The 57,671-nt window shown below is 44.1% G+C and carries 49 protein-coding genes and 3 pseudogenes (1 of these 52 running past the window's edge); 19 read left to right on the plus strand and 33 right to left on the minus strand.

Translation table 11 applies throughout. The features are described 5' to 3' along the window. Positions 1–99 precede the first annotated feature (99 nt). From H6G17_RS34755 to H6G17_RS21700, 4 genes and pseudogenes are all read right to left on the minus strand, one after another. Positions 100–258, minus strand: a pseudogene (locus tag H6G17_RS34755) (HetP family heterocyst commitment protein); the annotation flags it as partial. A 33-nt stretch (positions 259–291) separates the two neighbouring features. Then, on the minus strand, positions 292–1,758 hold the full coding sequence (locus H6G17_RS21690; RefSeq protein WP_192160704.1) for an HlyD family efflux transporter periplasmic adaptor subunit: 1,467 nt from the start codon (positions 1,756–1,758) through the stop codon (positions 292–294). 297 nt (positions 1,759–2,055) lie between these two features. Then, entirely contained in the window at positions 2,056–5,253 is a 3,198-nt protein-coding gene (locus H6G17_RS21695; RefSeq protein WP_192160705.1) for an ABC transporter transmembrane domain-containing protein, read from the minus strand. Positions 5,254–6,050: 797 nt separating this feature from the next. Beyond that, complete coding sequence (locus H6G17_RS21700; RefSeq protein ID WP_192160706.1) at positions 6,051–7,610, minus strand: metallophosphoesterase; 1,560 nt, start codon at positions 7,608–7,610, stop codon at positions 6,051–6,053. Between the two features lie 254 nt (positions 7,611–7,864). Between H6G17_RS21700 and H6G17_RS21705 the strand changes: the two genes are divergently transcribed. Together H6G17_RS21705 and H6G17_RS34760 are read left to right on the plus strand one after the other, a co-directional pair. Next, positions 7,865–10,138 (plus strand): DEAD/DEAH box helicase family protein, encoded by a 2,274-nt coding sequence (locus tag H6G17_RS21705; RefSeq protein ID WP_192160707.1) that lies wholly within the window; start codon positions 7,865–7,867, stop codon positions 10,136–10,138. Between the two features lie 207 nt (positions 10,139–10,345). Beyond that, positions 10,346–10,684, plus strand: a pseudogene (locus H6G17_RS34760) (XisI protein). A 24-nt stretch (positions 10,685–10,708) separates the two neighbouring features. Here H6G17_RS34760 and H6G17_RS21715 read toward each other — a convergent pair. Both H6G17_RS21715 and H6G17_RS21720 read right to left on the minus strand, forming a co-directional pair. After that, positions 10,709–11,248, minus strand: coding sequence for a DOMON-like domain-containing protein (locus H6G17_RS21715; protein WP_192160708.1), 540 nt, complete (start codon positions 11,246–11,248; stop codon positions 10,709–10,711). Continuing rightward, positions 11,245–12,384: an aminoglycoside phosphotransferase family protein gene (locus tag H6G17_RS21720; protein WP_192160709.1), complete on the minus strand. Its 1,140-nt coding sequence runs from the start codon at positions 12,382–12,384 to the stop codon at positions 11,245–11,247. The genes H6G17_RS21715 and H6G17_RS21720 overlap by 4 nt, the downstream gene beginning before the upstream one ends. Before the next feature lie 238 nt (positions 12,385–12,622). Here H6G17_RS21720 and H6G17_RS21725 point away from each other — a divergent pair, with 238 nt between their 5' ends. Then, on the plus strand, positions 12,623–13,249 hold the full coding sequence (locus tag H6G17_RS21725) for an NUDIX hydrolase (protein WP_192160710.1): 627 nt from the start codon (positions 12,623–12,625) through the stop codon (positions 13,247–13,249). A gap of 56 nt (positions 13,250–13,305) precedes the next feature. Here the strand turns inward: H6G17_RS21725 and H6G17_RS21730 are convergent, their stop codons facing one another. Beyond that, positions 13,306–14,181 carry an MBL fold metallo-hydrolase gene (locus H6G17_RS21730; protein ID WP_192160711.1) on the minus strand — a complete coding sequence of 292 codons (876 nt, stop codon included), beginning with the start codon at positions 14,179–14,181 and terminating at the stop codon, positions 13,306–13,308. Between the two features lie 155 nt (positions 14,182–14,336). Then, positions 14,337–15,428: an alanine dehydrogenase gene (gene ald, locus H6G17_RS21735; protein ID WP_192160712.1), complete on the minus strand. Its 1,092-nt coding sequence runs from the start codon at positions 15,426–15,428 to the stop codon at positions 14,337–14,339. A gap of 504 nt (positions 15,429–15,932) precedes the next feature. Between ald and H6G17_RS21740 the strand changes: the two genes are divergently transcribed. Then, positions 15,933–16,106 (plus strand): chlorophyll a/b-binding protein, encoded by a 174-nt coding sequence (locus H6G17_RS21740; protein ID WP_192160713.1) that lies wholly within the window; start codon positions 15,933–15,935, stop codon positions 16,104–16,106. Positions 16,107–16,293: 187 nt separating this feature from the next. Continuing rightward, the gene (locus tag H6G17_RS21745; protein WP_192160714.1) at positions 16,294–16,593 is read left to right on the plus strand and encodes a hypothetical protein; all 300 of its coding nucleotides are present in this window, start codon (positions 16,294–16,296) and stop codon (positions 16,591–16,593) included. Positions 16,594–16,643: 50 nt separating this feature from the next. On the opposite strand, the gene H6G17_RS21750 is transcribed toward H6G17_RS21745, so the two are convergent. From H6G17_RS21750 to H6G17_RS21775, 6 genes are all read right to left on the minus strand, one after another. Then, positions 16,644–17,234, minus strand: coding sequence for a TetR/AcrR family transcriptional regulator (locus H6G17_RS21750; protein WP_192160715.1), 591 nt, complete (start codon positions 17,232–17,234; stop codon positions 16,644–16,646). Positions 17,235–17,316: 82 nt separating this feature from the next. Continuing rightward, on the minus strand, positions 17,317–18,186 hold the full coding sequence (locus H6G17_RS21755; RefSeq protein ID WP_192160781.1) for an ABC transporter ATP-binding protein: 870 nt from the start codon (positions 18,184–18,186) through the stop codon (positions 17,317–17,319). Between the two features lie 58 nt (positions 18,187–18,244). Beyond that, positions 18,245–19,099, minus strand: coding sequence for a nitrate ABC transporter permease (gene ntrB, locus H6G17_RS21760; protein WP_192160716.1), 855 nt, complete (start codon positions 19,097–19,099; stop codon positions 18,245–18,247). A 5-nt stretch (positions 19,100–19,104) separates the two neighbouring features. After that, entirely contained in the window at positions 19,105–20,721 is a 1,617-nt protein-coding gene (locus H6G17_RS21765; RefSeq protein ID WP_192160717.1) for a CmpA/NrtA family ABC transporter substrate-binding protein, read from the minus strand. A gap of 229 nt (positions 20,722–20,950) precedes the next feature. Next, entirely contained in the window at positions 20,951–22,129 is a 1,179-nt protein-coding gene (locus H6G17_RS21770) for an acyl-CoA dehydrogenase family protein (protein WP_192160718.1), read from the minus strand. A 198-nt stretch (positions 22,130–22,327) separates the two neighbouring features. Continuing rightward, positions 22,328–22,870, minus strand: coding sequence for an OsmC family protein (locus H6G17_RS21775; protein WP_192160719.1), 543 nt, complete (start codon positions 22,868–22,870; stop codon positions 22,328–22,330). Between the two features lie 189 nt (positions 22,871–23,059). Between H6G17_RS21775 and H6G17_RS21780 the strand changes: the two genes are divergently transcribed. Together H6G17_RS21780 and H6G17_RS34220 are read left to right on the plus strand one after the other, a co-directional pair. Beyond that, positions 23,060–23,827 (plus strand): proteasome-type protease, encoded by a 768-nt coding sequence (locus tag H6G17_RS21780; RefSeq protein WP_192160720.1) that lies wholly within the window; start codon positions 23,060–23,062, stop codon positions 23,825–23,827. A 202-nt stretch (positions 23,828–24,029) separates the two neighbouring features. Then, positions 24,030–24,164, plus strand: coding sequence for a hypothetical protein (locus H6G17_RS34220; protein ID WP_277876056.1), 135 nt, complete (start codon positions 24,030–24,032; stop codon positions 24,162–24,164). Between the two features lie 53 nt (positions 24,165–24,217). On the opposite strand, the pseudogene H6G17_RS32790 reads toward H6G17_RS34220, so the two are convergent. Beyond that, positions 24,218–24,629: pseudogene (locus H6G17_RS32790) on the minus strand (Rieske 2Fe-2S domain-containing protein). 140 nt (positions 24,630–24,769) lie between these two features. Further along, positions 24,770–25,039: a hypothetical protein gene (locus tag H6G17_RS21790; RefSeq protein WP_192160721.1), complete on the minus strand. Its 270-nt coding sequence runs from the start codon at positions 25,037–25,039 to the stop codon at positions 24,770–24,772. Between the two features lie 56 nt (positions 25,040–25,095). On the opposite strand from H6G17_RS21790, the gene H6G17_RS21795 reads away from it, so the two are divergent. The 5 genes from H6G17_RS21795 (at position 25,096) to H6G17_RS21815 (ending at position 26,819) form a co-directional block, all read left to right on the plus strand. After that, positions 25,096–25,362 carry a type II toxin-antitoxin system ParD family antitoxin gene (locus tag H6G17_RS21795; RefSeq protein WP_192160722.1) on the plus strand — a complete coding sequence of 89 codons (267 nt, stop codon included), beginning with the start codon at positions 25,096–25,098 and terminating at the stop codon, positions 25,360–25,362. Next, positions 25,359–25,664, plus strand: a complete 306-nt coding sequence (locus H6G17_RS21800; protein WP_192160723.1) for a type II toxin-antitoxin system RelE/ParE family toxin — start codon at positions 25,359–25,361, stop codon at positions 25,662–25,664. The genes H6G17_RS21795 and H6G17_RS21800 overlap by 4 nt, the downstream gene beginning before the upstream one ends. 5 nt (positions 25,665–25,669) lie before the next feature. After that, entirely contained in the window at positions 25,670–26,299 is a 630-nt protein-coding gene (locus H6G17_RS21805; protein ID WP_192160724.1) for a TetR/AcrR family transcriptional regulator, read from the plus strand. An 84-nt stretch (positions 26,300–26,383) separates the two neighbouring features. Continuing rightward, positions 26,384–26,608, plus strand: a complete 225-nt coding sequence (locus tag H6G17_RS21810; RefSeq protein ID WP_192160725.1) for a type II toxin-antitoxin system HicA family toxin — start codon at positions 26,384–26,386, stop codon at positions 26,606–26,608. Continuing rightward, positions 26,601–26,819, plus strand: a complete 219-nt coding sequence (locus H6G17_RS21815) for a type II toxin-antitoxin system HicB family antitoxin (RefSeq protein ID WP_192160726.1) — start codon at positions 26,601–26,603, stop codon at positions 26,817–26,819. The genes H6G17_RS21810 and H6G17_RS21815 overlap by 8 nt, the downstream gene beginning before the upstream one ends. Before the next feature lies 1 nt (position 26,820). Here the strand turns inward: H6G17_RS21815 and H6G17_RS21820 are convergent, their stop codons facing one another. Further along, positions 26,821–28,074 carry a VWA domain-containing protein gene (locus tag H6G17_RS21820; protein ID WP_192160727.1) on the minus strand — a complete coding sequence of 418 codons (1,254 nt, stop codon included), beginning with the start codon at positions 28,072–28,074 and terminating at the stop codon, positions 26,821–26,823. Positions 28,075–28,336: 262 nt separating this feature from the next. Between H6G17_RS21820 and H6G17_RS21825 the strand changes: the two genes are divergently transcribed. The 3 genes from H6G17_RS21825 (at position 28,337) to H6G17_RS21835 (ending at position 30,127) form a co-directional block, all read left to right on the plus strand. After that, complete coding sequence (locus tag H6G17_RS21825; protein ID WP_015154723.1) at positions 28,337–28,996, plus strand: ATP-dependent Clp protease proteolytic subunit; 660 nt, start codon at positions 28,337–28,339, stop codon at positions 28,994–28,996. Between the two features lie 80 nt (positions 28,997–29,076). Next, positions 29,077–29,670, plus strand: coding sequence for an ATP-dependent Clp protease proteolytic subunit (locus tag H6G17_RS21830; protein ID WP_015154722.1), 594 nt, complete (start codon positions 29,077–29,079; stop codon positions 29,668–29,670). A 199-nt stretch (positions 29,671–29,869) separates the two neighbouring features. After that, entirely contained in the window at positions 29,870–30,127 is a 258-nt protein-coding gene (locus H6G17_RS21835) for a MoaD/ThiS family protein (protein ID WP_192160728.1), read from the plus strand. A 51-nt stretch (positions 30,128–30,178) separates the two neighbouring features. Here H6G17_RS21835 and H6G17_RS21840 read toward each other — a convergent pair whose 3' ends face one another. Continuing rightward, positions 30,179–30,874, minus strand: a complete 696-nt coding sequence (locus H6G17_RS21840) for a 2,3-bisphosphoglycerate-dependent phosphoglycerate mutase (protein ID WP_192160729.1) — start codon at positions 30,872–30,874, stop codon at positions 30,179–30,181. Between the two features lie 84 nt (positions 30,875–30,958). Here H6G17_RS21840 and H6G17_RS21845 point away from each other — a divergent pair, with 84 nt between their 5' ends. Continuing rightward, the gene (locus tag H6G17_RS21845) at positions 30,959–31,642 is read left to right on the plus strand and encodes a Uma2 family endonuclease (protein ID WP_192160730.1); all 684 of its coding nucleotides are present in this window, start codon (positions 30,959–30,961) and stop codon (positions 31,640–31,642) included. A 151-nt stretch (positions 31,643–31,793) separates the two neighbouring features. On the opposite strand, the gene carB is transcribed toward H6G17_RS21845, so the two are convergent. The 5 genes from carB to H6G17_RS21870 form a co-directional block, all read right to left on the minus strand. Next, the gene (gene carB, locus H6G17_RS21850) at positions 31,794–35,171 is read right to left on the minus strand and encodes a carbamoyl-phosphate synthase large subunit (RefSeq protein WP_192160731.1); all 3,378 of its coding nucleotides are present in this window, start codon (positions 35,169–35,171) and stop codon (positions 31,794–31,796) included. A 146-nt stretch (positions 35,172–35,317) separates the two neighbouring features. After that, entirely contained in the window at positions 35,318–36,574 is a 1,257-nt protein-coding gene (locus H6G17_RS21855) for an argininosuccinate synthase (protein ID WP_192160732.1), read from the minus strand. 49 nt (positions 36,575–36,623) lie between these two features. Beyond that, positions 36,624–36,866, minus strand: coding sequence for a hypothetical protein (locus tag H6G17_RS21860; RefSeq protein WP_192160733.1), 243 nt, complete (start codon positions 36,864–36,866; stop codon positions 36,624–36,626). Between the two features lie 138 nt (positions 36,867–37,004). After that, entirely contained in the window at positions 37,005–37,523 is a 519-nt protein-coding gene (locus H6G17_RS21865) for a GNAT family N-acetyltransferase (RefSeq protein ID WP_199316908.1), read from the minus strand. Positions 37,524–37,610: 87 nt separating this feature from the next. Continuing rightward, on the minus strand, positions 37,611–39,002 hold the full coding sequence (locus tag H6G17_RS21870) for a malic enzyme-like NAD(P)-binding protein (protein WP_192160734.1): 1,392 nt from the start codon (positions 39,000–39,002) through the stop codon (positions 37,611–37,613). 353 nt (positions 39,003–39,355) lie between these two features. On the opposite strand from H6G17_RS21870, the gene H6G17_RS21875 reads away from it, so the two are divergent. Then, positions 39,356–41,287, plus strand: a complete 1,932-nt coding sequence (locus tag H6G17_RS21875) for a response regulator (RefSeq protein WP_192160735.1) — start codon at positions 39,356–39,358, stop codon at positions 41,285–41,287. 111 nt (positions 41,288–41,398) lie between these two features. Continuing rightward, entirely contained in the window at positions 41,399–43,636 is a 2,238-nt protein-coding gene (locus H6G17_RS21880) for a PAS domain S-box protein (protein WP_192160736.1), read from the plus strand. A 176-nt stretch (positions 43,637–43,812) separates the two neighbouring features. On the opposite strand, the gene H6G17_RS21885 is transcribed toward H6G17_RS21880, so the two are convergent. The 7 genes from H6G17_RS21885 to H6G17_RS21915 form a co-directional block, all read right to left on the minus strand. Next, positions 43,813–44,283, minus strand: coding sequence for a hypothetical protein (locus H6G17_RS21885; protein WP_192160737.1), 471 nt, complete (start codon positions 44,281–44,283; stop codon positions 43,813–43,815). Positions 44,284–44,383: 100 nt separating this feature from the next. Then, positions 44,384–45,316 (minus strand): hypothetical protein, encoded by a 933-nt coding sequence (locus H6G17_RS21890; protein ID WP_192160738.1) that lies wholly within the window; start codon positions 45,314–45,316, stop codon positions 44,384–44,386. Between the two features lie 608 nt (positions 45,317–45,924). Next, positions 45,925–46,239 (minus strand): hypothetical protein, encoded by a 315-nt coding sequence (locus tag H6G17_RS21895; RefSeq protein WP_192160739.1) that lies wholly within the window; start codon positions 46,237–46,239, stop codon positions 45,925–45,927. 46 nt (positions 46,240–46,285) lie between these two features. Beyond that, complete coding sequence (locus H6G17_RS21900; RefSeq protein ID WP_192160740.1) at positions 46,286–48,892, minus strand: EAL domain-containing protein; 2,607 nt, start codon at positions 48,890–48,892, stop codon at positions 46,286–46,288. 284 nt (positions 48,893–49,176) lie between these two features. Further along, positions 49,177–50,217 carry a DUF1611 domain-containing protein gene (locus H6G17_RS21905; RefSeq protein WP_192160741.1) on the minus strand — a complete coding sequence of 347 codons (1,041 nt, stop codon included), beginning with the start codon at positions 50,215–50,217 and terminating at the stop codon, positions 49,177–49,179. Beyond that, positions 50,201–51,247 carry a dipeptide epimerase gene (locus H6G17_RS21910; protein WP_192160742.1) on the minus strand — a complete coding sequence of 349 codons (1,047 nt, stop codon included), beginning with the start codon at positions 51,245–51,247 and terminating at the stop codon, positions 50,201–50,203. Before H6G17_RS21910 ends, H6G17_RS21905 begins: the two co-directional genes overlap by 17 nt. A 227-nt stretch (positions 51,248–51,474) precedes the next feature. Next, positions 51,475–52,323 (minus strand): fatty acid desaturase, encoded by an 849-nt coding sequence (locus tag H6G17_RS21915; protein WP_015154704.1) that lies wholly within the window; start codon positions 52,321–52,323, stop codon positions 51,475–51,477. A gap of 133 nt (positions 52,324–52,456) precedes the next feature. Here H6G17_RS21915 and H6G17_RS21920 point away from each other — a divergent pair, with 133 nt between their 5' ends. Beyond that, on the plus strand, positions 52,457–53,647 hold the full coding sequence (locus H6G17_RS21920; protein WP_192160743.1) for a TetR family transcriptional regulator: 1,191 nt from the start codon (positions 52,457–52,459) through the stop codon (positions 53,645–53,647). 149 nt (positions 53,648–53,796) lie between these two features. Here H6G17_RS21920 and H6G17_RS21925 read toward each other — a convergent pair whose 3' ends face one another. The 3 genes from H6G17_RS21925 to dndD all read right to left on the minus strand — a co-directional run. Then, entirely contained in the window at positions 53,797–55,269 is a 1,473-nt protein-coding gene (locus H6G17_RS21925; RefSeq protein ID WP_192160744.1) for a DNA phosphorothioation-associated putative methyltransferase, read from the minus strand. After that, on the minus strand, positions 55,256–55,654 hold the full coding sequence (gene dndE / locus H6G17_RS21930) for a DNA sulfur modification protein DndE (protein WP_192160745.1): 399 nt from the start codon (positions 55,652–55,654) through the stop codon (positions 55,256–55,258). The genes H6G17_RS21925 and dndE overlap by 14 nt, the downstream gene beginning before the upstream one ends. An 86-nt stretch (positions 55,655–55,740) precedes the next feature. Next, on the minus strand, positions 55,741–57,671 hold the 3' portion of the coding sequence (gene dndD, locus H6G17_RS21935) for a DNA sulfur modification protein DndD (protein WP_192160746.1). 64 nt of this gene lie beyond the right edge of the window; 1,931 of the gene's 1,995 nt are visible here — the last part of the coding sequence; its start codon lies off the right edge, out of view; it ends in the stop codon at positions 55,741–55,743.

The following is a 57,671-nucleotide window of genomic DNA, read 5'->3' on the forward strand; positions in this document are numbered from 1 at the left end:
GTTCATTGGATGGAGAAGATCGTGAAATGTTGACCGATTCTCTTTTCACAGAGAAGTATCAAAAATTATATGAAGATTTGTCTCAGGATTCAACATTTCTGGTATATAATGTAAAGGATTGTAGCCAGCAAAACGCAGAATTAAAAAACAAGCCCAAGAATATTTTCCTGCAAGAATCGCTTCAATAATCTGATTAAATTGTTCTGAGGTGATTGCTTTTTCAAGTTTGGTATGAGAGTAAAAACTTGGCGAATTCATAGTTTTCCTTTCTGAGTTTGAAAAAAATCAGTTTTATAAATTTATTCCACCTTTTTGCAGCTGCTTGATTGGTTCTAGCAAGATATCTGCAACACGACGGCGACGGATTACAATCTCAGCAGCGGCAGTTTGACCAGCCCTAAAGTAAATAGTTTGATAATTTGCAGTAACGTAGTTACGCTCCAGCGCTACTTCAACTCGGTAGACTGCACCTAGTTGCTCATCTGGCTTAGCATCAGACGAGATAGAAATAACTTTGCCTGGTACAATGCCATAATCCTGATACGGGTAAGCATCAAACTTGACTTGTACTGGCATTCCTCTCTTCACAAAGCCTGCTTCTTGATTGGGCAAGCTGGCAGATAAAATTAGCGGTGCACTGTAGGGAGCAACTTCTGCAATCGTTTGTCCAGGTTGAACTACTTCGCCGATGTTGCGAAGGTTGAGGGACGATATAAACCCATTGACAGGAGCATAAAGAAACTTCTGTGTGAGCTTTGTCTTAGCACTGTTAAGTAAATTCTTAGTCTCAGCAATTTTGCCCTTTAACTTAGTCATTTCAACGCCTAGTTGCTGAATTCGTTCCTGTGACTCTAACTGGGCTATATGACTCTCTGCTTGCTTTTGATTTAGTTGTGCTTGAAGTCGATTTGCTTCTGTCAAAGCCTGCTGAAGCTCACCTTGATTCTGAGTAATATTACGTTGACGATCGCTCAGGGATTGCTCCGCTTCAAACAGGCGATCCCTGGCGATTGCGCCTTTTTCGATAAAAGGTCTTAACCGATCCCGTCGCGCTTGAAGGGTAACAGCATCAGCTTGCAGTTGAGCCAAAAGCTGACGCGTGGTAGCTGCATTTTTTTGAGCTTGAGCGATCGCAGCCGCCTGAGCTTGAAGGTCTGCCACTGCAACTGCTTTACGTGTCTTAGCTTCCAGTCGAGTTCTATCGATCGAGGCTTGCATTTGGTTCAATTGTAATTCGTCTGCTGTCAACAGTTTCTGTAGACGTTCTACATCACTCCGTTCTAGTTGAGTGTCCATTTCTACTATCATCTGTCCAGCTTTCACTACCTGACCTTCTTTAACGGCAATGTGGATAACCTTGCCTAATTCAACTGGATGAATTTTATAGACATCTCCCTTTGGTACTAACTGTCCTCGGGCATGACCCACTTGTTCGATCTTGCCTAACCATGCCCAAGCACCAAAGACCAGACAGAAAATTGTTCCACCTAATATTAGTTTCTGGGGAAGGTTTGAAGGTGGCTGGTCAAGTACAGTCTGTAAACCTGTAGACCAGTTGGCTATACTCGAAGCACTAGGCTGTGAAGTTATAGCTGTTATACCATCTGGATTTGGGGAATTGGCAGTTGCTGAAATTACTGCGATCGAATGACTTACACCTTCGCAGATAGAAACTTCTTGAGAAGATGGAGTAGAAGCTTCTCTGGCTATATTTTCAAAGTTGGAGTCGTTGCCTTTAACTAGTGGATCTGTTTGCATGGCTTGACTTTACTTTTATCTGAACGGGGTTGATAATTTTTGCATAGTTGTAGCTTAGAAATCAAAACTTTTTCTTATCTAGTAGATCCTCATCTATATGATTAGATAGCAATTCTGACTCCAATGCAGTCGTGCTATGTCGTGCTATTAAATGTTTCAGGTGTAGGCGTAAACCTTTTCCATACATTTTATAAAGCTGTCAACTGAGTTAACCTGCCAATTTGGCAGATTCATTTGCCAAATTTTGTTAAGAGGATGTATTCAGATCTACCTAGAACAAAAGTTCTAGTAGTGGCTTTAAATTTCAAGCTGCTGCTGGGCTAGGTGGTAGTAAAGACCTTGTTTAGCTATGAGTTGTTCGTGAGTACCACGTTCAACCAGAATGCCTTGGTTTAACACGAGGATACAGTCGGCGTGACGAACGGTTGAGAGGCGGTGAGCAATGACGAAAGTGGTGCGATCGCGGCTAATGCGGGCGAGATTCTGCTGAAATCGTCGTTCCGATTCGGTATCCAGAGAGCTAGTAGCTTCATCGAGAATGAGAATTCGTGGGTCACCGAGTAAAGCCCGCGCGATCGCAATTCGCTGCCGCTGTCCGCCGGAAAGAGTAGAACCCCGCTCCCCCACTTTCGTGTTATATCCCAACGGTAGATCTTGAATAAAGGCGTGGGCTTCTGCTAGTTTGGCAACCTCAATTGCTTGCTCTATGGTAAACTCAGGGCGGTAAAGCGTAATGTTTTCTAAAATTGTTCCAGAAAATAAAAAACACTCTTGGGGAACGACTCCTAGTTGCGATCGCAAAGATTGGGGAGAAGCATGTCGGAGATCGCGATCGTCTATCCAAATCCGACCGCTATTCGGATGATATAGACCCTGCATTAGACTGACTAAAGTACTCTTGCCAGAACCACTGCGACCTACAATCGCCACAGTTTGCCCAGAGCAGACTTCAAAACAAATGTTTTGCAGGGTGTTGCGCTCCTCCTCCTGGTCATACCGGAAGGTCACATTTTCAAACCGCATATCACCGCGTAGACGGGGCAATCTCAATAAGGAATTGTCGGGTCTTTCTTCTGGTTGAGCCGAGAACACGTCATCCAGCCGTTCCACCGAGATTATGACCTCTTGGAACTCATACCACAGGCTAACCAGTGCCAGAATTGGGTCAATTACATTACCGATCAGCATATTAAAAGCAACAAACTCACCAATGCTGAGCTGATCCTGAATTACGAGCTTAGCTCCGTACCAAAGCAGCAATGTGCTGCCTACGGTGTTAATTAATCCGCTGAATGCTTCTAATCCGTTACTGAGTTTTTGACTGCGAAATTGAGTATTTAGAGTGGTAGTAAAAAGATCTTCCCAACGCCAACGTAAATCTCGCTCTGCCGCTGCCGTTTTGACCGTTGCGACTCCAGTTAACATTTCTACTAATGAGGAAGTTTCCGCTGCGTCTTGCTTGAAGATCTCCCTAGATATACGCTGCATTAAAGGTGTTGCTACTAAAGTCAAAATTATAATTGGGGGGATGATTGCTAAGACGAGCAGCGTTAACTTCCAGTTGTAATAAATCATCAACCCCAAATAGACAAAAATCATCAAGGCATCTAACCAAGTAGCGACTGCTTGGCGGGTTAAAAATAGCTGAATCTTCTGGTTTTCCTGAACTCGCGTAATAATGTCACCAACTTGCCGCGATTCAAAAAACTGCAAGGGTAACATCAAGGCATGGCTGATAAAGCCACTAATCAGGGTGAGATCCAATCGGTTGGAACAATAGTCTAGTAGGTATTGTCGAATTGCAACTAAGCCAACCCGCCAAACACCAAATAAAAGCAGTCCCAGAGCAAAGACATGCAGAGTTATTAGACTTTTCTGTACCACCACCCGATCGAGAATTACCTGAGTAAATAGAGGGGTAACTAGACCAAAAACCTGGAGTAACACCGAAACCAGGATAATTTGCCAGATTACAGAGCGATAAAGCCAGAGCAACCCCCAGTAGCGACCTAGAGAGCTTTTTTCTGTTTTAGCGGTTGCCAGCCGATCTGTGGGATCTAGAAGCAAGGCGTATCCCGTCCAGCCTTGTTCAAATTCCTGTCGCGATAGCGATCGCTTTCCCACTGCTGGGTCAGCAATTAAAATTCGAGCGCCCTTGGCTCGATAGACCACTACATAATGATCTCCTTGCCAGTGGGCAATCCAAGGGTTGGTCTGATTAATTAAGCGACCCAAGCTCGCCCGTACAGGTCGTGTCTGAAAGCCTAAGCTTTCTGCCGCCCTTGCTAAACCTTTAAGTGAGGCTCCGCTACGTCCTATTCCAGCTAGCTCTCGTAGGGAATTAAGACCAAATTGCTTGCCCCAATATCGTCCAACCATTGCCAAACAGGCAGCACCACAGTCAGAAGCACTCTGTTGCTGAATGAAGGGATGTTGCCAAAACAAGCGATTCAGATGCCACTTTCTAATAGGTTGAGGAAAAGCAACTGCGGCAGATTTAGTTTGAGGAGCTTTAACAACTGAGTTTGACTCCGGCGAGCTTCTAGAAAACTTTCTTGAGCCTTGTTGGTTGTTCTGATGCTCGGCTGATGGGGACAGCCTAGCAGCAACTTTAGCTGCTGTCAGTCTACGCTGTCCATTGCTGGAGACTTTGGCTGAATTAGTCTCAGCTACTGTAGTTGCTAATACTGGAGCGATCGCTTGAGCTGTTTCCCAATTCTTTCTAGGGAGATAGTAAACTAGTAAATCCGTTTGAGCTAACCAATCTGCTGGCAGCGTTGGCTCAGGATATCCCCAGTTTTGTCCTACTACAGGGGTTGGGTATTCCCCTTGAGTCTGGATCTTACCGCTACGCAGCCAAAAGCGACCGGAAGCGGCAGGAGTTGCTTCAACCAGTAGTTGTCCGCTGTTTACTTTTTTTTCCACCAAGTAAGGTAAGAGCTGTCGCAGTTGCTTGCTGGGAAGCAATCGTAGTTCAGTGGTAGTTTTGAAGAAAATCAAGCATTGTCGTTGCATTGCTTGTTGATGCAAATAGTCTTGCAGAGCAGGTAACTGCTCTAACCAAGTCTCCAGCGTGGCAAGCGGCATCCACGCCACTTGAACGGTACTGGCAGCGATCGCTCGGGTTAGTATAGGTCGATCGCAAAATACAATTTCTGCGCCGAAGGTCTCCCCAGCTTCCAGTACCATAGTTGAAACTTCTTGCTGGTTTTGAATATTCAAGTCAAGCAATCTTACTCTACCCTGGTAGACTATATAAAAATTACAACTACTACGCTTGGGATAAATAAAATTTTCTGAACCAGCAGGGACGGCATAATTAATCAGCTCATCACCAAGCTGAAATTCACCGATCTTAAAGGCTCTACTAAATTCCAAAACGAGGTTAGTATCTACTGAATCTAACCTTAGACAATTAAGGACAAGATGAGCAATAAGGGAAGCATCCTGAGAGTTTTTGTAAAGATGCTCTTGAGATCCTAAGCTTCGATCCATCTTTGTAAGCCTATCAAGTTTATGGATGTTAAATTTTAGATTTAGAACAAGTTTTGTTTCATAAAACTAGTTTATACCTCTTATTCAAGCCATTTATGCTCAAAGCAATTCCTAGTAAAAAGAAGTAAATTCTTTTCTAAATTTACCAAGATTATCTAAAATTACAGCGGCATCAAAAAATGCATTTGGAGAATAGACTTAGAATGTTATTTTTGAAAAATTGTATTAAAAAAATCTCCTACAAGATATTAGAATTGAGTAGTTTTCTTAAGATTATCGTCAATAAAATATAGCAATCCAAATTGATTTATGAACGTTTCTCGTGTAGAGACGTTACATGTAACATCTCTACACGGGCAATCGATTTCACGATTCATCTAGGATTGCTATAGACAAAAATTGATTTCAACTAACTTACTTCGGCTAGAGTATTTAACCAATACAATTATATAAATAGCTGATTGTTAGTTGTGTATAAGAAAGCGTATAACTTTCCATGATTTAAATGTATGAGTTGTATGATTTATTATAGTTTGCGCCTTTAGAAATATTAGAATTAGACAATTCGGCATTTTGGTAGCAAGCGTACAGAAACTAGCACTGAAGCTGAAATCTTTACAGGGTAACGGTTATAAGCATTAAAATTAAATATAGTGCATTTCATCTGCCCCTACGCCTCTGGAAACAATCCTAATAGGGCATTCAGGCATCAAGTAAAGTAGGCTATAGATTAGCCCTTAAAGGAGTCATTTCCCTGACTGAGGTTAACTAGTCCCACTACCAATTACTAATACTATTCAAATCGTAAAAGGATCGATCGCGTATCTGTGCCACCGCTTTTGATATCTTTCAGCAACAAAAGGACGGACGACAAATTTGGGGGGACAACCATCTTGCACGTCAATTCGCAAACAAGTGTAAGGACGGCGTTTTTCAGATTGATAACCTTTGCGACCGATAAAAAGATGCGATCGCGCCACTAACCTTTCTTCCGCTTCTCCTTCCATTAAATCTGTCCCTTCTTCGCGCTGGCGGCGCAAGCTGTAACCGCTTCCACCACAAACAATCCAATTGATATTGGAATCAGCGTGTCCCGTGTCTGTGGTTTTTAGGTATTCTAAACAGTGCGCGTGACCGTTTAAAACTAGATCGACAATCGGACGACCTTGAGGAAGAGAACCCACAGCCTCAGCGACTCCGTTGAGTACGCTACGCAAGCGATCGCGAACTGCTAAAGTTTGCGCTTGATGCCATTTGGTTGCCTCAGTCACGTAAGGGGGATGATGGAAGTACAGCACCCTACCCCGTACCTCATCTGTATGCCACGATTCAATTAATCGCTGTTGCAACCAATCAAGTTGTTCGGTGTCGGTGACAACTGCTTTGTTAATAGCTAATTGCTTTTCGATATCGACAATAATTTCCTCAATCTGCGACAGTTTGACTTGTAAATCGTCTAGTTGTTCTGCATCGTCAGGATCGGCGGGATTCAGCTTGTCCGATGCATTGAGAATTTCCAGCTTTTCTTGTTCGAGGCGATCGCGGCGTTGTACTAACTGCTGACGACGTACTTCTCCCTCTGGGGTAGTTGATAGTGGGATCGGGTCGTTGAACGTGTTGGAATCTAAAGCAAAGAAATCAATTCCGCCATAGCGAAAAGTATAGTAGCGATTGGGCAAGCGAGTAAAATGCCCAGGTTCGTAGCGCAAGCAATAACCCGTGTCCGTTTTCGCCGTGTAGTACTTATTTAAGTGGCGATCTAATTCACCTGGCAACTTCAATGCTTTGAGATAATCTAGAAATGCTCGCGCATAGGCATCACCATGTTTAGATCCGTGCCAACCTACATCAAAATCTCTTCTAAATTTAAGCAGACGACGCACGGGTAATGTTGTCAAAGAGAGCGCGCCAAATAATAATGGCAAATTGTAATAATCGTGATTTCCCAGAACTGGTAGGATGGGCGACTTAAAAACCATGCGGTCGTAGGCGATCGCTTTTGGATTTTCGCCACCGACTAAAAACTCTCGATAAGGCTTGATGAAGTTATCTAGATAAAACTCGCTCGATCCAACTAGATAAATGACATCACCCGTGTGTAGCATAAAACTGCTGTCGGCAAGATGCGGCTGCAATAGTCCAGCTACCTCGCGTTGGGGATTATTATAGCGGTGCGAACCAGTGCCAGTATCGCCGATAACCAAAAACGAAAACTCTGGATCGTCCGCTCGATTATCTTCTAGCACTAGCCGAGTTTGGTCAATTCCTCGTCGTTGAATGATAGGATCTTGCCACCGGACTCGTTCCTTCATTCTGCTAATTTTGTCAGCGATCGCGGGATCGGACACGAGTTTCAAGGCTACTTACCTCTAGATGCTTAAACTGCAAACCACAACAATCGTAATTGTAGGTCTATTTGTAGAGCATCTATCAATATGGGAATTTGGCTAATAGTTGACGGTTGACAGTTGACGGGAGTTATTGGTAGGGCGATCGCGCTAAGTTTGGTGTCGATCGGATTCAGTTTGGGAATACTTGGATCTAGGGTGCTGCAAGGTTATCAACACTTGAACAAGCCCCAGATTTACAATTATTTTTAGGTTCCAGTATTATGCAAACTGTTCAAGTTGAGTACTCAGGTCAAATCCAAGTCAATACAGGCAAAAACTCTAGAGAACTTTACGCTCATCAAAACGAGGCTATCAAGGCACTGGATCGGAAAAATCAGTCTCCTTTTGAAGGCTTATTGGTTTTGCCTACGGGTGGTGGAAAGACCTTAACAGCCGTTCATTGGTTACTACGTAACTTTATTGATAAGCGCAAAAAAGTTTTGTGGATTGCTCATCGACATGAGTTACTCGATCAAGCATTGGAAACATTAAAATTTAGTGCTTATTCCTCGTTATTGAACGATATCGAAAAATTTAGATACCGCGTGATTTCCGGTCATCCTAAGCACGATCGCCCTGTCAACATCAAACCAACTGACGATATTATCATTGCTAGCAAAGATAGCCTCAATAGTGGACTGAATTATCTTATAGCTAATTGGGTCAGACACTCTGATACAATCCTCTTGGTAGTTGATGAAGCACATCACGCGACAGCAAAAACCTATCGTAAATTAATTGATAGCATTAAGCAGAACTTTAAAGAGAGAGGGAGAACAGATGGTTTTAGAATGCTGGGATTGACGGCAACTCCATTTAGAACAGATGAAGGAGAGCAAGGTTTACTTAAAAAAGTTTTCCCCGACGATATCATCTTTTCAGAACATTTGAGAACGCTTATTACAAGAGGAATTCTTGCTGAACCAATTTTTGAAAATTTAGAAACAAAACTAAAGTTTTATCAAGAGCTAACTGATAAAGACATAAAAACAATTGAGAATTTTGACACATTACCTACGAAAGTAGCTGAAAGAATTGCAAAGTCTAGTATCCGTAATAGACGAATTGTGGAGCGTTACGTTGAAAATCGAGAAAAGTATAAACCACTCTTGGTTTTTGCAGTTGATATTCAACACGCAGTTGAATTAAATAGTTTGTTCAAAGCTAGAGGAATTGAAAAATCTGATTTTTTAGTATCAAATATCGTGGATGAAAATACGGGAGTCAAAATTCCCGTGAAGAAGAATTTAGAGAAAATCGAGCGATTCAGGACAGGGAAACTTGAGGTTCTCATTAATGTAGAAATGCTAACTGAAGGAATTGACTTGCCAAATGTCCAAACTGTTTTTCTAACGCGCCCAACTACTTCTACAATTTTGATGACTCAAATGATTGGTAGAGCATTGCGCGGGCAGACAGCAGGAGGTACCGAAAAAGCCTATGTTATAAGCTTTATTGATAACTGGGAGGATAAGATTAACTGGGTTAACCCTGAGAAATTGATTGACATAGAAGGTGTAGAATTTGTCGATCGAGATATCGAGACAATGAAAAGAATTGCTCGACTTATCTCAATTGAGAAAATTGAAGAATTTGCTATTATAATGGATGATTCCATCGATACTACTGCTTTAGAAAAATTAGATTTTCTAAAGCGAGTTCCTGTTGGTATTTATCGCTTTTCTATTCTTGAGCCTTCTGAATCCGATGAGCCTGTGTCCAGAAACTATGACGTGCTTTTATATAGCGATACTGAAGAAGCTTACGATAGTTTTGTCAACGACTTAGAGGCTATATTTAAAAATATTGATATTGAAAATAGAGAAATATTAACTGAAGAAGAGTTAAAATATTTACTAGAACTTACAAAAGAGCTTTATTTCCCAGATTATCCTTTTCTACTTGGTTATAGAGATGCTGATGTTGAGAATATTTTGCGTTTCTATGCTCAGAAACAGATGGAACCAGAGTTTATTGCATTTAGCGAACGTAGAAAGTGCGATGTATCAATTGTGGCAAGGCACATCTATGAGAATGATTTAACGCTGAAGCAAATAATTGAATATCTCACTTCATTGTGGAACGATAGCAAATCTTTTTGGCAAGTTTTATTTGGATACAATTATCTTTATTTTAAAAAACAAGTAGACATTGAAATTAACAAGCTAATTGGAGCCTACCCCGATCTCATAGTCACTCCCCCGATTGTAATTCCTGACACAGTTCCACTGGAAAGTCTTTCACTTGTTGAAATTCGGGAAAAAGATCCGGCTGAATACCGAGATATTAAGGATGCTGTTTTTGCTAAACACACAGATGCAAAAGGATTCATTACCTGTGCAATTAGTGGGTTTAAGAGTCAGATGAGAAGGGATTTTCAAGTAGATCATACTATACCAATGTCAAAGGGTGGTTTAACCACATTGGAAAATCTTCAAGTGCTTTCCCGTAAAGCACACGCAGAAAAAACTCGGTTAGAAAATCTAAAAAGGTAGTGGATTGTATGCCTTGAGTGAACTTGCATCCTAACGAACACTCTGTAGCGAACGGTTGAAATTCATTGGTAAGAATGCCAAAATTATCTAACGTCGCTCAACAGACTCGTTATCCCACTTAGTTCTCTGTGGGATAGGACAAGTATTACTCAAAAATCAGGTTATTAAGTTAATAGTCTTTGATGCTGAAAATGAAGCGATCGCGCAATGGATACCCAGTTAAAATACCGCAGCATCATTAAGAACGTGCTCAACAAGCATGCTGACTATCGTGCAACTCTGCCTGATGGTTATACCTGTCAAGTTATATTTGACGATGAATGAGGGCAATATCTAGTTCTGGATATAGGCTGGAACGGCGATAAATATCTCCACGCAACACCTATTCATCTGAGTTTAATTGGTGATAAAGTCTGGGTGCAGTACGATGACACGGAAGAAGGCGTAGTCACCGATTTAATGGAAGTAGGTATTCCTAGAGAGAGTATAGTGCTTGGATTCCGACATCCAAAAGTACGACAGCATACAGGTTTTGCTGTGGCATGACGATCGCAAGTAGCGATGCATGAGTCACAATTTAATAGTAAAACTGTCACGTTGATGAAAATCGGCTTGCGTACCGCAATGAGTTAATGCCCAATATGTCATTTCATCAGATTTTGACTGAATCACAGACGCGATCGCAACTTCTATTTTCTGCTCTATTTCTACAATTTTATCTAAGTCAAGTTCGAGATTTAACAATAAATAGTTGGGGCGATTATGTACAACAAATGGTAGTGACGTAAAGGCTGTTTCTATTTGCATTCCTTGACGATAATCATCAAAATGATAAATATTCCAGTCTCCAGAAGGTGAAAGGTTAAACTCCCAATATTGGGGAGAGCCTTCAATTCCTAGAAAGAACTCTAAGCATGTTTGTTGCCATAATTCGTCTTTACGAGCAGGCGAATCTGTTACTGCTGGAATGGCTAATTCTACCAACTGCCCCAAAATCTGGTATTGGATAGTAAGTTTATCGAATTGCCGATCTACAATACCTGAGATTTCAAGCTGAAGCGGTGGATTATCGGAGGGGAATGGCTTCAGGAAAAAAGTGCGATCGCTCATTTTAAATCTCGTCTTAAATCTTGTACGATCGCGCTAATAACCGATTGTTGAGTTTCAATACTTTGGGTAAGCTGAAATTGCACTAGCGCTCTAACAAGATTGTGTTCTGCATATTTTACCTTAGAGAAGTGAACGTTACCTACTAAATAGTCGGTAAAAAACCGCAATCCTAATTCAAAAGCTAACAATCGGATTGAGTCGTATATATATTCGTAATCTTTTTCAGTTAAAAAATCTTTTGCTTGTGAAACATAGCCTTGTAAAATAGCTTGGGCAAGTTCTGTTTCAAAGCGTACCTCTTGCCATTGTTGAGTTTCTTCACCCAAAGAATTACAACTCGATCGCAGACAGTCACCAATATCGTAGTGAATTAAACCAGGCATCAGTGTATCGAGATCGATAACACTAACAGCTCGTTCGGTATTATTGTCAAACAGAACGTTGTTAATTTTGGGATCGCCATGCATTAAACGCAAAAGCAATTCTCCGCTGATTTTTGCATCTTCTAAAACACTTACCCAATTTCTATGAGTCTGAATAAACTGCAAGCAGAAATCTATTTCAGGCGACTTGCTTTTGTCATATTTTGCCAGCGCTGCATCAAATTGCTGAAGGTAGCGCGGTGTAATGTGAAACCCTTCTAACGTGACGGCTAGCTTTTCGGGGGGTAAATCGCTAACTAGGTTGTGAAACCTACCAAGGGCGCAACCAGCCTCTCTGGCGCGATCGCTATCTGTAACAGTGTCAAAAGATTGTGCGGCTTCGATAAAGCCAATCGTCCGCCAAAATGCGCCTTCAGGAGTCACCCAATATTCCCGATTATCTTGTGTTAGGATGACGCTTGGTATTTCCCAACGGCGATCGCTATTCCAATCTTGCAAGCGCTGGGTCGCATGGTCGGTAAAGACGCGCATATTCTGCATTACCAGTTCTGGCTGGTGAAATACATGCGTGTTAATGCGTTGTAGAATAACGTGTTTTTGAGTTGAGTTTCTCAGCGTGACTAGAAAAGTATCGTTAATATTGCCATTACCGAAAGCTTGAATGTCTGTGATTTGACCTCTTACATTAAATTGGTTGGCGATCGCCACCAAGTTGTCTATAGTTTTGCTTTTTAGATCGATCTCTTTTATCATATGTGTTCCGATTGTTGGTGCGTTTCGCCGATCGGTCGAATCACACCATTTGCCTTGCACTAAGACAAGCTGACAACCGGATATTATGCATCTATCTATAGGCTGAAGCAGGTAGCTTTTACTAAACTTTGCAATATCAGTTGTCAGTTATCAGTTATCAGTTATCAGTTAACCGTCTTCACGCAGTGTAGCGCAGCGTTTACTATTAACCAAAAACCAACCTAATACAAGCAAGATCATGGGTTCTCCAGAGTACAAATGGCTGGAATGGGCGAAAAAGCTAGAGGCGATCGCGCAAACTGGTTTGACTTATACCGAAGGAGTGTTTGACAGAGAACGCTACAAATCCCTACGGGCGATCGCGGCGGAAATTATGGCAACTTATAGTCATGTCGAGCCTAGCTACATTCTCGATTTATTTTCTCAAGAGGTTGGTTATGCTACCCCAAAAGTAGACGTGCGGGCGGCGGTTTTCCAAGAAGATAAGTTGTTACTGGTAAAGGAAAAAGTTGATGGTTGCTGGTCGCTACCAGGAGGCTATGCTGACATAGGCAACTCTCCTAGTGAAGTCGTGGTGCGCGAAGTTCAGGAAGAATCAGGATATCTCACCCGCGCCGTCAAGTTACTTGCAGTGTACGATCGCGACAAGCAGGGACATCCACCTTTCGCTTATGCTGTTTACAAATTACATTTTCTTTGCGAACTTATTGGTGGTTCTGCGTCAGCTAGCATTGAAACTGACGAGGTAGCTTTTTTTGGCGAAGATGAAATCCCTCCCTTGTCTTTGACACGGGTAATGCCAACTCAAATTACTAGAATTTTCCACTACCACCGCCATCCAGATTTACCGACTTATTTTGATTAACCTCGATGTAGAGGCGTTACATGTAACGTCTCTACACATGTAACGTCTTTACACCATTACCGCATTTTCTCCATCCACTCAATGCCTTCTTTGAGTTTATGCCGCATTGTTGCTGCATCTGCATGATAGCGACGACCGTGACCGGGTAATACCCACTCAGAAGAGTAATCTAACAAGCGATAGGTAGACTTAATCAGTTCTGACCAAGAATACCAGCAGACACCTGGAAAACCTGCTAATATTTGGTCGTCATCATCCCAGGCAATATGATCGCCTGTAAATAGAAACTTGTCTTTGTAGAGTAAAACTGTATGCCCTTTGGTATGACCGGGAACGGGAATAACTAACAAATCAGATGCTAATTGATAAGGTTCTGTACCAGCAATCTTAATTTCTGCATTGCGCGTACTGCCAGAAATTTCATCTGTGTGAATAACACGGTTGCACTTAAATTTATCGTGATATTTCTGATGATCGGCAACATCATCGCGGTGGGTGAGATACATATACCGAATTCCCCCCATTTGTTCGATTTGTTTTACCAACGGCGGCGTAAAACGGGGCGAATCTACTAACACGTTGCCCTCTGGACGCACAATTAAATAACTCGCTGCCCCATAGGAATTTTCAGCATGATAGCCGCAGTGATAAACATTTTCGGCTACAAGAATCGGAAAACTTTCCTGTACAGATTTAATATCTTTAGGCTTTTCTACCGTACCGATAGAACTGGTAGGACAAGCAAGTAAGGCTTGCAGCGCTCGCAATCTTTCTGTTTCGTTTGCAGGTTGATGATAAACTGTCGATTGTTCGCCAGTACGATTAAATACTTCTGGAGTCATCCAACGACAGGTATCGCAATCAATACAGGTGGTATCGACATAAAAATCCCCATCTGTATTTTGAGGGCGACGTAAGTTTAAATGAGCCATATCAAACCTCTTTACCTATAGCCCAATTCCTAGCTAGGTCATGGCGGTTAATTACATCATAGTCATTACGAGTATGAATTAACATTGATTTGTAGGGGCGCACAGCTGTGCGCCTTTACGAATTGATGGCGATCGCAGAGAATTGCTATTAACTACTAACTCACCAAATCAGGAAACACCTGCTGCACGGCGGGATGGACTAGGCGATGATTTTGAACGTTGACACCAGCCGCTAAGAAAGGATTAACTTCCACAGCTTTTAGACCCAAATTTGCCAATTGCAACACGTATGGTAGGGTACTGTTATTTAACGCTTGAGTTGCCGTCCAAGGTACAGCTCCAGGCATGTTAGGAACGCCATAGTGAACGACTCCCTCTTCTACATAAACTGGGTTAGTGTGAGAGGTTGGGCGTAAGGTTTCAATACAACCGCCTTGATCGACAGCAACATCTACAATCACCGCACCAGGATGCATTTGCTGGACTAAGTTGCGCGGGACGAGAATTGGCGCTTTGCGTCCAGGAACTAAGACAGCACCGATGAGTAAGTCAGCCTGAGAAACAGCAGCTTCAATCTGAGCGGAATTACTGTAAAGCAGTTCGACTCTAGAACCAAATATAGTTTCTAAGTAGGATAGGCGATCGACGTTGACATCTAAAATTTGTACGGCTGCACCCATTCCAACAGCAATTCGCGCCGCTTCCGTACCGACAACACCACCCCCCAGGATGATGACTTTACCTGGTCTTACGCCTGGTACGCCACCCAACAGTACACCCCGTCCCCCCTGCTGGCGTTCGAGAAACCGAGCGCCAAACTGCACTGAGAGACGACCTGCAATAATACTCATGGGAGTGAGTAAAGGAAGTTTATTATTACCAGGTTGTTCTACAGTTTCGTATGCGATCGCCGTTACGCCACAATCAATTAAATGTTCGGTCAAAGCGCGATCGGCTGCTAGATGCAAGTAGGTAAATAATAACTGCTCTTTTTGCAAAAATTTATATTCCGGCTGGAGTGGTTCTTTCACCTTCACGACTAACTCTCGATTCCAAGCAGCTTCTGAAGTGGAAACGATCTGCGCCCCGGCTTGCTGGTAATCTGTATCGGTAAAGCCAGCCCCCGTTCCAGCTTCAGTTTCAACAAAGATAGTATGTCCATTTTCGTGCAGTACCCGCACGCTAGAAGGACTTAAACCCACCCGAAATTCTTGGTCTTTTGTTTCTTTGGGAACGCCTATTTCCATGTGCTTTTCTTTTTGCTTTTCTTTTGGTTGGATACTCCTCTCTCTAGCTTATGCTTGACAACTCTCATCTTGTGTGTAAAACATGGCGATCGGCTTTTTCAGTTGTCAGGAAGCAGGGAGCAGGGAGCAGTGACCAGTAGTGACCAGTAGAGAGTGATTAATTTCATCTGATAGCGGTTTTCAATTGGATGCAATACACGTCTGGTAGGGGCGCTTTCTCCGTGTGCCCTTACAAATGTCATCCATACAATCGAGAATTGCTATGAATTGCGTGCATGGTGCGAAAAGGCGCGAATTATCCATTACCCATTACCCATTACCCATTCCAAACTCTAAGTTACGATTTTCTTAACACTAGCTTGCAGAAAAAAGTGTCAAAATATATGTAATATGGTTAAAAATTGTAAACGAAGATCGCGTTAGCTGCTCCAGAAGTTGTTAGACTTTCGAGGCTATTATCAACAGTGAACTTTAGTAAATTCGTGTAATTCAAAGGATAAAAACATGACTGCCCAACCTCAACCAACAACTACACCTAGACTAGAAGAACCGAAGTTTGGCTTCAATGAGTATGCCGAGCGCTTGAACGGACGAGCGGCGATGATCGGTTTTTTATTGATGGTGGCGATCGAAGTTATTACCGGACACGGCGTACTAGCTTGGCTGGGCTTGAAATAGTTATCTAGCAGAAGTGCCGCTTGTATTGCTAGATATAGCATTGACAGCAATAAGTTATGTGGGTGAGGTATATTGGTAGTACCTACAGAGCAAGACAGTACCTTAAAATACAAGCGGCTTTGAGCAGTAGGTCTTAGAATTACATCCAATCTGAGATAATAGCTAAAATAAAAGTAACCATATTGAAATGAACGCCGCACTACCTAGATTTTTGAAGTCAGCATATAGGAAAGAGCCGCTACCTGCCTTTTTGATCACAATTGGGGTAGTTGATGCAGTTATCGGCGGGTTTGGCGATCGCTGGTCGCTATTCACGATCGGATTGGGAACTGTAGGAGTTGCGATCGCTCTACGATGGTGGATGATTTCGCAGAAGCGACAACCAGAAGCACCCCAACCCTTAGCTCAGCATTATTTACCCTACCACTCTTCTAATTCAGAACTACCACCATTATCTGCACCCAAGCAGAGAAGACGCAGGGAATAAGTTGTAAGTCGTAAGTAATTGACAATTGGTTACTGGTCACTGATAACTAGTCACTGTTTAAGTGCTGCTTTTAACATTTGCCGTACGTTGTCAAAACCACGTTGTAAGCGATTGGGATGATTGTATAAGCGTCCCAACAATAGAGTTCCTTCGATCGCGTTCATCAGTTGTTCGGCTAAGTTATCGGGATCGATATCAGACCGCAACTGAGTTTGTCCTTGACGAAGTAATTGAGCGATCGCGAAATGCCATTGGTCAAACACCTGGATTAGATGTGTTTGAAATGAAGCATCGTATTTTGCTAAATCGACAATTAAGTTACCTAAGAAACAGCCGCCACAATCTGGTTCGGTAAGGTGTTTTGCTTCTAGGCGATCGATTATCCACACCAGTTGTGCGATCGGATCGCTAGTATGTTCGGCAGCAGGCTCGATGATATGAGTCTTAATTTGCTGCCACTTATAATCAATCAGTGCGTGAGCTAGTTCATCTTTGGACTGAAAGTAATTGTAGAAACTTCCAGAAGAAGTACCGCAGACGCTAAATAATTCTTTGAGTCCCGTAGATTGAAACCCTTGATGATGAATCAGATCTAAAACCGAGGCTAAAATGTCTTCGCGAGTCCGTTTCAGGTTAACCATTTAATCAGTTATTAGCTATCAGGGAGCAGGGAGCAGGGGAAGAAAAATGGCTTCTGACTTTTCCCCTTGTCGATTCATAAACTTACACCCGCAACTCTTCAACGGCGCGGGTTTCGCGAGATAGGTGCAACTCTAATTCGGCTTTGAGTTCGTGATAGGCAGGGTGGCGGTCGAGACTTTCGCGCTTGCGGGGACGGGGGAAGGGAATATCGAGTACTTCGACAATTTGAGCGGCGGGACCCCGACTCATCATCACAATTTTATCTGATAGTAGCAAAGCCTCTTCAATGCTGTGGGTAATCAGAATTGCGGTTTTGTGTTGTTGCTCCCAAATTCGCGCAATTTCATCTTGCAAAAAACCCCGCGTCAATGCATCTAAAGCGCCAAATGGCTCATCCATTAAGAGAATTTGCGGATTGATTGCCAAAGCTCTGGCGATACCGACTCTTTGCTTCATTCCTCCCGATAATTCATGGGGATGTTTTTGTTCTGCACCCCGCAACCCGACTAGATCGATATATTCGCGCACGATCTGTTTTTGCCGATCGCGAGACATTTTAGGATAAACCGTTTCAATCGCAAAGCGGATATTTTCTGCTACACTCATCCAAGGCATCAGAGAATAATTTTGGAAAACGACACCGCGATCGGGACCTGGATGATGAATTTCTGTCCCATTCAGCATTACCACACCGCTAGTAGGTGGAGTCAAACCAGCAATAATGTTTAGTAAAGTTGATTTACCGCAGCCAGAAGGACCGATAATTGAAACAAAGGTATTCGCTGAAATTTCTAAATTAATCTCAGCGATCGCAATATAATCCGGCGAAGTACGACGCAATAGCCGATCTACTAAGCTCTGTCTTCCAGGAAAGACCTTAAACACATCCTTCAGCACCAACTGAGTCGTGTCTTTAAGTGTAGGATCGAGTGTATCAGTATAGGAAATCATATTGGTAGTTAGTAAGTCGTAAGTAAGAATTAACTGCTCCCTGCTCCCTGCTCCCCGCTCACTGACCAAAAGACACCCAACTGTGTAATAGTCCCAAGAGGCGATCGAGGAGAATTCCTACAAGTCCGATAACGACGATCGCGGTGATGATGCTGGTGACATTGAGGTTGTTCCACTCGTTCCAAACAAAGCTACCGATACCCGTTCCACCGACAATCATCTCGGCGGCGACAATGACTAACCAGGAAATACCGATACTAATTCGCAATCCTGCTACGATTTGAGGTGCGGCTGCTGGTAAAATGACTTTGGCGATCGTCCGCCAGCGAGATGCTCCTAGAGTCCGTGCTACGTTGAGGTAGTCGCGAGAAACGTGGCTGACACCAAATTTGGTATTAATTAACGTGGGTGCAATGCTCGTAATTGCAATCACAAACAAGGCTGTTGCTTCGGAACTTTTGAGTATTGCTAATCCTAATGGCAACCATGCTAAAGGAGAGACGGGACGTAGCAGTTGAATAAACGGATCGACGGCTTTGGAAACGACTTCTGATAACCCGATCGCAATACCTAGAGGAATAGCGATCGCGGAACCAATGAGAAACCCGATCGTGACTCGTTGTAAACTTGCGAGTAGGTGCAACCCGATCCCTTTATCGTTAGGACCATTATCGTAAAACGGATCGACGACCCAACCCCAAAAGTCGGCGATCGTCCGACTAGCAGTAGGCATGACAGGAGAAAATAGCTTCAATTGCACTCCCAATTCCCATACGAGTAACAACGCAGCTAGGAGTAAAAAGAATAAAATTGTGGCTTGTAAATTGGGATTTTGAAGCCAAATATAAGGTTGCCAAAACTTATTTTTGGAATGCGATCGCTGCTTGGATAATCGTCGGGAGTTGTCCACCATTACCTCTAAACCTTGAACTGTTTTTTCTGTTCTTGTAAATAGGCTTCAACTTTACCAGGGTCAAAGTCACCATTTTTCAGTTTTTCGATCCGCGTAGACTCCGCAGGTGGATTTTGTCCCAATTCTTTCGCCAGTTCCCTTGCTAAATCTGTCATATAGACTTGGGTGGCAATTTCTTCATATTTTGCCTTTTCTGTCGGCATTAAATCCCAGCGTACCATTTGAGAAGAAATCCACTTGGCAAAGCTTTTCCACGGATAGGGATCGAAGCCAATCCGATCTGGTACGTCTAGTGTTTGTCCTAAACCATTGTCAAATTTCCCCGTCAGCACGGCTGTAAGAACTGGTTCCGGCTGGTTGAGATACTTGCGTTCGGACATTGCCTTGGCGACCTCCTGACGGTTTTCGGCAGCGTTGGCATGTCCGGCGCTATCGATAATAGCTTTGTTAACGGCGCGGAAGGTATTCGGGTGGCGATCGATCCAACTTTGGCTAGCAGCAAAAGCACAACACGGGTGTCCTTGCCACAGATCTTTGGTGAGTAGGTGAATGAAACCAATTTTCTCAAAGATTGCCCGTTGTCCGAAATTATCAGGCATCAGGAAAGCGTCAATTTGTCCTGCTGCCATTTTTGCGACTGAATCCGGCGGGGGAACGATTTCTATTTTTACGTCTTTGTCTGGATTCAATCCCCCCGATGCGAGGTAGTAGCGCAGTAACAAATTATGCATTGAGTAGGGAAAAGGCAACCCGATAGTCATGCCTTTAAAATCTGCCGCAGTTTTGACCTTATCTTGATGTTTGCTGGCAACTGCGATCGATTGTCCGTTGATGTTTTCAATACTTGCCAGTCGAATCGGGAAGGCAGAAGAACCCAAACCCAAAGTCATTGCAATCGGCATCGGAGACAGCATATGATAGGCATCGAGTTCGCCGGCGATCGCAGATTCCCTGACTGCTGCCCAGTTTGGCATTTTCTTCAGCGTTACGTTTAACCCATGTTTTTGAAAAAATCCTAGTGGTTCGGCGGCGACGATGGGAATCGAACAGGCGATGGGAATAAAACCAATTGTTAAATCGGTTTTTTCTAACTTACTCGGATCTGCGGCATTCGTAACAGTTGCGTTTGGTGCTTGCGAATTATTGTTACCGACACAACTTGCAGCCGTGACAACTGCGGCGGCGGCTGCAACTTTAATTAAAAAATCACGGCGGCGAAACTTGCTCAGACGGAGTGCATCATTGAAAAACTGGGTTGAGCGATCGCCAAAAGCTGCTGCAAAAGCCTCTTCTAATCCTCCGGCAAGCTGGATCAAATCGTAGCAGATCTGACGTTGTCCTGGTTCAGCGCGATCGAGCATCTGGAGTACCAGAGTCTTTCTAATTTCGGCTTGAGTTAATGCCCGTGCGAATTCCAGTGTCTCTCGTGAATAGTGTCCCATTTTACATAGGTCGTCCACCAAATCAGCTGGATCTTGGGGCATTCCTTCCAGAAATTGTTGATGATCTGCGGCAATGTGCGAACCACCACAGGAACAGTTGGCGTTAGCGGAGCTTAACGAAGTTATCGCGTTTAGTGAATATATGCCATTCTCGCTAGGAGACTCTAGTAGAGTCGTCATAATTTGTTTTTGCGTTCGGTTAGTTAATGTTATGAATCTATCAACTATTGACAAGTTTTTTGTGTATTTTAATACAGCAAAGTTTTTGCATTTTTTGTGTCGCGCAAAGACGAGCCAGTGCGTTGCGGAGCTAGCGCCGTGCGGGGGTTTCCCCCGTTGAGGCGACTGGCGTGAAGTTTCCTCCGTTGTAGCAGCTGGCGTGCAAAGCCGCAAAGAAAAGATGCAAAAGTTAGGTGGTTGGTAATTCCGAATTCCGACTTCCGAATTCCGACTTCTCTATGTCGTGTAACATTTTTTTCAACTGTTTTAATGCTGGGGTGACGATCGCGACGAAGTATGATTCGCGTAGTTTTCTTTCAGCTATGCCACCGTGTAAGTAGCCTCTTGCGCCTACGTGTAGCATGGCGGCGTTTGCTGCCCGTAAGGAGAGTTCTGAGGCATCAATTCGGGCTTGAACGATTTGTTTAAAGAGGGGGCGATCGCATCCTTGTTGGCTCATCTGGGTGGCGATCGCGTAGGTTTTCTCGCGAGTCGTTGCTAGACTAGCAGCTAGGTCTTCTACTTGGTCGTCTAGAAAGCAGTTGACGTGTCCGTAGCGTTGATTTGCCCGTTCCATAATTTGGATACAGCTAGCTACTAGACCCAAGCCCATGCCAACTTGCGTCAAAATAAACCCAGGACGGATACGATTGACATATTCTTCGCAGGGGGCGGCGAGAATTAATTCGTCGGGTACGAAGACATCGCGGAAGATACAGCTGTAAGTATTACTACCCTCTAAGGCGATGAAATGGGCGTTGCAACGCAGAGTCAGTCCTGTGAGTTCGTCGGAAACGATCGCCATGAGGTAGTCATCGCTATCTGCTAGTCTTGCCGCAATACCAAAGTGATGTCCTGCACCTAAGTTGGAAACCCAAGGTAACATACCGTTGAGTACGTAACCTCCAGGTTGACGTTCGGCGACGAGGGCGATTTTTTCAATTCCGGCAAAGTGTTTCATTGGGTTGGATAAACCCGTGCCACCTAAAACTTTGCCTGTAGCAACTAAGGGGAGAAGGTGCTGTTTGAGGTAGGTATTGTCACTATTCTGCATGTACCAAGTGCAGGCTATTTGACACCAAGTCATAAACCCAGTACACAAACATTCTTGGGAAATAGCTTCGATCGCTTGGACTGCTGCTTTTAAGCCGTTGCCAGCACCGCCATATTCTACCGCAACCGCCTGCCGATAACCGCCCAATTCCCCTACTAGGTGCATGAACTGGCGAGGATATTGTCCTTTGAGATCGATGTCTGCAACTTGCGGTGCTAATTGGGTCGCGATCGCTTTATGCAATTCTGCCAGCATGGTTTCAGGTGCTTGCGTCTTTGCTACTGCGCGATCGGATAGATTTGAAACTGCTTGCATACTAGATACTAGAATTCCTGAGCGACAACACAAACTCATGTATATTTAGATTTCTTAACATTATGACTTGCTGAGATTGGCAAGTCTGTCTTCTCAGTATCAATTCACGCTCAATTCAGAGTAGAGACGCAATAACTTACGTATGCCTCTCTACACAAATATCTGCTACCTCTGTGACTGTCCTCTGTGTTCTACTGCTCACTTAAGAGCAACATCTACATTTACAGGCAAGCGAAATGTGTTGGCAACTGGCGACCAGAAATTTGCATGAGCCACTAGATCTTCTAGTTCCTCTTTGCTAGCATCCCCTTCTAAATCCACTTTGACGCGGACATCGGTGAATCCCAACCGCTTCTCTGCTAAGTCACCAATTCCCCAGACACCCGTGATATTGATGTCACCTTCTAGTTCCAGTTCTAGTTTTGTGAGAGTAATTCCCCGCATCACTGCGTTAGCATGAATGCCTACAGATAGGCACGAACCCAGACAAGCTAGCATTGCTTCTGATGGATTGGGTGCTGTGTCTTGTCCTAGCAGGGTGGGAGGTTCGTCAATAACGTGTTCTGGTAAGTCCCGAACGTAGGTTAAATTGCGAAATTGACCTTCACAAACCGTCTTCACCTTCAAGGACTTGACAACATTGGGATTTGCCTTAGCAGTCGCCGCTAATTTCTCTAACCCTTCTTTACTCACCGGACGCAACGGCGTTTTTATCTCTGCTTTGACAGTAGATTCAGTCATAGCCCTGACTCAATTAGAATGTTCTATCTAATTGAACCAGATCTTGTTTGGTAATGCAGTACACTAAGTTACCAAATGTCATAGGTAATTGGTAATTGGTCAGTAACTAGCGATTGACCATCAACCATCAACCATCAACCATCAACCAATTACTGTAAAATCTTAAAGTTAAGATGGCTCAAAATTATTGTGACTTACTGCCTGGGCATCATTACCAAACACGGTTTAGTTATGGCGGCGGACTCGCGCACGAATGCCGGGGTAGACTACGTATCTACATATCAAAAGCTATATGATTTTTCTCAGCCAGGGGAAAGAGTCATTCTGCTGTGTACGGCGGGAAATCTTTCGGTGACGCAAGGCGCGATCGCGCAGATGCACAGAGATATTAGAATTCCAGAAGAGGCTAATTTACACACCTTGCCAACACTCTACGATGTCGCCCGCTACATCGGCGCTAAGATTCGGCAGATTCAAGAGCAAGACCGTATATGGCTGAAACAAGATGGCATTGATGTCCAATGCACTCTGATTTTGGGAGGGCAAATTCGGGGACAACCGCCAGAACTATACATGATCTACAGTCAAGGTAACTGCATTCATGCCACTTCAGAAACTCCATTTATGCAAGTTGGAGAGACTAAGTACGGGAAGCCCATTCTAGACCGCATACTGGATTTTAACACGACATTGGAAGCAGCAGCTAAATGTGCGTTACTGTCGATTGACTCTACGATGAAGTCTAATATTTCGGTGGGACCGCCAATTAATTTAGTGGTGTATGAAAAAGACTCTTTCAAAGTCCAGCACGATTTGCGGTTGCGGTTGGGTGCGCCGTATTTAACTAAAATTCGCAAGCAGTGGGAGACTTCGTTGCGGGAAGCTTTTGAACGAATGCCTGATATTGACTGGGAACGCGACACGGGTGGGGAAGTTGCAGATTTTCCCGATACTTAAATCGGTATTACGTTTACGGAATCAGGAGATACTATACTGTTGTTAAATTCCAGAGCATGAGTTAGCGATCGCAACTCATATCCACGTCACTAATTCCTGATACTTTCACAAACTATTCATCGAAAATTTCTACTTCCTTCACAAACTATTCACCTTTTTGGTTTAACTTCAAAATTAATCAACAACAGAGGAGATTTACGCCATGACTTCCTACATTCCTTTTGAAAACGCCCTTCAATTCCTTGCTGCTGCTTATCTAGCTTCTGTTTTCGGAATTATGGCTATTTCTCAATTCTGCTTGGCAGCGATTGAAACTTCAGAAGAATCAGTCAAATAATTTAAACAAAAGTATGTCTTGATACAGTATTTTTTGAGACGACGTGCATATCGCTATCGAGAAAAATTTGGCTCTACAATTGCTGGAAAGTTAGCATAGTTGCGCCGCACCCAATCCATACCCACCTCGTTATTAAGCTTGATATGTTGAGGTGTGTTGGTATAAAGTTTACTTAAGATCTCTGCATCTTGCTCGATGACGACTTCTACTAGTCGCAAGAGGTTTTGTTTAATTAAATGAGCAATCGGGTGATGTGCTTTCACGAACATCAGAACGTAGACACGAGAGTGAGTTTCTGATTCGGGAAGGTAAAAATGGTATTCTTTTAAGCTCAACAGATTTTTTCACGCACCACCCTTCCGATAGCATTGCACCCATGTGCGGACATGCATTCGGCAAGCAACAAATGTTACCCGTACTATCCTGCCAAAGTACGTAGTTTTTACCGTAAAGCGACACCTTCATCGGCTGATTCGGCTTGAGCATAGAACGGTGCGCTAGCAGCCAGGGTGCGCCTTGTAGCATGATGCAAACTGCCTTGAAAATAACTTACTAATTAATTAGTAAGCTTAAAGGGATGAGGAGGCGATCGTCAAGTAATTCAGCTATTCTGATAACAGCTCGACAATTGGAAGATCTGCATAAGCAGCACGAATCTCTTCTAAATTGCCAGGATTATAAGTATCCTGCCAAGAAAGCAAAAAGCGAGAGCCGATGTTTCTCAAGTTTGGTGGAATAGAGGATGTGGAGATCTCCCAATACCATTCTCCATCTAACATCCCTTTTCCAACTAGACGCTCAAGAATAACTCTTGTATAGCCACCATCTAAATGAAAATCAACCCTGACAGGTTCAAACCGCCAATACAGGCTCATAGAGTAAGTTAGGCTCGGCAGATACCTTATGATAAAGCTAAACAAAAATATTCAGTATGAATATCACCTTAAAACCAGAGCAAGAAAAGATAGTCCAGATTTTGCTGGCATCAGGTAAATTTAAGAATGTTGATGAAGTCATTCAAGCAGCACTGCACCTGCTAGAAGAAGATGATCGTGAATACCAGCAGTGGATGATTGAAACTCGCGCTAAGGTTGAGGAAGGAATCGCATCGCTCGAACGTGGGGAAGGAATCGATGGTGAAACATTTGTCAACCAGTTGTTAACAAAGTTCAAGCAGGTAAGAGAAGCTCAGCAATGAGTCAGTATATTATTTCTCAACCTGCCTCCCGCGATTTGCAAGACATTCTAAACTATTTTGCAGTAGAAAATGTAAATGCTAGTGAGCGCTTTCTACAGTCGTTCAATAAAAAATGTCAGCAGCTCGTTAGTTTTCCTAATATGGGACAACAGTATGATAATTTACGTCTCGGCTTACGAGGACTACCGTTAGATGGGTATATTATCCTCTATCAAGTTGGAAAAGATAGAATTGAAATCGTCAGAGTTGTGAGTGGTAAACGCAATTTAGAAACTCTGTTTGCAAATCCAGAAGAGGAATAGCAAACATGGCGCGATCGCACCCTATTAAAAAACAATTTCGACATGCGGAAGCGACACAAAAACAGATTCTTGATGCCGCTGAATTAGAGTTTGCCAGACATGGACTTAAAGGCGCTCGAATGAGCGATATTGCCGATCGCGCTCAAATTACAACTGCGACAATTCACTATTATTTTGAGAACAAAGAAGGTTTATATAAAGCAGTTTTGCAACGTCCAGTTAATGAAGTACAGGCGATGGTAAGTCACCTAAAACTAGACGATTTATCACCAGAAGAAGCACTCAAACAAATTATTCGAGTTGCGATCGCCTACGAAGCAAAAAATCCCTATCGTCAGATGCTTTGGTTTCAAGAAGCCAGTCAAAATCAAGGTTTTTATTTCAAACAAAGTAACGTAGAAAGTCTACACGAACACTTACTTAAAGTTTTGAATCGCGGTATGGAAGCAGGTTATTTTCGTTCCCTCAATCCATTTTTAACATTAACTCATATTTTAAGCGTTTGTATTTTTTACTTTACCGTACATGAGAATTGGAAACATTTAGATAATGGAAGCGATCGCCTCAGTAAGGAAATGGTAGAAAAACATACTGAGGCAGCAATTGAATTTATTTTGGCAGCGGTAAAAATCTAATCTGAATCTGCCGAACAATATTTATCTATCTTAAACGTCATGTACACTTTATAAGAATTGCTTCCTGAGAGTATACTTAAAATAATGCCAAGAAAAATTAGGGAGCTGAAACAAACGCTAAGCCGAGCAGGTTTTACAGAACTTCCAGGCAAAGGAAGCCATACAAACTGGATACATCCTTTATATTCTGGAAAATTAACTATTTCTGGCAATGACGGAGCAGATGCTAAACCATACCAAGAAAAAGAAATTCAGCAAGCTATTCAAGAAATAGAGACTAGACAACAGGAATCGCACGAAGATGAGTGAAATGAAGTATAAGATGGTGATTCAATGGTCGAATGAAGATAACTGCTTTTTGGTAGGTTTTCCTGATTTTCCTGGGCAGACTTGGCGGACTCATGGAGCTACATATGAGTCAGCTGTAGCAAGTGGTAGAGAAGCCTTAGAATCCCTGATAATGGCTTATGAAGCAACAGGCGAACCACTACCACAACCGACTATTCATCAAGCTGCATAGTTCATCCTTCTTGATCCTGCAAAATAGTTTTTGACACGATGCGAGTTTTCTTGCGATCGCTTTCTGAAAGTTCTTCCCCTGACTGCAAGCGCGTGGCGTTATCTTGCAACACAGTAGCGGCACTGCGATCGCCCATTTGCAAGGCAGTTTTAGCCGCAGTTTGTAACATTGTCGCCGCGCCAGCGCGATCGCCTTGTTGCAATTTGAGTTCGGCTAACTGTGTTTGACGATATTTAGCTAATGCCAAAACGTATTGCTGTACTTGTGGATTGTTGACAGGTTTATAATCCCGTACCACGTTAATTTCTACCGGAATATTGTCAGAGAGCAAATTAGTTTGGTCAACCGCCGGATCGTCATAGCAGATTTGGACGCTAGCAATCGTGTGTTTACCTTCCGGTAACTGACTGATATACATATTTGCTAACACCACCCGTTCGGAGTCCTTCATCAAGTCTCCCAGGCGTACGGTGTAGCGTCCGTAGGTATCTTGTTGTATGGGTAATTCAATCGCATCTGGGGCAACTTGAGCAATTGGTTTGAGTTCTGCAAGTCGCACTTTAGGAATGAAAGATAGCAGCAGGTAAGCATTTGTCAATTCCACGGCTTGAATGCGATCGAATAACCGCCCAAACTCCTCTAGAATTTGCTCTGGGTGTTGGATGTAAGATAAACCGCCACCGCCCGCATCGGCAATTTTTTCTAAAATATCTTGGTTCCAATAATCGCCAAAGCCTAAAGTGTTGAGGGTTAAGTTGTAGCTAGCCGCCAGTTGTGCCAATTTCAGACAGCGATCGTTGTCGCCGTGTTCGTTTTCTCCATCCGTAAGTAAAAACGCCTGGGAAATGGCTTCTTTTTTGCCTTTCCCTAGTTCTTCAATTCCCAATTTCAGCCCTTCATCGATCGCCGTGCCACCTTCAGCATATAAACGGTCGATTTGCCGTTTAATATAGTCAGGATTGTTAACCGTTTGGTTAGGTACGATTACCTTGGCGCGGTGATCGAAAACGACAATTGAGAGGCGATCGTCTGGCTGGAGGCGATCGACTAGTGTTTGTGCGGCTTGTTTAACCGTTTCAATCGGTTGTCCCTTCATCGAACCGCTTTGGTCGAGAATTAAGCAAAGATTAAGCGGAACTTGCCGCTGTGAATTATTTGCGATCGCAGAAATTGACACCGCCAATTGTCGCTGACTTGTAGCTTGATGTGCGTCTAAATTGACATCGTTCAGGGTAGGCTGCAAGCTAACCTTCATACCTTTCGTCCTATCTAACCAGATGTGATATCAACTGCTCCACAGCCCCATACTGTTGCTACGGAAAAGTTATGTTAAGTCCATCTCTATTGTCAATTACAGAATATCCTATGTGCTTCTATCTCGGATGCGATCGCCACCTCAAATCCATACCTTAAATTTCCGGGTGAGGAATCCGTACCCCTTTTCAACTCATCCTCAAGCTAGGATTACACTATCAGATAATGTCATTATCGCATTATTGTAACCGTCTGGATTTGCTATGGTTTCACCGATTAAAGCCGTTCAAGCCCCCTACTATGGCGATAACTTCTACCGCACGCCACCGCCAGACTTACCCTCTTTACTACTCAAAGAGCGGATTGTCTATCTTGGTATGCCCCTCGTACCCGCCGTCACCGAATTAATTATTGCCGAATTACTCTATTTGCAATCTGACGATCCAGACAAGCCGATCAAAATCTACATCAACTCTACAGGGACTTCTAGCTACAATGGCGAACCCATCGGCTTTGAAACCGAAGCTTTTGCCATTTACGATACGCTGAGATACATCAAACCTCCCGTCCACACCATTTGTATCGGATCGGCGATGGGAATGGCAGCAATGCTGCTTTCTGCTGGAACTCCAGGTTGTCGTGCTAGTCTGCCCAATGCCAACATTATTTTGCACCAACCCAAAAGCTACGCCCAAGGACAAGCTACAGATATTCAAATTCGGGCGAAGGAAGTGTTGGCGAATAAGGCAACACTGTTAGATATTTTGGCAAAAACGACCGGACAGCCGATTGAAAAAATTGGCAAAGATATGGATCGGCTATTTTACTTAACTCCTCAGCAGGCGAAAGAATACGGTCTGATCGATCGCGTCTTGGAGAAACAAGACTTAGCCAATCCTCCCCTACCAGCTGGAGTCATCTAGCTTGTCATTTGTCATTGGTCATTGGTCATTTGCGAACAACCAATAACCAACAACCAACAATCAACAACGGAGTAGCTCATATGCCTATCGGTGTACCAAAGGTTCCCTATCGGATGCCAGGGGAACAATACACTCAGTGGATTGATATTTACAACCGCCTCTACAGAGAACGAATCATTTTCTTAGGACGCGATGTAGACGACGAAATTGCTAACCAAATTATCGCGGTTATGCTTTATTTGGATTCGGAAGATCCTGGTAAAGATATTTCCTTATACATCAATTCCCCTGGTGGAATGGTGACATCTGGAATGGCAATTTATGACACGATGCAACACATCAAATCTGATGTGATTACAATTTGCGTCGGTTTAGCTGCATCAATGGGTTCTTTCCTACTTGCTGCGGGGACAAAAGGCAAGCGTCTTGCCTTACCTCACTCGCGGATTATGATCCATCAACCATCAGGCGGGACTCGCGGACAAGCATCAGATATTGAGATTGAAGCGCGGGAAATCTTGCGAATTCGCGGTCAGTTAAACCAAATTTATGCTAATAATACAGGTCAACCCTTAGAAAAGATTGAAAAAGACATGGATCGTGACTTCTTCATGTCAGCAGAGGAAGCCAAAGCATACGGTCTAATCGATCATGTGGTGGAAGAACGTCCATAGGAGTAATTAGTCATTAGTTATTAGTTAATAGCTATTAGCTAATGGCTACTTTCAAATAAATTTGCCTAAACAATGACTGCTGTACCGAATAGAGAACCAACATTACTGAATCTTTCTTTAATCAAATATGAGTCTTATAGTAAAATTAAGTATTGCCCAACGCTTTGCGCCTTTGCGTCTTTGCGCGACATAATCCAACATGACTAACACCCTCAAAGTCACAATTAAACTATTCGCCGCCTATCAAGAAGCATACGGCAAATCGGAACTTGCATTAGAATTTCCTCAGAATACACCAGTTGCAGCAGTACGCGATCGCTTGATCTCCGAACATCCACAACTCTCGCAGTGGCGCGACTTGACTCGCTTTGGTGTAAATTTACAATTCGTCGAACCCGATACTCTCCTGCAAGACGGGGATGAGGTTGTGTTAATTCCTCCCGTCAGTGGCGGTTAGTGAGAGAAGTCAAAAGTTAAAAGTTAAAATTCAAAAATTTAATTGAAAGATTTAATTTAAAATAATTTTATTTGTTGCTTGTCCGGTGTCATCCACATCATAAATAATTGGCACGCCTGTAGCTAGTTCTAAATTAGGAATTAATTCAGGACTGAGGCGATCGAGTTGCATAATAATAGAGCGAAGAGAATTGCCGTGGGCTGCAACTAAAACATTATCTCCTTGTTTTAACTGCGTCAGAATGCGACTTTGAAAAAAAGGGAGAGTGCGCAGCATTGTATCCTCCAAACTCTCGCCACCAGGAGGGCGCATGGAAAAAGATCTTCGCCATGCTTGTACCACATCCGCACCGTATTTTTCGGCTGTTTGGGCTTTATTCAATCCCTGCAAATCGCCATAAAAACGCTCGTCGAGTGCCATACTGGGAATGATAGGAAGTTCGCAACTTGAATCACCTTCATACTTATCCCAACCGTGCCAGTGCGGATCGTCAGCTTCGTGTTTTAAAACGGGATTTCTTCCTGCACAAATTTCTTCAAATTCCGTCAGGCAAATAATTGCGGTTTCAATAGCCCGAATTAATAGACTGGTAAAGCAAATATCAACTCGATAATCTCTTAGTTTATAAGCTGCCTTTGTTGCCTCTAAGCGTCCTAATTTACTCAAAGGCACATCTACCCAACCTGTAAATTTGTTGGCAGCATTCCAGATACTTTGTCCGTGGCGAATAAGGATGAGTTTGGACATATTATTGTCTGTAAGTGGTAGAGTCAAAATGACTCTATATTCTCGCAGTAGAACCACAAAAGGAAACGCGATCGCTCTGCCGCTATGTTAACCAGTATTACTAACTATGAAATCACCTGGGAAAAGTTACCAGATGACTTTGTTTTAGACGACGAACCCGTGGATAACATCAACCAGCCGTCTCTAGCTGCGGCTTTGACTGAAAGCTTAGAAATAGCTGGGAAGGTTCCTGTCAATGCTTTAACTACCACTAATTATGGTATCTGTGCCGCAGTAAATCAAAAGTTTGTCGTCAAAGCTCCAGATTGGGCATATATACCCGCAATACGAGTTCCTAGAGAAGAAGTTAAGCGTAGTTACACTCCTCAACTCCAAGGGGAAATTCCAGTCATTGTAATGGAATTCCTTTCGGATACCGAAGGCGGTGAATATTCAATTAAACCTACATATCCGCCCGGAAAATGGTTTTTTTACGAACAAGTGCTAAGAGTTACCCACTACATTATTTTTGAGCCAGATACAGGAGAAATAGAAGCTTATCAATTAGATGATGGGCGATATCAAATCCGTGCTGCTGATAAGAATAACCGTTACTGGATTGCTCAGATGGGTTTATTCTTAGGGGTATGGCAAGGAACAAGAGAAAATAGAACGGGTTATTGGCTGAGATGGTGGGATGAAAACGGGCAGTTGTTACTGTGGGGAGTTGAAAAAGCAGAGAGATTGGTTGCTCAACTCCGAGCAGCTGGAATTGAACCAGAAGTATGAATGCAGGGACGAGAAGTAAGGAGTGAGGGACGAGGGTAATACTATATTTGCTTTTGAGTGCGACAGAAGAGATCCCCCCAACCCCCTTACTGCAACCAAAGAAGATCCCCCAACCCCCTTAAAAAGGGGGCTAGGAAAGCTACTCATGCCTTTACGCTGAGGTAGAGGTGACAAGAGAGTCATCTTGCCGCTGGTTCTGAGTTTGTCCTTGATTTGCTTCTGCCGTGTAGTCTTGAATTGCCTTGACAGTAAGAGATTGAGATTTGAGCGCCCGAATCGCCGCCGCTGTTGCCCGCGCTCCTGCGATTGTCGTGATGATGGGAATCTTATAGGTAAGCGCCGATCGTCGAATCAATTTAGCATCAGTTTGCGCCTCCTCACCAGAAGGCGTATTGATAATCAACTGAATGTTGTGATTCTTAATCGCGTCGAGGACGTGGGGTCTACCTTCATGCAACTTGAGAATTAACCCCACCTTTAGACCATGCTCTTGCAAGACTCGACGAGTGCCATCGGTGGCAATCACATCAAACCCTAATTCCATGAAGTCCCTGACTACAGGCACGACTAGAGGCTTATCGCGCTCGTTACAAGTGACAAAAACCGTTCCTTTTAGGGGTAGGACTTCTCCAGCTCCCAATTCAGCTTTGGCATAAGCTAAGCCAAAATCGCGATCGATCCCCATAACTTCGCCTGTCGATCGCATTTCTGGACCGAGTAAAGTATCTGTCCCAGGGAACTTCTTAAATGGTAATACCGCTTCCTTGACCGCAATATGGTTTAACTTCGGTTCCTCGCTCAAGCCCAACTGTGCTAAGTTTTGCCCTGCCATCACTAACGAAGCTAACTTGGCAAGTTGTACTCCGGTTGCTTTAGAAACAAATGGCACTGTCCGCGAGGCACGCGGATTTGCTTCTAAGATGTATACTTGCGGGTTATAGGTGTGCGCCCCCACTACGGCAAACTGAATATTCATCAAACCGACAACTTTGAGCGCTTTGGCTAGTTGTATGGTTTGAGTGCGAATTTTCTCTAATACCGGAGTTGGTAAGGAAATCGCAGGTAGAGTACAAGCCGAATCGCCAGAATGAATTCCTGCTTGCTCGATATGTTCCATTACCCCACCAATGACAACTTTACCTGTAGTATCGGCGATCGCATCGACATCAACTTCGATCGCATTTTCCAAAAACTTATCGATTAAAATTGGGTGTTCCGGCTCTACCTGCACCGCAAAGGTCATGTAACGCTCTAATTCGGTGTCAGAATAGACAATTTCCATCGCCCGTCCGCCCAAGACATAACTCGGACGCACAACCACCGGATAACCAATCTTCTGAGCCACTACCAGGGCATCCTCATAGCTGCGAGCAATACCATTAGGTGGCTGAGCAATATTTAAGGCGTGCAGGATCTTTTCAAACTTTTCCCGATCTTCTGCCGTATCTATATCTTCGGGAGAAGTACCCCAAATTTTCGTGATGGGGTGTGGTGAAGAATTCTCCCCGACTGCCGACTCCTGTACGGGTGGGTTTGGAAACCCACCCGTACCGACTCCCTGCAAATACTGCTGCAACGGCAATGCTAACTTCAGCGGCGTTTGTCCGCCGAATTGAACGATAATACCGAGTGGTTTTTCGACTTCGATGATGTTGATTACGTCTTCGAGCGTCAGGGGTTCAAAATAAAGGCGATCGCTAGTATCGTAGTCGGTGGAGACGGTTTCGGGGTTAGAGTTAACCATGATCGTCTCGTAGCCAGCCCCTTTGAGGGCATAGGCGGCGTGACAGCAGCAGTAATCGAATTCAATTCCCTGTCCGATCCGGTTGGGTCCGCCGCCCAAAATCATCACCTTGGGACGATCTGAGGGACGAACTTCGGTTTCGCCGTCATAGCTGGAGTAGTGGTAGGGAGTTAAGGCTTCAAACTCAGCAGCACAGGTATCGACAGTTTTGTAAACGGGAACGATACCGAGGCTTTGGCGATATTGCCGTACTCGATCTTCGCTAGTTTTAGTCGCAAAGGCAATTTGCTTATCGCTAAATCCCTGTTGTTTAATGGCAAATAGTTGTTTGCCGTCCAGCGATTCTAGGGGAGTGCGTTTGAGCAGCTTTTCCGTTTCGAGCAGTTGTTGGAAAGAGTCTAAAAACCAGGGATCGATCCCTGTGAGTTCGTAAATTTCTTCATTGCCCATGCCCAAAAGCATCGCTTGGCGCACGGCAAAAATGCGTTCTGGGTTGGGGGTACGCAAGTTTGCACGAATCTGTTCGAGGGAAGGTAGTTTTTCTTGTTTATCGCAACCCCAACCGCTTCTACCTGTTTCTAAAGAACGCAAGGCTTTTTGGAAAGACTCGTTGAAGGTGCGCCCGATTGCCATTGCTTCCCCAACAGATTTCATTTGCGTGGTGAGTGTCGGATCTGAACCGGGAAACTTTTCAAAGGCAAAGCGGGGAATTTTCGTTACTACGTAGTCTATAGTTGGTTCAAACGAAGCAGGAGTCTTTTTCGTGATGTCGTTGGCGATCTCGTCGAGGGTGTAACCGATCGCGAGTTTAGCAGCAATTTTGGCGATCGCAAATCCGGTGGCTTTGGATGCTAAAGCTGAAGAACGCGACACGCGGGGATTCATTTCGATCGCCACGACATCGCCGTTAGTGGGATTAATCGCAAATTGGATGTTAGAGCCACCCGTCTCCACTCCGATTTCGCGGATGATCCGTACCGAGTAGTCGCGCAGCCGTTGGTATTCTTTGTCAGTCAGAGTTTGAGCGGGGGCGACAGTAATGCTGTCTCCGGTATGGATGCCCATTGGATCGATATTTTCGATGCTGCAAATAATAACGACATTATCGGCACAATCGCGCATCACTTCTAATTCGTATTCTTTCCATCCAATTAAGGACTTGTCGATCAAAATTTGCGAGACAGGGGAAGCGTCAAGTCCAGAGGTGGCGAGTTCGAGAAATTCTTCTTGGTTGTAGGCAATACCTCCACCCGTACCACCTAACGTGAAGGCAGGACGGACGATGAGAGGATACGAACCAATTTCTTGAGCAACATTTTTGGCTTCCTCTAAGTTGGAAGCAATACCACTGGGGCAAACAGCAACGCCTATTTTTGCCATCGCTTCGTTGAATTGCTGTCTGTCTTCAGCCTTTTCAATCGCGGCGAGGTTAGCGCCAATCAATTGCACGCCGTATTTTTCTAACGTGCCGTTTTTGGCAAGGCTAACGGCGAGGTTGAGGGCGGTTTGTCCGCCCATCGTAGGTAAGAGTGCGTCGGGACGCTCTGATTCAATAACTTGGGTGACCAGTTCGGGAGTCAGCGGTTCGATGTAAGTGCGCTGTGCAGTTTCAGGATCGGTCATGATCGTGGCAGGATTGGAGTTAACCAAAATCACTTCGTATCCTTCTTCTCGCAAGGCTTTACACGCTTGCGTGCCTGAGTAGTCGAATTCGCATGCTTGTCCGATGACAATCGGTCCTGCTCCCAATAGTAGGATTTTTTTGATGTCAGAGCGCCTTGGCATAGTCTTTTCCTTTGAAGTGAGTAGTGAGTAGTCGGGAGTCGGGAGTCGGGAGTCGTAAAGAGGGTGTGGGGTGTAGGGTGTGGTGCGTGGTGAGTCAATTCTCTCCCTCAGCTCCCGATCGCTCCCTCAGCTCCCTCAGCTCTCTTCTAGCCTCTCGTTTGTTGCGACCAAATGCGCGTTGGTAGCCCCCAGACATAGATGAAGCCTTCAGCGGCTTTGTGGTCGAATTGGTCTTCGGCTCCGTAGGTTGCTAGTTCGGTGTTGTAGAGGGAGTTGTCCGATTTACGTCCGACAATGGTGGCGTTGCCTTTGAAGAGTTGGACGCGCACAGTACCGGAAACTCGCACTTGAGTTTGCTGGATAAAAGCATCGAGTGCGGCTTTGAGGGGGCTATACCACTGTCCGTTGTATACGAGTTGGCTGTAGGTTTCTTCAATTCCCCGCTTGTAGCGAGTGACATCAGCAGTCAAGGTGAGGCTTTCGAGGTCGCGGTGGGCTTGAATTAAAACTGTCATGGCAGGAGATTCGTAGATTTCCCGCGACTTGATTCCCACTAGGCGGTTTTCTACCATGTCAATGCGTCCTACGCCGTGGCTACCAGCGAGTTGATTGAGTCGATCGATCAGCGTGACTGGCGCTAGGGTTTCGCCATTTAAAGCGACTGGAACACCACCGACAAAGGTAATTTCAATATATTCCGGCTGGTTAGGAGTATCGGCGATCGCCTTTGTCATTTGATAAATTTCTTCTGGCGGTTCTGCCCATGGATCTTCCAAGATTCCAGCCTCGATCGCCAATCCCAACAAATTTTTATCTAAGCTGTAGGGAGAAGATTTTTTGACTGGAAAGGGAATGTCGAACTTTTCGCCATAGGCGATCGTTTCTTCCCGACTCATACCCCATTCTCTAGCAGGGGCGAGAATTTTTAAATTTGGATTGAGCGCGCCAATCGAGACATCAAACCGTACTTGGTCATTACCCTTACCCGTACAACCGTGGGCGATCGCATCTGCACCGTACTTTTCAGCCACTTCTACTAAGACTTTCGCAATTAACGGACGTGCTAGAGCTGTGGCAAGGGGATAGCGATTTTCATACAAGGCATTTGCTTGAATCGCTGGGAAGGCATACTCTCTCACGAATACATCTTGGACGTTTGCCACTAACGATTCATCTGCGCCCGATCGCAGTGCTTTTTGGCGGATTGGTTCGAGTTCGTCACCTTGTCCTAAATCGACTGCTAGGGTAATGACTTCTTGCACGCCCCATTCATGCTTAAGGTAAGGAATGCATACCGAAGTATCAACGCCCCCAGAATATGCTAGTACGGCACGCTTAGCCCGACCTGTGGAGTTATTGAGTTGGGAGCTGGTATTTGCTTCAAGATTAACTGGGGTTGTCATTTGTCGCTATGAGTGAGTGGTGAGTGGTAAGAGGTAAGAGAATTAATAATTAGCGAAGTGAAAGTTCGTTGCTGAATTCTTGCAATCTAGACAAAATTTGCCAACGTTGAACTTGTAAGCGATCGCGATCGGCTTTGACTGCTTGTTTGGCTCGGTCAATTTTTAATTGCTCGATTTGAAGATTTTTTGCTTCAATCTCTAAAGCATTTTCCCTATCCTGAATCGTATTGAGTTCATCTACAAGTAGAGCAGTCATTGTATTAACGTTTACCTGATAGGTGAAGCGATTCATAATTCACATCCTTTAAAAAACGTCTTTTTAAAAGTCAAAAGGTAAAAGTTAAAAGTCAATCCTTGGGATCTGCTATTGGTTTTTGTGTCATTAACAGTGAAGATAAGCTAAATGAGTGAAGATTTTGTGAACCGAGTTTCACGCTGAAAAATTTTGTTCCAAAGAACTCATGAAAAGCCGATCTTTCAATACCATTGTGGTACTGCTGTTGCATTCAAATCCAATTCGTTCGTAGAACCGTTGTTGATGCGTAGTCATTAAATAAACTCGTTCGACTCGACTCATGCGGGGATGACTCAAAACTGTTTGCACTAGTTTTCGCCCTAGTCCCCGCCCTTGATAATCGGGATGAATCGCCACATCCCAAATCGTAGCGCGGTAAATTCCATCAGAAGTCGCTCTGGCAAAACCAATCAGCCGTTCTTCATCCCAAACACTCACGACTGGTTCGCTATTGGCAATTGCTATGCTCAGATCTTCTAAGCTGCGTCCTTGCGCCCAAAATGCTGCTTGCTCGAATAATGTTTGTAACTGGAGTAAATCGTCTTGCGATTGCTGCGGTTGGCGTAAAGCGTTACCTGTAGCAATACAGAAACAAATTTGACTGCTATCTGTTTGTGATGATGCCTCTTTAGTTGGAGATACGGTGGATGTCATTCTCGAATGGTAATTGGTAATTGGTAGTTGGTAGTTGGTAGTTGGTAGTTGGTGGTGCAAGAAGTACTTACGACTTACGACTTATACTCACTGTTTCGCAATTCCTTCTTCACGGGCGGCTCTTTGGACGGCAGCTGCAACGGCTGTGGCTACGCGATCGTCAAACACGGACGGGATGATATACTCTGAGTGCAAATCGCTGGGTTTAATTAAAGAAGCGATCGCGCTGGCTGCTTCTAAACACATCGTGGTGGTAATTGTGCTGGCGCGACTGTCTAAAGCACCGCGAAATACGCCAGGAAAAGCTAAGACATTATTAATTTGATTTGGATAGTCGCTGCGCCCTGTTGCCATAATTGCGACATCATTCATCACCAATTCCGGTTGAATTTCAGGGATGGGATTTGCCATCGCCATCACAATTGGGTTTTTTGCCATCGATCGCACCATTTCAGGAGTGACTACACCAGGGGCGCTCACGCCAATGAAAACATCGCTGCTTATCATAGCATCGGTAAGAGTTCCAGCTTGACTAACAGCAAATTCTTGCTTTTCCTGATTCAAGTCTGTTCGATTGGTGGAGAGAATGCCTTTAGAGTCACACATCAGTATATTCGTTGCACCAGCTTTTTGCAGTAAGCGGGCGATCGCGACTCCAGCGGCTCCCGCACCGTTGATGACAATCCGAATTTGCTCGATTGGTTTGTTGACAATTTTGAGCGCGTTGAATAAAGCCGCTAACGTGACAATTGCCGTACCGTTTTGGTCGTCGTGAAATACGGGAATATCTAATTCTTGGCGTAGGCGCTTTTCAATCTCAAAGCAGCGTGGAGCCGCAATATCTTCTAAATTGACTCCCCCAAATACAGGGGCAATATTTTTGACTGTAGCAATAATCTCTTCTGTATCTTGAGTCGCTAAACAGATCGGAAAGGCATCAATTCCGGCAAATTCTTTAAATAGCATGGCTTTGCCTTCCATGACTGGTAATGCTCCGGCTGCTCCAAGATTACCTAACCCTAAAACCGCACTGCCATCCGTGACGATCGCTACAGTATTTTGTTTGATCGTGAGATTATAGACTTGTTCTGGATCTTGAGCGATCGCCGTACAGACTCGACCGACTCCAGGCGTATAAGCCATTGCCAGATCGTCTTGACTTTTGAGCGGAATTCTGCTGTTTACAGTAATTTTGCCACCACGATGCAAATTAAAAGTGCGATCGTAAACGCTCATCAACTTGACATCTGCCAATTCTTTCACTGCCTGGACGATCGTTTCGGCATGTTCTGTACTAGAAGCATCAACAGTCACATCGCGAGTCGTGAGTTGGCGAGTTTGGGCGATTAAATCGATTTGACCCAAATTACCACCACTATTGGCGATCGCTTGAGTCACAGCTGCCAGCATTCCCGCTCGATTGGGAATTTGCAAGCGTAAAGTCAGACTATAACTTGAGTTCGGCGTGAGAATTACCATAAGTAGGGGCTAGGGGCTAGAGACAGTTATCAGTGACCAGTGACCAACTACAAACGATCGAGGGCAAATGACCAATGACTAATGACTAATGACAAATCTTAACGATTTTGAAATATAGAGCGTATAAGTGAAAATTTTGTGAATAGGTAAAAAATTATCCATCGCCGCAAACCCTCAGAACTGTCACCAAATCTACCAAGTGAGATCGAATCTTCCTTTATGCTGGCGGAAATACAGTTATCAGTTATCAGTTATCAGTGAAGAGTGGTAGTTGGTAGTTGCACCTGAACCTGAAGCTCCCTTGTCCCCCTTGTCCCCCTGCTCCCCGACTCCCAACTCCCTACTCCCCGATCATGAAAATTCTGCTTGTAGAAGATGATGAAACTATAGTTCAACTGCTCCAGCCAACGCTTGCCAGTCAACGTTATTTGGTGGAGCTAGCGACTGATGGTCAAGCAGGATGGGAACTGGTAGACAGTTTCGAGTACGATCTGATTTTATTGGATGTGATGCTGCCTAAGCTAGATGGAATTAATTTTTGTAAAAAGCTACGGGCAAAAGGCGATCGCACTCCGGTTTTGTTACTGACGGCTCAAGATTCCAGTACTGACAAAGTTAGGGGATTAGATGCTGGTGCGGATGACTACGCGCTCAAACCGTTTGACATAGAGGAACTATTAGCTCGCATTCGCGCTTTATTACGGCGTAGCAGTGCCACACCATCTCCGGTACTAGAGTGGGGTTTCTTACGGCTCGATCCTAGTAGCTGCGAAGTCACCTATGACGGTAAACTCTTACATCTGACGGCAAAAGAGTACGGCATTTTAGAATTACTACTACGTAACACTCATCGCATCTTTAGCCAAAGTGCGCTACTCGATCGCGTGTGGTCGTTTGACGAACCCCCTACGGAAAATACTGTTAGAGCGCATATCAAAAGTTTAAGACAGAAAATTAAAAAAGCCGGAGCGCCAGACCCGATTGAGACAGTTTATGGATTGGGATATCGGTTGAAGGCGGAAGAGCAGGGAGCAGGGAGCAGGGGGGAGAAGAGAGCTGAGGCGCAGGGGAGCAACTACCAATTACCAACTAGTCAATCCCAAATTCCAGTAGAACTAATTCCATTATGGGAAAGACACCGAGAAAAGTATATTCATCGGATTGGAGTCGTAGAACAGGCGATCGCATCTGTCAAGCAAGAGTGTCTCGATCCTCAACTACAACACCAAGCAGCGAAAGAAGCGCATACTCTAATTGGCTCTCTCGGTAGTTTTGGTTTAATCGCCGCCTCGCAATTGTGTCGCCAAATTGAACGAGAATTATCTGATGAAACTCAATTAACTCAAGAGCGTATAGAGCATCTTTCAACACTTGTCGCCACATTACGGCAAAATTTGAACGCTGTAGAAGAAGTCAAAAGTCAAAAGTCAGAAGTCAAAACTCAATTTTCCCCACCAACTACCAACTACCAACTACCAATTACCAAATTACTAGTTGTAGACAGCGATCCCGCGATCGCGCAAGCTGTAACAACAGAGGCTACAACAGCAGGAATGGAGGTAGTTGTAGCACGAGATTTGTCTCAGGCACGCTCGGCAATTGCCTGTACTAAACCTGATGCAGTACTGCTCGACCTCTACTTTTGCCAAAATCGGGTGCATGGTTTGCAGTTTTTGTCAACTCTAGCAAACGCACAGCCACCGATACCTACGATTGTCCTGACTGCGCCACAGAGTTTTGCCGATCGCGTGGAAGCAGCTCGGTTAGGAGCGCGGAGTTTTTTGCAAAAGCCAGTACCACCAGCTCAAGCGATCGCGGCGATCGCGCAAGTTTTGCAAGCATCCACAACTCCAGAAGCAAAGTTAATGCTTGTGGATGACGATCCGCAGTTACTCGAAAGATTGCAGGTATTACTAGAACCTTGGGGATTCAGACTGACCTTGCTTGCCGATCCTCAGCAATTTTGGCAGTCTTTGGCAAACTTTCGCCCCGATCTGCTGATTTTAGACATAGAGATGCCACAATTGAGCGGTATTGACCTCTGCCAAGTGGTACGCAACGACCCCCAGTGGAGCGAACTGCCAATTATATTTCTATCCGCTCGTACTGATGCTGAGACAATTCATCGAGTTTTTACGATTGGTGCTGACGATTACGTAAATAAGCCAGTCATCGGACCCGAACTCGTTGCCAGAGTACTAAATCGCTTAGAGCGTAGTAAAATTCGTCACCAAATGTTACAGCTTCAGAATGCACAATTAATGACAGGCGATGGTAACTGGTAAATGATAATTGGTTGTTGGTTGTTGGTTAACTGACAACTGATAACTAACAACTTTGTAGAGACGATACATGTATCGTCGCTACACTGATACCTGAAAACTGATAACTGACTGATGACTAGTGACAAAATCCGAAATGGGATTGTGAGTCGATTGGGTTTAGCGCTGTTATATTTGCTGACTCTGTTGTGTTTGGGCTGGGTTTCTTTCTACTCCCTCACAGAATGGCGGGTGACGGTCGATCGCCAAGTCAATTTGCAAATGGAAGTAGCAGCGACAACACCATCAACTACACCAGAGAGCTTCCAACAACAATTGTTGCAGCAGACGGCGCGGGAAGCTAAAAAACGGGCTGACAATGCGATCGCCGTGTCTCTAGTTAGTTTCGGTTTCAGCGCGATCGGATTTTTATTAGTCTATTACCTCTTAAATTTACAACTACAGCGAGAACTTGCCGAACGCCAGCGTGCAGAAGAGGCTCTACGTCAAGCTGAAACTAAGTATCGTAGTATTTTTGAAAATGCGATCGAGGGAATTTTCCAAACAACACCAGACGGGCGATATTTGACAGCAAATCCCATGCTGGCAAAGATTTACGGTTATTCCTCTCCCGCCGAACTGATGGCGAATATCTCTGACTTGGGACAACAGCTTTACGTCAATCCCAACCGCCGGACTGAGTTCATTCGCCTATTACAACAGCACGACACCGTAGCGGGGTTTGAGTCTCAAGTCTATCGTCAAGATGGTCAAGCGATTTGGATTGCAGAGCAGGCAAGAATTGTCAGAGATGATAAAGGTAAGCCGCTTTACTATGAAGGTATTGTCGAAGATATTACCGAGCGCAAACATGCAGAAGAAGAACGGGCAAAGCTGATTGCTATCCTCGAAGCAACTCTAGATTTTGTCGCTACTGCCGATCTAGACGAACGGGTACACTATTTAAATAGCTCTGCTTGTAAAGTTTTTGGTTGCGATCGCGATCGCGATTTCACGAACTTGCATCTGAGCAATCTCCATCCTGCTTGGGCTTACGACCTCTTGCACCGCGAGGCTATTCCTACGGCAATTCAGGATGGCGTTTGGGTAGGTGAAACAGCAATTCTGAGTCATGATGGACGCGAAATTCCAGTTTCACAACTATTGATCGCGCACAAATCCTCGCAGGGAAAGGTGAAGCTACTATCTACCATCGCCCGCGATATCACTCAGCGCTTGCAAATTGAAGCCTCGTTGCGAGAAGCAGAAAGACGTTGGCGGAGTTTGTTAGAGAATGTCCGTTTGGTAGTAGTAGGACTCGATCGCCAGGGAATTGTCGAGTATGTCAATCCATTCTTTCTTGAATTGGTAGAATATACCTCAGAGGAGGTTTTGGGCAAGAATTGGTATGAAGTGTTCTTACCACCTCATCAGCGTCAGCGCGTGCAGGAGCATTTTCTGCAATTACAGCAACAAGGCTTGCATAACTACTATCAAAATTCGATTTTGACTAAATCTGGGCAAGAACGGTTAATTGCTTGGAATAACACGATATTACGCGATTTACAGGATGAGGCGATCGCAACTCTTAGTATTGGGGAAGATATTACGGAACGTTACGCGATCGAACGCATGAAAGATGAGTTTGTTTCTGTTGTTAGTCACGAACTTCGCACGCCTTTAACGTCAATTCACGGGGCGCTAAATTTATTATCTAGCGGTCTAATTGACGCTCATAGCGATCGCGGACGGCGCGTGATCGATATTGCTTCTGAGGGAGCCGATCGCTTGGTGCGACTGGTGAACGATATTCTGGAGTTGGAACGCTTGGAATCGGGAAAAATTAGTTTATTGCAGCGATCGTGCAACGCGGCTGATTTATTAGAAAAAGCAACGGATTTGATGCAGGTGATGGCAAATCGTGCCAAAGTTACTCTATCTGTTTATTCCCAAGATATTCAACTCAACGTCGATGGCGATCGCATTATTCAAGTCTTAACTAATCTCCTTGGTAATGCAATTAAATTTTCTCCAGAAGGCTCCACAGTTGAGTTAAGTATTGAAGCGATCGAAGGTGGTGAGAATTCGGAGTTTGGAATACGGAATTCAGAGTTAAATTCTGCCTCAGCTGCCCTATTAACCAATATTCTCTTCACAGTTAAAGATCGGGGGCGTGGTATCCCAGAGGATAAGATTGAAAGTATTTTCGAGCGTTTTCATCAAGTTGATGCCTCCGATTCCCGAAAAAAAGGTGGCACGGGACTCGGGTTAGCAATCTGCCGTAGCATTATACAGCAGCATGGTGGACGAATTTGGGCAGAGAGCGTATTAGGTGAAGGAAGTCGTTTTTATTTCACGCTACCAAGTAAGTAAGGTAGGCGATGCCCTCCTTACTATTGTTCCTACCAAGTAAGTAAGGTGGGCGATGCCCTCCTTACTATTGTTCCCCCCTTTATAAGGGGGGTTAGGGGGAATCTCCAAGAGCTTTCTTGGCATCACCGACGAAAAGTATAGGGGTGGGCAATGCCCTACTAAACTAGGTCTTTTAACTAGATCGAAGCACTGGCAAAGGGATTTTCTCCACCAGCGAGACTAGCAAAAAAGTCTTGATAATTACCGGACAAGGAACTGCTATCACCAGTGACAGGGGCAGCTCCACCAATATCAAAGGTGAATAATGGCTCTGTTTCTCCGTTGACTACAAGACTGAGTTGACCACCAAATAAACCGTCAGTGGCGGGTTCAAAATTGAATTGAAAATTGCTATCGCTGTTACCTTCATTGATGTTAGTTAGGGAGTCATTGCTTAAATTAGCAAAAACATCCTGTACCCCAGTTCCAATCAGGTCTGCTTGTGCCTCAATGCTTGCTGCAACATCATCTGGGAGTTCGGGTGAATTCCCTTCTGTTGTATTCGCATTGGCAAGAATTTCGTCTAGCGCTTCTGCAAACTCCGTACCAGCAGACGATCGAAATTCATTAATAGTATCCTGGGCAAATTGTGGGAGTTCAAACTCCATGATTTATCTCCTATTGTTTGGACAAATTGGCAACACGATCTAAATGCGATCGCATTGCCAAGCCTGAATTTGTTTGCCGAAAATGTTCTACGGCAAAGCTTTAGCCCAAGCCCTCGAACGTATAGTTTGGGTTGTTATAATCTGGAAGGTTCGTAGCAGTATCTATGGTTTCTTGAGTCGCGCCCCCAGAACCAAACAAACTGCTCACGCCCGTGTTAATATCAAAGCCGATCGCTTGGCTGGGCTGGCTGCTACCAAGTGAAACTAGTTCGCTGTCACTACTAAGAGGAAAAGCCCAGTCTTCATTCCCAATCGCGCTACCATCACTGCCGATCTCAAGTCGATTTCCTAAAAGATTGCTGTCACTAACATCGGCAGTGTTACCACTACCGAGGATGTTGTTATTGTTGCCTTCAGGCATATTGGCATTGCCAAGAACGGTATTGCTTTCACCTAATTGCCAGTTGCCATTACCGTTGGTTTGGTTGTCAGTACCAAAATTCCAGTTACCGTTACCAGTACTTGTATTGTTATCGGCATAATTCCAGTTGCCATTACCATTGGTTTGACTATCACTGCTGAAATTCCAATTGCCATTACCATCGGTTGTGTTGTTACTTCCAAGGTTCCAGTTTCCATTGCCGCTACCAGTGTTACCAGTAGAATCTGACTCGGACTCTAAATTGTTGACATCTAAGATAAAGTTGTCACTGTCAAACGGTACGGGTTGGTCAGTTTCAATTTCTGGTAAGGAGGGAAGAGTATCGCCAAACGGCAAATTATCAGGGAGATTGCTAGCTTGTGGGTTGTTTTCAGCATTGCCACTAGCAAAAGGATTATTATTACCTGATTCCGAACTATCTCCACCAGAAAAGGGATTATCACTGCTACCAGAGAGGTTACTACTTTCATCTAAGGTGTTGCCTTCACTGGATTGTAACTGACCGTCTTGAAATGCCCAGTTACCATTACCTGTAAAGTTGTTAGAGCTAGTTTCCGGTTGCGATGTGGTTTGATTATCTGAAGTTGCCATTGAAAAATCTCCGACTGTTTACACTAATTGCTCAATTCGCTCGAACATCAAGCAGACTAATTAAAGCCCTACTTCAAAAAATGTTCGTCTTAAATCAATTTGCAAACGGATATCATCAATTCATTCAAAATAGGGGCTTCCTAAAGACAAAGAAAATACTGCATCAGTTATTAGTTGCCAGTGAGGATATACTCGCGACAAAATTGATGCGATGATACATTAAAAGGCAATATTCGCTTGTAATTTAAATGATTTGCAAAACGACTCTATTAGATTTTTTTACGCTACCTTCTTGAAAAAGAGCGATCTTCAAAGCTTGCTTCTAAACTTAATTTTTTTGTTGCAAGAACTTAGCGAATAGATTTGGCAAAATATCGATCTCATAATCCTTTGAAGCCGCACTCTATTAGTAGGCAGATGCCCATTATTTAGAGAACAAATTCAGCAAGATAACCTAGTGAATATCAAGCATATGTCTGTTAGTTTATAAAATTTATAAAGCGTGTGAAATGAGTAAAGTTTGGATTGAGTTGTTAATTTTTTCGATTTGGGAAGTGACTTCAGATTGGCTTAATTGATGAGATTGAGTAGTGATTTGGGGCGATCTACTATTGGTTTAGCAATCCATCATTTGCTACTTTTGTCAACAAACTTTTGGTGATTTCTTCCCATTCGCAATCGAGATCGATATGAGCGGGCGATCGCCCGCTGCGCTTATACCAATAACGAGCATTACTCAAGTCACCTTCTTGACGGTGTAAATGAGCGTGAACCCAAGCACTATCAGCGTCAGCTTCATCTTGGATCAGTACGTGCGCTCGTTCCCAATCCCCTTGCTTAGCGTACCAAAGTGCTTGCAAAGGTAAAGGGAGATCTGGACAATTTTTTTCTGCTAAGAATTGAGCCAAGCGATCGGAACTCATAATCAGTTATCAGGGAGCAGGGAACGCACGAGCAGTTAACTCCGACCTACGACTTACGACTTACAACTTCGACTAGCCTATCAAACTGCTGGGCGAGTAATTCTCCAGCTGCGGTACTATCTACAGGTTGAGAGAAAAAATATCCTTGCCCGAATTTACATTTGAGTCCTCGCAGACGGGCAAGCTGTTCTAAAGTTTCTATTCCTTCAGCCACGACTTCCATGTCTAGGGCGCGGGCAAGCATGATTGTAGCGCGAACGATCTCCCAACTCTGATAGCATTTACCAATTCGGCAAACAAAGGAACGGTCTAGCTTGAGGATATTTATCGGAAACCGTTGTAAGTAACTTAAGGAAGAATAACCCGTGCCGAAGTCATCTAGGGCTAGCGAGACTCCCAAAGCGTTGAGTTCTTTCATCAAAGCCGCGATCGCTTCAGGGTGTTCCATCAGTACGCTTTCAGTCAGTTCTAGTTGCAAACTCTTAGCATCGAGTCCAGTGGCTTGTAATATTTGAATAATTTGTTTTCCTACTTGCGGTTGAGTAAACTGCGGTGCAGAAAAGTTGACACTGATTTTGAACGGCACGTTCAAGGCAAATTGTGCTTGCCAAAGTTGCATTTGCTGGCAAGCTTGCTGCAATACCCACCAGCCAATCGGGATAATTAACCCTGTCTCTTCGGCAATTGGAATAAATTCTGCTGGAGAGATTGCACCCCTTTGCGGATGCTGCCAGCGTACGAGTGCCTCGAAACCAACAATTTTTTGGTTGACTAGCGAAACTATCGGTTGATAGTGCAAATGCAATTCCTGGTTGTTAATTGCCCGTCGCAAGTCAGTTTCTAATTGAAATAGTGCTACGACGCGATCGCGCATGGAGGTATCGAAAACTTCATACCGTGCTTTCCCGCCAGCTTTGGCGCGGTACATAGCAGTATCGGCATCGCGCAATAAATCTTCTGGTTGGCGATATTCTCTTGTATTTGCGATCGCGCCAATGCTTGTGGTGGCAAAAATCTCATTACCATCTAACCGAAAAGGTAACTTAAGTGCCAGTTGTATCCGTTTGATCATCTCGGTGGGATCGCTACAATTCTCTAGCACCATGGCAAACTCATCGCCGCCTAGACGAGCTAGAGTATCTCCCGTGCGGATCTGCGCTCTTAGTCTTTGAGCGATCCCAATCAACAACCGATCGCCGAGCATATGTCCTAAACTATCATTGATTGCCTTGAAGCGATCGAGGTCTAAAAACAAAACTGCAAAACTATAGTCTGTTTGCTGTTGTTGCAACCTCAGTGCTTGCTCCAACCGCATCATAAATAGGGCGCGATTTGCTAGACCCGTGAGGGAATCGTGAAAGGCTTCGTGTTGTAATTGTTGCTCTATTTGTTTGCGCTTAGTAATATCGTGGACGATGATACAAAAAACATCTTTGCCGTTGCGAGTAATTAAGTTCGCGTTAATTTCAACATCAACTAGTATTCCATCCTGACGGCGATATTGTTGTTCGCCTGTAAAGTAACGCTCTACTTGCAATGCTAAGATAAAGCGCTCTACAACTGCCTGATTTTCAGCAACTAAATCGAATAGTGTCAACTGGATTAGTTGACCGGACTGATAGCCGAGGAAATTTTCAAATGTAGCATTGGCTTCAATAATTTGTTTGGTACTGGCATTGACTAAAAAAATACTTTGAGAAGCCTTGGCAACTAAATGACGGTATTCTTCACTTTCTTGCCATTTACGCTCGGAGGCTACCAATTTTTCTATAAGTTGAAAAATAATCGTAGCAAAAATCATTGCTACAATCGCTAGTAAAATTGTTAAATAATACCAACTTGTCCGACCTTGATGATATATTTCTCTGGCGATATCAACGCGCAAAATTGCCGCAGGTTTACCGTAAATATCTGGTAGCAAAGCGTAACCAGCAATTGTATTTTTGCCGATCGGACGCACGAGAATTTTGTTAGTTGGTGATAATAAATTTCGCATTGCCTGAAAATCAGCAGGCAGATCGGGGCGATCTATTGCACGTACGGAAAGCGGCAGGCGGGTAGACTTGGATAAAGTGGCGATCGTTCCAGCATTGAGATAACGCCCAAAAATGAGCGAACCACGAATCGGTTCTTTATCTTTACTGGGCAAAATTGGTTGCGCTCCGACTAAAATTAATCCTTCTGGTAGATTGACAATACCTACTGCGCCACTTTCTATAGTCGTGTGGTACACCAATGGAGATTGGGGGACTAGATGAGGTTTTATCGCTGGAGAAATTGACTTGTATTTCTGAGTATTTAAGTCAAAACCAGTTCCGTAAACTATTTTGCCTGAAGGCTGAACGTAGAGAACTAAATTGAGTTTGAGTGCCAGCAATCCGGCTGGATAGAGATTAGAGTCGATATAATCTTGGTTCCGATCTAGGACAAAATTATAAGTATCGTTCCACCTTGCCCAATCATCAATGTGAATGCTCAAATCTTTTTGGGATTGAGTAAAAGCACTTAAAACTCCTTCTACTGCTTGGCGAGTCTGTCGTTCTTCTGCCTGTTGCAGATTATTGAACAAAATAACTGATACTGTCGCATACAATACTCCAATTAGACTGGTGAATGCTACACCGATGGGGAATAATGTCTTTTTGGATTTCATGCGATCGCGTTACTTAGTAGAAATATCTCGTTTGGGTTAAGTAAAAATTGATTTAACTGCTACAAATATTACAATCATAAGCCTATCTAGATCTAGCTATCAAGCGTAAAATTGCGAAGTTCATAGTTAATTTACTTATCTTTTTACGTATGTTTACTGAAAGATATGTTGCGCAAAGATGCAAAAAATTGCTAGCGGCTTTGCACGAAAACTTTCCCACGGCGGGGGGAACTCTCCCACGGAAGTGCTTGAATTTTGACGCGCTCTCAATTGGGCGAGCCGCGCTATTTTACGATTGCATCTAGAATATTCTCTGTTCCAAAGCGTACCACATCAGTACAGGGTAAACCAGTCTCGGCTTGAGTTTGTTCGATCGCCTGTCGTGCCGTGGCAAGATCGAGATGAAATGTGTTGAGCGCGATCGCGGCGACTGGGACATCGGCAAATGCTCCTGCTGCTTTAGCTACCATTTCGTATAGTTGTACTACGTCGGTTAAAGCTGGAATTGGGACGTGGGGATGGTTGCGGATGTGAGTTTGTCCAGCGCGATGGACTAACACTAGATGCGTCGGTTGCGTTCCCCGAATCAGGGGTAAGGTTGCGGTCGAGCCTGGATGCAGTAACGATCCCTGCCCTTCTACAAAGACAATATCGCGATCGCTGCCGTGTTGCACGACCATTTGTTCTACTGCCCCTGCTGCAAAGTCAACTCGAATTGCATCTAGGGGAATACCATCGCCAGCAATCATCAGCCCTGCTTGTCCGGTCGCGATAAACTTAGAACGCAAGCCCCGTTGTTGACAGGCACGATCCAGTTCCAAACAAGCAGACATTTTACCTACACCCATATCCGTACCCACAGCCAGCACTCGCCGACAAGCTAACGTTTGCGCTTGTCCGCTGGCGATGGGTAAGTTAGGCGGTTCTTGTCTGACATCCCAAATCCACTGTCCTGGGCGTAAGTTTTGAAATTCCGGGATTGTGGCTAAGGGTGTGTGCAATCCGTTAGCAATTGATAAACCTGCAAATACAGCTTGCTTGACTTCCTGCTGCCACTCTGGAGGTAAAATGCCTCCAGAAGGAGCAATGCCAATGGCTAATATGTCTGGATTGTGAGCTAATGCTTCCTCAACGGAACCGACAATCGGGATGTCGCGGTTGATGCCAGAGACTACAGGTAGAGACTCTCCGGCACATTGGCGATCGATAACGGCGACAATTTGAGCCTGACTGTAGCGTAACAAGGCAAGTCCTGTTTTACCTTGACTGCCCTTAATGCCGTCGTGTAAGAGAATGGCTACCCTACTTTCAGCCTGCAACCGCACTGCGTTCTACCCCCAATCCTGGTTTGCAATTTGGCAACAACCGCCCCGATCGGATTATTGCACCTACAAAGGGTTCTGCGGTTAAATTCAAATGACTATCTAAATCGAGGTAGTCGGCTAGGGGTGCGAGGTGGGCAGCGGCTGTATTCGAGAGGGAACTGTCAGAATAGCAACCAAACATGACCTGTAACCCTAATGTCTTTGCCACTTGTACCATCCGCATTGCTTCTGACAAACCACCAGCTTTCATCAATTTGATATTGATTCCGCCCGCGCAGTTGGATAACTGAGGAATATCGCGACTTGTCATACAGCTTTCATCGACAAAAATCGGTAGAGGCGATCGCTGTTTTAATTGGGGTAAGTGTTTCTCTTCTCCCCTTGCTAGCGGTTGTTCTACATATTTAACATCATAGTCGGCTAACCACCGACACATGGCGATCGCGTCATCTAAATTCCAGCCGCCGTTGGCATCGACAAATAACTCTAAAGTCGGAACTTCATCGCGGATTGCTGCTAACATTTCCCGATCCGCCTCAATTCCGGCTGGATTGCCCAACTTGACTTTGAAAATCTTGACTTCGATAAATTGCAACCAGTCTCTTACCCTTGCTACGGCTGCTTCTGGGGTATTAATCCCAATTGTGACCGAGGTTGGCACGATGCGATCGCAGTCCAATCCCCACAACTGCCACAGGGGTAATCCCGCCTTTTTCCCAATCCAATCGTGCAGTGCCATATCGATTGCAGCTTGGGCAGAGGAAGGCATTGTTTGTAATATCGAACCAATTCGCTGCCGTTCCCAAGGATTCATACTTTGTAACTGCGGTGCAATTGTTTGGATTGCCTCCAACAGCATTTCGGTAGATTGCGGACGATGTCCAAGAGAAAATGGCGATGCTTCCCCCCAGCCTTCAATTCCATCCTGTGCGATTTTCACCCACACATTTGTCGTTTGGGCTGTCGTTCCGCGACTAATTGTCAGAGGAAAACGCTTGCGGACGGTGAAAAGTTCGGCGCTGACGTGCATATGGGCGATCGCGTATTGTAATTAAGTCGCACTCATGCAGTGTAGCGTTAAATCAGGGAGCAGTTATCAGTTATCAGTGACCAGTAAACACAATAATTTTTCATATCTTGAGTTAGAGGCGATCGCATAGTTCGTGGTAGGTAGCCAAAAAGTAAATTACAAAATTCGTAGGGGCGCACAGCTGTGCGCCCCTACATAGATTATGCGTTCTTACCAGATCGCGATCGCTAAGCCTTTGCCTTTTGTGTTGGTGGTAGCACGACTTTTTTAGCTAAACCTAAAGCTTGTAAAGCCTGAATTGCCCACCATGTCATATCAATTTCCCACCACCGCCGTCCGGCTGGTGCTACATTAGGCTGAGCGTGGTGGTTGTTGTGCCAACCTTCCCCATAAGTCAAAAGTGCTGCCCACCAAAGATTGCGAGAATTGTCCTCTACCTCAAAATGACGATAACCGTATAAATGAGTCGCCGAGTTAATTAGCCAAGTGCTGTGCCAGAGTAATACGGCGCGGAGAAAGACACCATAGATGACAAAAGACCAGCCGCCGAGAAGGTATAGCAACACCGCCAATGGAATTTGCAACAGTAAGAAGTAGCGATCTAACCAGCGATAATACGGATCGCGATCGAGATCGGGGGCAAACTTTCGGTAATTATCGTAGATATAGAACTCCGATCGCGGGTACAGAATCCACAGCATGTGACTCCACCAAAAACCCCGCTTAGAAGAGTAAGGATCTTTGTCCACGTCCTCTGTATGAGCGTGATGTTGTCGATGTCCCGCTACCCAAAAGACGGGTCCTCCCTGCATGGCAAGCGCCCCGATGAAGGCGATCGCATATTCCAGCCACTTCGGTGTTATTTGCAAACTGCGGTGACTTAAGAGCCTGTGATAGCCTAAACAAATCCCAATGCTGCCAAATAGCCAGTGAAGAAATATCGTCACTCCCAAAGCCGACCAAGAAAAACACCAGGGAGCGAGCATTGCTACAACATGAAACGTGCCGAAAAACACCACATTGATCCAGCTGAGAGCAAGCGGCTGTTTACCCTCTGCAACTGAGCCTATAGTCATAATCTCTACTTTCAGTACTCAGCACTTAACAAACCTTTTGTCAGGAAATGCAAGTGCTACTTACAACCCCAGCTTAACAACGCAAAAATATAATTGCAAGTACTGCTTGCACGATTTGATAAATTTCTATCTTATGGCTACTCAACTAACTTCCACTCGACAGCGATTGATTGATGCGGCTTTGCAGTTGTTCTCAATTCAGGGAATCACCGAGACGACAACGCGGCAGATTGCCGAACTAGCGCAGGTGAACGAAGTCACCCTGTTTCGGCATTTTGGCAACAAGCAAGGGTTGTTGCTAGCAGCAATCTCAGAATCAGCAGTATTTAAAGATTTTGGCGAATCCCTGCGCGAGAAAGCGAGTCAAACAAGTAGCTTGCATCAGGCACTCAAAGACTATGCTAGCGATCGCTTGCAGGCTTTAGAGCAAGTGCCAGAGTTAGTATTATCTGTGGTAGGTGAATCCAGGCGCTATTCCAGCGAACACCAGCAAGTGATTGGCGAATATTTAACTCAAGCAAATCAATATGTAGCTGAGTATATCGCCACTGTCATCGAGCGGGAACAATTACAAACTAATTTACCAGTTTCTCAGCTAGCTAGCTTACTCAATAGTTTGCTATTAGGATATACAGCAATTCAATTTACAACAGGATTTCAAGCACTTTGGCAGAGTAGAGACGAGTTTTTAGAAAGTTTGGTTGAGTTATTCTTAAACCAGGTTGAAGCTGAAAGTAGTGTAGATAAAATTATCGATTTACCAGCAAATTTAGTCCATCTAATTCTCCAAAGAGCTAAGAAAATTGAACTACGAGATTATGCATTAATGTATGTCTTATTTGCCACAGGTTTATCAGCGTTAGAAATTGCTAATTTAGAAAGAATTCATCAAATAATCGATCGCGATCGCTATTTATTGCAAATTACTCAAGGTTCCGTGCGACAAGTTCCCGTGAATCAATGGATTTTGGGAAAGCGATACGGTTCCTATACTCGCAACCCCTTGACTCAGTGGCTCAAAAGTCGTAAAGACAATGAAGCAGCATTATTTTTAAATGACGCTGGTTTACCAATATCAGAAATAGAAATTCAGCAGCGCTGGCAGATAATTACTCAAGGATTACTCACGCCAGAAGGACAAGCACCAGCTATCGCCCAAACTCAACAAACATGGTGTGTAGAAATGTTAATGAAAGGCATGACTTTAGAAAATTTAAGTATGCTAACAGGATGGAGTTTAAAACAACTGAAACCTTATACTCAGAGAGTCAAAGAAAAAATAGCTATAGAACAAGCTATTCAACGCGATCGCGATTCTCAATAAACAAAACTTTACTCGTTTATATCTTTAGCATTCTTCTTTGCGCCTCTGCGTCTAACGCTACGCTAACGGCTTCGCCTTCGCTATCGCTAACGCCTACGGCTGATGCGCGACATAAATTCAGTCTTGGATTTTAAATCAACAAAACTCCCCTACGAATTCACAAAAACAACGCGATCGTTCTGAATCTTCACCCCATATTCCTCCAACCGCCTATACCATCCATCCCGCGTCCCAATCTCGCGAGAATTCTTCAACAACCCCAACTCTTCCTCTTGTCGAGTCAAATTAGCAAATTGTTCGTAGAAAGGATAGCGTTCGCTAACAAAAGTTTCCTTACGATGCAGAATTGGCGGATTAGCAGCGCGATCGTAATCGCGATAAAATACCTTCAAATCCGGCAAATGAATTTGCATACTTGTATGTAAAGTTGGATGAGAATTTGCATCAAAATCTGGATAAAACAAATAAGAAATCTTTGGCTTATCCGTACAAAACTTCACCAGCGTTGCATCTTCCAAACGTCCGATAGTACGACTAGCACAGCCTTCATAAATCCGCAGCAGCGGATCTAATTCTTCAATTGCAGAGACGTGAACGTATAAAGCTGTTGGTAAACGCTTTCCTATCTTGCTTTGCTGGCAGATTTTAGTAATAACTCCAGGCTTACCCAAACTGAAAAGCTTATTATCTGCTACCTCACAAGCTTCTTGATAACTACCAAAAAAAGCTTTGATATCGTGGCGCAGTGCGGGTGATAACTTATTAAAACTGGGACGCTGACTGAATTGAGTTAACGCCAGATATACTAGAATATCTAAAGAACGACGATAGGCGATCGCATCCCATTCTGCTTCATCCGTGGCTTGTAAGATAACGTTATAGGCGCGGCGGAAATTACCAAACTCTATTAGTAATTGCGATTCCTCTGCTAACTCACCCTTGACGGGTAAACGTCCCCTTTCAGTCACAAAAGCCATCAAAGGCGCGAGTTGTTCTTGATAATCTTCAAATCGCTTGCTGGGAATGCGTACTCTCGGTGTGGTGGCGCGAGAACGAAAGCGTAAAGCTTTGAAACTCTCCCGTTCTTGTTCGTCTCGAAAGACAAAGTAGATCCCCAGCGCGACTGGAACTGCATCGACATTGAGGACTTCATCAATATATTTTTTCAGTTCTTCTTGGTCGTAATACTTTTGAAACGTGTTGCGACTCGTAACAATGCCATCGCCATACGCCATTTGATTGCTGCTGCGGTCGTTAATCAGGACTTGCGCGGAGACGAGCAAAACTTTGTGGGTGAGTTCCCAGGCGTAAATTAAGGCTTGGCGGCGTTCCTCTAAATCTTCAATCACGTTGAGGACGTAGCCTAAGTTTACAATATCTGCGGCATGGCGTGGGGCATTAGGGCGATAATAAGGGTCCCAACCGTTGCTGGTATATCCCAAGTTAGCCACGCGATCGATATCGCCACCGTGACCGCAACCATAATCGAAAAACGTGGTATCGTTATTTAAAATTGCAGATTCTATTGCCGATCGCACGGGACGAGATATTTCTACACGATAAATAGCCGCCCGATGGCGTTCGATCTCTGGTAATGTTGCGAGGTAGTTAGACTCGACCATGAGGTTGTAGGGCAATGGCAGTTAAGTCTTCTATCTTCTTTATATTAGGATCTCCTGCCAGATAACCGATACCCCGGTGTAGGTGCAAGCGGAATTGAATTGCCAGGGTTTCTTTGTCTATACCTAGATTATCGTTATAACAGCGTTGTTTGAGTGCGATCGCCAATACATCTGACATTTCTCCCCCAAATACACGCCACGTCATCTCTACGTTGCTATCTGTAGGAATTGGTACGGGTGAGGGGGTGGTAGGTTCGGCGAGAGAACGGCAAAAAGCCCAACGACACAGTATATTCCATTGGTCGATCTTGGTATTGCGTTTGAGTTTGATTAGTTGTTCTTTGGCTGTTTGGGACAGGCGGATGCGATCGATTGGTGACTCCATAGCAGTAGATGGTAGTTGGTGATTGGTAATTGGTAATTGGTCGTCTGTAACTCTTAAGTTTTGACTTTTGACTTTTAACTTTTGACTTACCAGAAGTAACCTGGTTCTATCGTTGTCTGTCTTTCTATTGGATCGTATTTTAAAAGATATTCGCGGGCGATCGCTTCGTTTTGGCGTAGGGTGTGGACTTCTTTTTCCCCAATTTCGGTGTCGGTGGAAAGCAGGATGACTTGGTGGCTGGCGGAGGGAAAGTAGCGTTCGACTAGGTTTTGGCGGTGGGAGGAGTCTAAGCGTCCGAGGGGGGTATCGATGGCGATGGGTAAGCGTCGTCCAGAGACTCTAGCGAGTCCCCACAAAAATGCGATCGCTAGAAGTTGTTTTTCTCCGGCTGAGAGGCGATGTTTGGGGACTAGTTTCCCTTGTAAGTCATAGAGGGAAAGGCTAAAGGTATTGGTAGCGATCGCAATTCGATGTACTAAATCTGATTTATGCAATAAATAGCGGAAGCATTCTGTTACTTCTACTTCTAATTTATTCAGTTTTCTTAAGGTTAAGCGTTCGCGAAACAGTTTTAGGGTTTCTTGGACTTTTGATGCAGATGTAAGAATATGTTCGGTATTTTTGCGAAGAATGGTTTGTTCGGTATATTCGTTTAAGTCTTTTTTCGTTTGTGCGATCGCGGTTTCTAATTCTAAAATTCTGTGTTTAGCTGTTTCACAGTTTGCTTTTATATTTGTAACTCTATTTTGTGCTGTTTGTAGCGTTTCAACTAATTGCTGATAAGCTTCTGGCGAGGCTGCTGTTTGTAATTGTCTTTCGAGATCGACGATTTCTGCTGCTTGTTGTTCGAGTATCGTTTGCTGCTGTTTTGCAGAGTTGTTCGCAATCGGTAAAGCAGAATTGAGTAAATTATTTAGGTAATTTAGTGTTTCGCTGTCGCTTTGCAACCATGAGTATTCCTGTAGAGACGTTACATGTAACGTCTCTACATCTTGTTGAAGCAACGTTTTAATTTTATCTAATTGTTCTATTGTAATATTTATAGTAGAAATCTGTGCCAATAGACGTTGATTTCGTTCTAACAATACATCTTGCGCTACTTGCGATCGCGCCTGTTGAAATTCGGTTTCAGCTTGCGATCGCGCTTGTTCTAGTAGTGGTGTAATTAAGGCAAGAGGTAGTACGTCAGATGCTAATTCTCTCATCGCTTGACGCGCTGTTTCTGCTGTTGCGTTTTTGGTTTGATGCTGTTGTTCTAATTGACTGCGATCGGCTGCTATTTTACCACCTTCAGCCAGAAATTTATCAAATGCTTCTTGCTGTTCTTTCTCCGCTGCTGTTAGTTTATTTTCTAAAGAAGTTAAATAGGATTTTTCTCCATCTTGCTTATCTTGTAAATCTTTCAGTTTTTCTTCTATCTCTTCTAAATTTACTACATCCTTTACATCAGCAATTTCCTTTCGCTTGCGATTAACTAATATTTCTAAATCTACTGCTAATCGTTCCGATAATTCTAACCCTAGAAGTCCGCGAATAGCATCGACGACTACAGTTGGAGGAACTTCTTGCTCTGCTAATTCTTTAATTTGTTCGCCATCGAATAGAAATAGATTAGAAATTCCTACAGGAAGTAAATTTTCAATATATTCGTCCCATATGTTAACTAAACCACTATTTAGCCATTCATCATCATTCAAAATCCCCAAAATATCCTTGCCATCTTTAGGATTTTTCTCCCAAGTTCTGACAATTCGATACACTACAGGTTTGTCATTTTCAATGTGTCCGAAAGCTAATTCAATCCGAGTTTTTTCAGTTGGGGGTGTGTGGCTGTTAACACATTGAGTCAGAAAATCGCTATAGCTTAAATTACCTCTGGTAGAACATTGGGCGCGATGTCCGTAAAGTGCAAGGCGAATCGCATCCATTAATGTTGTTTTTCCACCCCCATTCATCCCACCTAAGAGGAGAATTGGGCGTGAGATATTCTCAGTTTCAGTTTCACTAAATGGACTTA

Source organism: Chroococcidiopsis sp. [FACHB-1243] (genome assembly GCF_014696895.1).
Classification (GTDB): Bacteria; Cyanobacteriota; Cyanobacteriia; order Cyanobacteriales; family Chroococcidiopsidaceae; genus Chroococcidiopsis.

What these genes read in the sequence shown, in the direction of transcription:
- H6G17_RS21695 (WP_192160705.1), bottom strand. Translation starts at nt 5,253, where the DNA reads ATGGATCGAAGCTTAGGATCTCAAGAGCATCTTTACAAAAACTCTCAG.
- H6G17_RS21895 (WP_192160739.1), bottom strand. Translation starts at nt 46,239, where the DNA reads ATGAGTTCCGATCGCTTGGCTCAATTCTTAGCAGAAAAAAATTGTCCA.
- H6G17_RS21725 (WP_192160710.1), top strand. Translation starts at nt 12,623, where the DNA reads ATGGGTTCTCCAGAGTACAAATGGCTGGAATGGGCGAAAAAGCTAGAG.
- H6G17_RS21810 (WP_192160725.1), top strand. Translation starts at nt 26,384, where the DNA reads ATGCCAAGAAAAATTAGGGAGCTGAAACAAACGCTAAGCCGAGCAGGT.
- H6G17_RS21720 (WP_192160709.1), bottom strand. Translation starts at nt 12,384, where the DNA reads ATGATAAAAGAGATCGATCTAAAAAGCAAAACTATAGACAACTTGGTG.
- H6G17_RS21875 (WP_192160735.1), top strand. Translation starts at nt 39,356, where the DNA reads ATGAAAATTCTGCTTGTAGAAGATGATGAAACTATAGTTCAACTGCTC.
- H6G17_RS21845 (WP_192160730.1), top strand. Translation starts at nt 30,959, where the DNA reads ATGTTAACCAGTATTACTAACTATGAAATCACCTGGGAAAAGTTACCA.
- H6G17_RS21745 (WP_192160714.1), top strand. Translation starts at nt 16,294, where the DNA reads ATGAACGCCGCACTACCTAGATTTTTGAAGTCAGCATATAGGAAAGAG.
- H6G17_RS21795 (WP_192160722.1), top strand. Translation starts at nt 25,096, where the DNA reads ATGAATATCACCTTAAAACCAGAGCAAGAAAAGATAGTCCAGATTTTG.
- H6G17_RS21765 (WP_192160717.1), bottom strand. Translation starts at nt 20,721, where the DNA reads ATGACGACTCTACTAGAGTCTCCTAGCGAGAATGGCATATATTCACTA.
- H6G17_RS21740 (WP_192160713.1), top strand. Translation starts at nt 15,933, where the DNA reads ATGACTGCCCAACCTCAACCAACAACTACACCTAGACTAGAAGAACCG.
- H6G17_RS21885 (WP_192160737.1), bottom strand. Translation starts at nt 44,283, where the DNA reads ATGGAGTTTGAACTCCCACAATTTGCCCAGGATACTATTAATGAATTT.
- H6G17_RS21865 (WP_199316908.1), bottom strand. Translation starts at nt 37,523, where the DNA reads ATGACATCCACCGTATCTCCAACTAAAGAGGCATCATCACAAACAGAT.
- H6G17_RS21805 (WP_192160724.1), top strand. Translation starts at nt 25,670, where the DNA reads ATGGCGCGATCGCACCCTATTAAAAAACAATTTCGACATGCGGAAGCG.
- H6G17_RS21900 (WP_192160740.1), bottom strand. Translation starts at nt 48,892, where the DNA reads ATGAAATCCAAAAAGACATTATTCCCCATCGGTGTAGCATTCACCAGT.
- H6G17_RS21730 (WP_192160711.1), bottom strand. Translation starts at nt 14,181, where the DNA reads ATGGCTCATTTAAACTTACGTCGCCCTCAAAATACAGATGGGGATTTT.
- H6G17_RS21825 (WP_015154723.1), top strand. Translation starts at nt 28,337, where the DNA reads ATGGTTTCACCGATTAAAGCCGTTCAAGCCCCCTACTATGGCGATAAC.
- carB (WP_192160731.1), bottom strand. Translation starts at nt 35,171, where the DNA reads ATGCCAAGGCGCTCTGACATCAAAAAAATCCTACTATTGGGAGCAGGA.
- H6G17_RS21860 (WP_192160733.1), bottom strand. Translation starts at nt 36,866, where the DNA reads ATGAATCGCTTCACCTATCAGGTAAACGTTAATACAATGACTGCTCTA.
- H6G17_RS21715 (WP_192160708.1), bottom strand. Translation starts at nt 11,248, where the DNA reads ATGAGCGATCGCACTTTTTTCCTGAAGCCATTCCCCTCCGATAATCCA.
- H6G17_RS21705 (WP_192160707.1), top strand. Translation starts at nt 7,865, where the DNA reads ATGCAAACTGTTCAAGTTGAGTACTCAGGTCAAATCCAAGTCAATACA.
- H6G17_RS21870 (WP_192160734.1), bottom strand. Translation starts at nt 39,002, where the DNA reads ATGGTAATTCTCACGCCGAACTCAAGTTATAGTCTGACTTTACGCTTG.
- H6G17_RS21800 (WP_192160723.1), top strand. Translation starts at nt 25,359, where the DNA reads ATGAGTCAGTATATTATTTCTCAACCTGCCTCCCGCGATTTGCAAGAC.
- H6G17_RS21855 (WP_192160732.1), bottom strand. Translation starts at nt 36,574, where the DNA reads ATGACAACCCCAGTTAATCTTGAAGCAAATACCAGCTCCCAACTCAAT.
- H6G17_RS21815 (WP_192160726.1), top strand. Translation starts at nt 26,601, where the DNA reads ATGAGTGAAATGAAGTATAAGATGGTGATTCAATGGTCGAATGAAGAT.
- H6G17_RS21915 (WP_015154704.1), bottom strand. Translation starts at nt 52,323, where the DNA reads ATGACTATAGGCTCAGTTGCAGAGGGTAAACAGCCGCTTGCTCTCAGC.
- H6G17_RS21750 (WP_192160715.1), bottom strand. Translation starts at nt 17,234, where the DNA reads ATGGTTAACCTGAAACGGACTCGCGAAGACATTTTAGCCTCGGTTTTA.
- H6G17_RS21890 (WP_192160738.1), bottom strand. Translation starts at nt 45,316, where the DNA reads ATGGCAACTTCAGATAATCAAACCACATCGCAACCGGAAACTAGCTCT.
- H6G17_RS21690 (WP_192160704.1), bottom strand. Translation starts at nt 1,758, where the DNA reads ATGCAAACAGATCCACTAGTTAAAGGCAACGACTCCAACTTTGAAAAT.
- ntrB (WP_192160716.1), bottom strand. Translation starts at nt 19,099, where the DNA reads ATGGTGGACAACTCCCGACGATTATCCAAGCAGCGATCGCATTCCAAA.
- H6G17_RS21755 (WP_192160781.1), bottom strand. Translation starts at nt 18,186, where the DNA reads ATGATTTCCTATACTGATACACTCGATCCTACACTTAAAGACACGACT.
- dndE (WP_192160745.1), bottom strand. Translation starts at nt 55,654, where the DNA reads ATGGAGTCACCAATCGATCGCATCCGCCTGTCCCAAACAGCCAAAGAA.
- H6G17_RS21910 (WP_192160742.1), bottom strand. Translation starts at nt 51,247, where the DNA reads ATGCACGTCAGCGCCGAACTTTTCACCGTCCGCAAGCGTTTTCCTCTG.
- H6G17_RS21790 (WP_192160721.1), bottom strand. Translation starts at nt 25,039, where the DNA reads ATGAGCCTGTATTGGCGGTTTGAACCTGTCAGGGTTGATTTTCATTTA.
- H6G17_RS21880 (WP_192160736.1), top strand. Translation starts at nt 41,399, where the DNA reads ATGACTAGTGACAAAATCCGAAATGGGATTGTGAGTCGATTGGGTTTA.
- H6G17_RS21925 (WP_192160744.1), bottom strand. Translation starts at nt 55,269, where the DNA reads ATGGTCGAGTCTAACTACCTCGCAACATTACCAGAGATCGAACGCCAT.
- H6G17_RS21840 (WP_192160729.1), bottom strand. Translation starts at nt 30,874, where the DNA reads ATGTCCAAACTCATCCTTATTCGCCACGGACAAAGTATCTGGAATGCT.
- H6G17_RS34220 (WP_277876056.1), top strand. Translation starts at nt 24,030, where the DNA reads ATGACTTCCTACATTCCTTTTGAAAACGCCCTTCAATTCCTTGCTGCT.
- H6G17_RS21920 (WP_192160743.1), top strand. Translation starts at nt 52,457, where the DNA reads ATGGCTACTCAACTAACTTCCACTCGACAGCGATTGATTGATGCGGCT.
- H6G17_RS21820 (WP_192160727.1), bottom strand. Translation starts at nt 28,074, where the DNA reads ATGAAGGTTAGCTTGCAGCCTACCCTGAACGATGTCAATTTAGACGCA.
- H6G17_RS21770 (WP_192160718.1), bottom strand. Translation starts at nt 22,129, where the DNA reads ATGCAAGCAGTTTCAAATCTATCCGATCGCGCAGTAGCAAAGACGCAA.
- H6G17_RS21835 (WP_192160728.1), top strand. Translation starts at nt 29,870, where the DNA reads ATGACTAACACCCTCAAAGTCACAATTAAACTATTCGCCGCCTATCAA.
- ald (WP_192160712.1), bottom strand. Translation starts at nt 15,428, where the DNA reads ATGGAAATAGGCGTTCCCAAAGAAACAAAAGACCAAGAATTTCGGGTG.
- H6G17_RS21830 (WP_015154722.1), top strand. Translation starts at nt 29,077, where the DNA reads ATGCCTATCGGTGTACCAAAGGTTCCCTATCGGATGCCAGGGGAACAA.
- H6G17_RS21775 (WP_192160719.1), bottom strand. Translation starts at nt 22,870, where the DNA reads ATGACTGAATCTACTGTCAAAGCAGAGATAAAAACGCCGTTGCGTCCG.